The following is a 55,811-nucleotide window of genomic DNA, read 5'->3' on the forward strand; positions in this document are numbered from 1 at the left end:
ACCGCCCTTTCCGGAGGCGACGGCGATGATGTTCTTGATCTCGTCCTGCGCCTTGACGCCCGGCTGAACCGCATGGGCGTGGATGCGCGTCTGCACCGAGATCTGCACCTGCTGCGCCCCGGTCCCCTGCTCGATGGCGGCACGCAGCTCCTCGCCCAGCGTCTGGCGATACCCCCCGGCCGGGTAGCCGAGCTGCACCACCACCCGAACGCTCTCGTCGTCGATCACGATCTCGTCAACGCAGCCGGCCGAGACCGGATCGGTGCCCAGATAGTGATCCCGGACCTGGCGCAGAGCCTGCTCCACGGCCTCACGGGTGAGATTCGTCATACCTTTCCCCCGGCAGTCGTTTTCCCATCCGCGCCGGTCAGGGGGGGTCAGCGGCACCCCCTGCTGATACGCGCGGGTTCCGTCCTCATAATGCTCGTCCTTCCAGAATGGCGCCCGCACCTTGAGCGTGTCGATGGCGTAACGGGCCGCCTCGAAAGCTTCACCCCGGTGGGCAGCTCGAACCACGACGACGACGCTCTCCTCACCGATGGCCAACTCGCCGACGCGATGAACGATGCGACAAGCCCCGACACCAAAGCGCTCGATCACCTCGGCCTCCAGCTCGGCCAGCACGCGCTCGGCCATGGGGCGGTACGCCGAGTAGGCAATCGCCGCCACGCGCCGCCCCTCGTGGTGATCGCGGACCGTCCCGCCGAAAACCACCAGGGCGCCGGCCGCGGGGTCGGCGGTATCGGCGAGCAGCGGCTCGAGTGCGATGGGCTCGTCGGTCACCCGGTTCATACCACCTCCTGGCCAGTCTGCGTCATTATGACACGCTGGCTCCGCTGTCGACCTTCGCCGGCTCGGCCCCGCCCAGCTGCAGGGCGCAGAAGCGCCGGTACAAGGGGCTGTGCTGCTGCAGCTCGCTGTGGGTCCCCTGGGCTTCCACCCGCCCCTGGTCCAGGACCACGATGCGGTCGGCGGCCACGACCGTGGCCAGCCGGTGCGCGATGACCAGGGTCGTCCGCCCGGCCATGAGGCGCTCAAGCGCCTGCTGCACGGCCTGCTCACTCTCCGCATCCAGTGCGCTGGTGGCCTCGTCGAGCAATAGCACCGCCGGGTCGCGCAGGATGGCGCGGGCGATGGCGACGCGCTGGCGCTGACCGCCGGAGAGCTGGACCCCACCGGGGCCGAGTTCGGTATCCAGCCCCTGCGGCAGCCGCTCGAGGAACCCGAGGGCGTTGGCGTCGTGCGCTGCTGCACGCACCTCGGCATCGCCGGCCTCCGGGCGGCCATAGCGGATGTTCTCGGCGGCAGTCCCGGTGAAAAGCACCGGCTCCTGGGCAACCAGCCCGGTGCAGCGGCGCAGCTCCGCCGGATCCAGGTCGCGCAGGTCCACCCCGTCGAGCTGCACGCAACCGGCATCCGGATCGTAAAAGCGCAGCAGCAGCTGCAGCAGCGTGCTCTTACCCGCACCCGACGGTCCCACCAGGGCCAGTCGCTCGCCAGGGCGCGCACAAAGGGTCACCCCACGCAGTGCCGGCTGATGCGCCCGCGCCGGGTAGGCGAAGGTCACGCCATCGAAACGCACCTCGCCACGCACCGGGTGCGGCAGCGCTCGCGGGCGGTCCGGAGCCCGGATCCGCGGCTCCGCATCGATCAGCTCGAAGATGCGGTCGGTGGCCCCCATGGCACGCAGGATCTCTCCGGCCACCTCGGCCATGGCGGCCACCGACCCGGCGGCCAGCACCGCATAGAAGACAAACGCCGACAGCTCCCCCGGCGTCATGCGCCCGACGAGCACATCGTGACCGCCCTGCCAGAGCACGGCACCGACCGCGCCGAAGACGAAGAGCAGGGCTACGCCGGTCAGCCACGCCCGCTGCCAGGTCCGACGGATGGCGGTCGCGAAGGCCTCTTCCACCCGCTCGGCATAGCGCTTGCGGTCCTCGGCCTCATGGCCGAAGGCCTGGACCGTGCCGATGGCGTGCAGCGATTCACCGGCGAAACGGCCCACGTCGGCCACCCGGTCCTGGCTGTCCCGAGAGAGGCTGCGCACCCGCCGCCCGAACCAGAGGATGGGGATCAGGATCAGCGGAATGCCCACCACCACCAGGGTGGCCAGGCGCGGGCTGGTGACGAACAGCAGCAACAGGGCGCCGACGAAGGTCAGGGCGTTGCGCAGGGCGATCGACAGCGCCGAGCCGAAGAGATTCTGCAGGACCGTGGTGTCGGCGGTCAGCCGGGACTGGACCTCGCCCGCCCCGGTGCGCTCGAAAAAGGCCGGCTCCAGGCGGAGCAGGCGGCGGAAGAGCTGCTCGCGCAGATCCGCGGCCAGCCGTTCGCCGATCCAGGTGATCAGGTAGTAGCGGGTTGCCGAGGCCAGCGCCAGGATGAGGATCATCGCCAGGGTCGCCAGCAGCGCACGATCAAGCATCGCCGCATCGCCATCGGCGAACCCGTGATCGATGACCAGCCGAAGCCCCTGGCCGATGGCCAGCACGCCTCCGGCGGCGACGAGCAGCGCTGCGGCCGCAGCGGCCAGGCGCCAGCGGTACGGCTTGAGCATGCGCACCAGGCGCAGCAGTGTCGATCGACGTCTCAGGGTCTGACTCCGTTTGCCTTGGCGGTGGATGGACCAGTAAGGTTACAGCTTGCGTGGCGCGGACATGAATCGCGCCCCCCCCCCCGCTTGAAACGGCGCCCCGGGGGGCGGCGCGGAACCAAATGATAAAGTCCGTGTCCCACCGTGACACCCAAGAGAAAAACCGACAGGAGGGTGAGCATGAGCAACCCGATCGACGGTGACCGCCGCAAGTTCCTCAAGAACGGTGCCATGGCCGTGGCCGCCATTCCGCTGGCCACGCTGGTGACCAAGGGCACCGCCGTTGCCGGCCTGCCCGATGGCGTGGAAGACCTGCCCAAGGCGGAGGATGACCACGCCCACGACTACGTGAACGACGCCGCCGACACCGACCACGCCCGCTTCCAAGAAGGGCAGCTGTGCGAGAACTGCCAGTTCTGGGTCGACTACGTGGACGGCGACTGGGGCTACTGCGAGCACCCGAACTTCACCGACGTGCTGGTGCGCGGTGAGGGCTGGTGCTCGGTCTACGCCCCGGCGTAAGCTGCTCGCACTTAGGCGAGCAGCTCCGCCCGCCTGGCGGAACGACGAGGGGGCGCCGGCTGGCGCTCCCTTTTTTATACCCTGAGCGCGATCGCCACAGGGCATCGGAGGCAACCCGGGACCGACGATGGACGCCCTACGCAGCGATACACCGAACAACCAGTACACTCGCGGCGAGACCGACGCTGCGGCCAGCCGCCTGTGCGTCGAGCACCTGGCCTGCCGCCGCGGCGAGGAGTTCCTCTTCGAGGAGGTCTCCTTCGCCCTCGGCCCCGGCGAGCTACTTTTCGTACGCGGGCGCAACGGCAGCGGCAAGACGACGTTGCTGCGCACCCTCTGCGGCCTGACCGAACCGGTCCGTGGCCGCATCCACTGGCTCGATCAGGAGATCCGCCGGCTCGATGACCGGGCCCGCCGGCAAATGCTTTACGTTGGCCACCGCGACGCCGTCAAGGACGAGCTGACCCCACTGGAGAACCTGCAGGTCCACCAGGGGCTGCGCGGTGAGTCGAGCTCTCTGGACGAACGCCTCGACGCCCTCGAGCAGGCCGGCCTCGCCGGACGCGAGGACATCCCGGTCCGTTACCTTTCCCAGGGCCAGCGCCGACGCACAGCCTTGGCCCGCCTGCTGCTCTCGCCGGCGCGACTGTGGATCCTCGACGAGCCGCTGACCGCCCTGGACCGGCGCGCCGTTGCGTGGCTCTTCGAGCGCATCGCCGGCCACCTGCAGCACGGGGGGTTGGTCATCACTACCAGCCATCAATCCATCGACGGCCTGCCCGAGCCGCGCATCCTGGATCTGGACTAGAACGACACCATGGTGAGGTCTCTCTGGACACTCCTGCGGCGCGACGTTTCGCTCATCGTCCTGCGCCGTCAGGACGTACTGACCGTCGTTGCCTTCTTCGTGATCGTCATCACCCTCTTTCCCCTGTCCATCGGCCCCGAGCCGGACAAGCTGCGCACGCTAGCGCCCGGCGGGGTATGGGTGGCGGCAGCGCTGGCCAGCCTCATCTCGCTGGACCGGCTGTTCGCCGATGACTGGCGCGACGGCACCCTGGAGCAACTGGCCCTGTCGCCACAGCCCCTGGCCCTGGTGGCGCTGGCCAAGGTCGTGGCTCACTGGCTGGCCCTGGGGCTGCCGCTGGTGATTCTCTCCCCGGCCCTGGGTTACTCGCTGGGTCTGGAGGGGGCGGAACTGCTGGTACTCGCGCTATCATTGCTGCTCGGGACCCCGGTGTTGAGCCTGCTTGGCGCGGTGGGGGCCGCCATGACCCTGGGCGTGCGGGCCGGCGGGGCGCTGATGGCACTGCTTATCCTGCCCCTATATGTGCCGGTCCTAGTGCTGGGCGCGGGGGCGGTTTCAGAGGCGATGTTCGACGCCTCTTATCAGGCGCACCTGTCGCTGCTCGGTGCCATGCTGGCCCTGGCGCTGCCGTTGGTGCCCCTGGCGATCGCCGGGGCGCTGCGCATTGCCCTGGACTGAGACGAGAGCATCCGCGTAACGGGAACTTGACACCCGTTTCCGGGATCGAAGGCGTAGTGACGTAGACGCGTTACGGAGAACGACGGGATAACTGCATGACCGCTCGACCCATTCCCTGGCTCAAGTACACGGCACCAGCCAACTTCCACGTGCTGGCCCAGCGCCTGGTGCCCTGGCTCTGGGCGGCCGCTGCCCTGTTCGCCGTGGCAGGCCTTTACGTGGGGTTTTTTGTCGCACCCCCGGATTACCAGCAGGGCAACAGCTACCGGATCATGTTTATCCACGTCCCGGCGGCGTGGATGGGGATGTTCCTCTATCTACTGATGGCCTTATACGGGGCGATCTACCTGATCTGGCGGATCAAGATGGCCGACATCATGGCCCGGGCCATCGCCCCGACCGGAGCGCTGATGACCTTCCTGGGCCTGTGGACCGGCGCCCTGTGGGGCGCGCCCACCTGGGGCACCTACTGGGTCTGGGACGCGCGGCTGACCTCGACGCTGATCCTGCTCTTCCTCTTTCTCGGCTACATCGCGCTGCACGCCGCCTCGGACGACCGCGAGAAAGGCGGTCGGGCCGCCTCCTTGCTGGCTATTGTCGGCGCGGTCAACGTACCGATAATCTACTTTTCCGTAGAGTGGTGGTACAACCTGCACCAAGGCGCCTCGGTCATCCGGACGGACGGGCCGAGCATGGCCGATTCGATGCTCGCTGCGCTGCTGCTGATGACCGCGGCTTTCTGGATCTACTCGGCGGCCATCGTGCTGCGACGCGCCCAGGCCGAGGCCATGAGCCGGGAGTCGCGCAAGGAGTGGGCCCGGGCGGCAGCCGCCGGCACCCTCACCCGCGACCAGCGCGAGCGGGCTGCTGACGAGACCGCGCGTGAACAGCGCATCGCGGAGTCCGGAGGAGAAGCCTGATGTGGGACGGAATCGGTGATTTTCTGGCCATGGGCGGACACGCGCCCTACGTCTGGGGGTCGTTCGGCATGGTGGCCGCGGTACTGCTCGTCGAGTGGCTGCTGGTCAGCCGCCGCCGCCGTCACCTGCAGACCATGCTTCAGCGGCAGTCGCGGCGCACGACCGCCGCACAATCGCAGGGGGAGTGAACGATGAAGAAGCGACACCAGAGGCTGTTCCTGGTACTCGGTGTGGTCGCCGGGGTGAGCGTTGCCACGGCGCTGGTGCTCAATGCCTTCCGTGACAACATGACCTTCTTCATCACGCCGTCCGAGGTGATGGCCAAGTCCGATATGCCGGAACGGCACTTTCGCATCGGCGGACTGGTCGAGGACGGCTCCGTGGAGCGTGACAGCGCCTCCACCCGGGTCCGCTTCCACGTGACCGACACCGAGGCGAGCGTACCCGTCGACTTCGAGGGCATCCTCCCCGACCTCTTCCGCGAGGGTCAGGGCGTCGTGGTCGAGGGCCGGATCACCTCCGACGGGGTGTTCAAGGCCGATAATGTCATGGCACGTCACGACGAGGACTACATGCCGGCCGAGGCGCAGGAGGCCCTGGACCGGGTCGAACACTCCTTCGATGAAGCCGGGGACTATTAACGATGCTTGGTGAGCTCGGCAACTTTGCCCTGATCCTGGCCTTCTGCCTGGCCGTCATCCAGTCGATCCTCCCGCTGGTCGGCACGGCCACCGGGGATGCCCGGCTGATGAACTCGGGCCGCTCGCTGGCCGTCGGGCAATTCGTCTTCCTGCTGGTCGCCTACCTGATCCTGACGGCGGCCTTCGTCACCAACGACTTCTCGATCCGCTACGTGGCCGAGAATTCGGCCGCAGCGCTGCCGCTGGTCTACAAGATCACCGGTGTCTGGGGTGGCCACGAGGGCTCGATGCTCTTCTGGGTCCTGACCCTCAGCGCCTGGACGGTGGCCGTGGCGGTATTCAGCCGCGCCCTGCCGCGGGAGATGCTGGCCCGGGTGCTGGCGGTGCTCGGCATGGTGGCCGTCGCGTTCATCGCCTTCACTGCCCTGACCTCCAACCCGTTCGAGCGCATCTTCCCGGCACCGACCGAGGGCACGGACCTGAATCCGCTGCTCCAGGATCCGGGGATGATCATCCACCCACCGCTGCTGTTCATCGGCTATACGGGCCTGGCGGTCGCCTTTGCCTTCGCCGTCGCCGCGCTCATTGGCGGTCGCCTCGATGCCGCCTGGGCGCGCTGGTCGCGGCCGTGGACCACGGCCGCCTGGGGCTTCCTGACCCTGGGTATCGGGCTCGGCTCCTGGTGGGCGTACTACGAGCTCGGCTGGGGCGGCTGGTGGTTCTGGGACCCGGTGGAGAACGCCTCTCTGCTGCCCTGGCTCACGGCCACCGCACTGATCCACTCACTGGCGGTGACCGAGAAACGCGGCGGCTTCAAGGTCTGGACCGTGATGCTGGCCATCGTCAGCTTCGCGCTGACCGTCCTCGGCGGCTTCATCGTCCGCTCGGGCGTGATCACCTCGGTCCACGCCTTCGCCACCGACCCCGACCGCGGCGTCTTCCTGCTCGCTATCCTGGCGGTCACCCTGCTGGGGGCCCTGGCCCTCTACGCTTGGCGTGCCCCCAAGGTGGGACTGGGCGGCGTATTCGGCTGGTACTCGCGGGAATCGCTGCTACTAGCGAACAACGTGCTGTTGGTGGTCGCCTGCGCGGCCATCGCCATCGGCACCCTCTACCCGCTGGCCCTGGACGCCTTTGACCTGGGCAAGATCTCGGTGGGCCCGCCCTACTTCGATGCGGTGTTCATGCCGCTGATGCTACCGCTGCTGTTCTTGATCGGCATCGGGCCGGTGGTCTCCTGGAAACAGTCGGACCCCATGGAGACGGTCCGCCAGCTGCGCTGGGTGCTGCTGGTCAGTGCCCTAATCGGCGGCGTCTGGCCGCTGACCATGGGCGCCTGGAACCCGCTCACCGCCCTCGGCCTCGGCCTGGCGGCGTGGATCCTGCTGACCGCTGCGGTGGACCTGTTCCGGCGCTTCAGCCGGCGGCGTCAACAGGGGGCTGGCAAGGCGCTGCAGGCGGCCTTGCGCCCGAGCTTCTTCGGCATGCACCTGGCCCACGGCGGCCTGGCCCTGGTGGTCATGGCCATCGCCATGGTCAACACCTATGAGGTCGAGCGGGACGTACGCCTGGCCCCGGGCGAGACCGCCACCGCCGGGGCGTACCAGTTCCGCATGCTCGACAGTGAGGTCGTCCGCGGGCCGAACTTCGACGGCCAGCAGGCCACCGTCGAGGTCCTCAATCAGGACGGCGAGGTCATCGACGTCCTCCACCCGCAGCGGCGCTTCTACGACTCGCAACCGCAGATGCCCATGCACCAGGCCTCGCTGAACCGCGGCATGACCCGCGATGTCTACGTATCGCTGGGTGATGATCTGGGCGAGGGGGCGTGGACCATGCGGCTCTACTACAAGCCGTACATGTTCTGGATGTGGACCGGATGCCTGCTGATGGCCTTCGGCGGCTTCCTCGCGGCCGCGGATCGCCGCTACCGCATGGCCAGCGACCGGCGCACGGTCTCCGAGGCCCACGTCGACAGCAACGACAACCGCGTGGTGGGACCGGCCTCGGCGCAGGAGCCGTCATCATGAACAAGCGACTGCTGCTGCCGCTGCTGCTGACCCTGCCGGTCCTCGGCCTGCTCTACGTGGGCCTGAGCCTGGACTCGCGCAGCCTGCCCTCGCCGCTGGTCGGCCAACCGGCACCAGCCTTCGAGCTGGAGTCGCTGCGCGACTCCGGGGTCACCCTGACCCGGGAGGACTTCGTGGGCGAGATCGCCCTGGTCAACGTCTGGGCGTCCTGGTGCGAGAGCTGCCGCCATGAGCACCCCTACTGGCGCCAGCTGGCTGAGCGGGGCATCGCCATCCACGCCTTCAACTACCGTGACAGCCGGGAGAGTGCCCAGCGCTACCTGGATCTCTTCGGCGACCCGTTCCGCGAGATCGCCTACGATCCGCGGGCGGAGGCGGGCATGGAGTGGGGCGTGTACGCCACCCCCGAGACCTATCTGCTGGACGCCCAAGGCGTCATCCGGCACAAGCACATCGGGCCGGTGAACGCCGAGGTACTGCGCAACGACATCCTGCCCTTGATCGAGGAACTGGAGGCGGAGCGGTCATGAGCGTAACTCTGGTTGCAGCGTCGCAGGCGCGCCGCGGCGACACCACCGGGCAGCGTCTTCGAGGGCTGCTCGTGGCGCTTTTCCTGCTCGCCGGGGCGGCGGTGGCCGCGCCGGCCGGCGCGGTCTCCATTGGCGAGCCGCTGGATTTCGAGACCGAAGAGCAGGAAGAGCAGTACTACACCCTGGTCCGGCAGCTGCGCTGCACCGTCTGCCAGACCGAGACCATCTACGAGTCGCCGGCAGAGCTGGCCGGGGACATGCGCCGCCGCGTCTACGAGATGACCGTCGATGGCTACGACAAGGACGAAATCGTCGATTTCATGACGGCGCGCTACGGCGACTACGTCCGCTACAACCCGCCGCTGCAGATGAACACAGCCCTGCTCTGGGTCAGCCCCTTTTTGCTGCTGGTCATCGGCGGCGTGGCGTGGCTGCAGGTCATCCGCCACCGTCAGCAGAAGGCGGCGCAGACTGATCTGACCGAATCCGAGCGGCGGGCGCTGGAACGTTTCCGGCGCGGCGACTAACCCAAGGGGGAATCGATGAGTGGAGCCTTCGTAGGGGCCGTTGTGGTCCTCTGCACCCTCGCCTTGATCTTCGTGCTCTTCCCGCTGCTGCGGGATGCCGCGCGGACGCGGACGCAGTCGCGTCGGCAGGTCAACGCAGCGATCCACCGGGACCGTATCCGTGAGCTGGACCAGGATCTGGAGAACGGCACCCTGAGCCGGGCGCAGTACGACGCGGCGGTCGCCGACCTGGACCGGGACCTGGTCCAGAGCGGGGCCATCGACAGCGAGGAGGAGCAAGCCGGCTATCTGCCGCGGGCCCGCCGCGGGGTGGTCATCGCGGCGGCCACCGTCAGTGCCGTGGCCGTGCCGGTGCTGGCGCTGTCCATGTACCACTCCCTTGGCGACGAGCGCGCCTTCACCCAGGCTGGCACTCCGACCACGCCGGATCGCCAGCAGCAGTCTGGCGCACCGGGGCAGCCGCAACAGCACGACCCGGACGAGATCGAGGCCATGGCACAACAGCTGCGTGATCGGCTGGAGCAGAGCCCCGACGACCCCACCGGATGGGTCCTCTACGGCCGCACCATGATCTACCTGGAGAACCTCGACGAGGCCGAGAACGCCTTCCGGCGGGCGCTGGATCTGGGTGCGGACGACGACCCCAACCTTCTCGCCGAGTACGCCGATATCCTGGCGGCGACCACCGGCAACCTGCAGGGTGAACCCATGGAGTATCTCCAGCGCGCCCTGGAGATCGATCCGGAGAACGTCCGCGCGCTGTGGCTGGCTGGTACCGCGGCCTACAACAACGCGGACTACGAGGGGGCCCGATCCTACTGGGAAGAGCTTCTGGACGTCGTACCGCCGAACTCCCAAGAGGCGCAGGCGATCCAGTCGAACCTGCGGCAGCTGCCGGACGGCGAGGGCTGATCCGGCCGTCGGGCTGCGGGCGACGCCGCCCGCAGCCCGACGCGGGAATGAATCAGTTGTCCGCCACCTCCTGAGCCATATCGCGGATCTCCGACGCATCCCGCGGCGGAGCCAGGGCATCCTGGAATGCGCCCTCGCCGTCGAAGAACATCAACACCCCGGCGGTGCTTACCCCGTACTGCTCGGCGAACGCCTGCCCCTCAGGGGTCCCCAGGTCGGCCACGATGAACGACACGCCGGCCCGCTCCTCTTCGCTGAGCCCATCGAGCTGATCCATGATCCCCATGCTGGTCGGGTTGGCGGTCTCGTGCGTGAGCACGCCGATCGGCTCCCCCTGCCCGATCCGGGTCAGGTCGGTGCTGAAACCGCCCCCCGGCAAGCTCTGCCAGATCAGGCCCGCGGCACCGAAGATGATCCCCAGCGCCAGCAGCCAGCTGGCCCAGCGCGGCAGATTCCTCGGCCGCTGCTTCTTCCCGCCCGGCGGCCCCTGCCTGGTCTCGGCCATGTTGCTCCTCCCCTGCTCTGCAATGGATGGTCGGACTGAACCAGCATCCAAGGCTGCCGCCGGGCGAAGGAACATGCAAGGTTCTGTATTGGACGGCTCCGCTCATCGAGCACTACGATGATCATGATCAATCCGATCGACCACGGAGTGGGACGATGGGCGAGTGGGCAACTCGGTTCACGACAGTGATACTCGGTCTCATCCTGATCGGCGGTATCGTCGGCCTGACCCTGGCCGTTGCCGGCAACGGCGATGGGAGCGCCCCCACCGGGGCCGCAGCGGCGCATCACGACGGCGACGCCGACACCTCCGCCGAGGAGATCGACGCGTGGGATCTGGGCATCGGCAACAGCGCCTTCCGGCACCTGCCGCAGTATCGCTCGTACCAGAAGAACTGGGACGACACAGTGATGACCGAGTACGGCGGCTCGGTCCCCCACCACAAGCACGACGGCGAGAGCCCGCTGCCCGAGGGCTACCGGCACGCCCAGCCGTACCTGAAGAACCTGTGGCTCGGCTACCCCTTCTCGTGGCACTACGAGCGCGCCCGCGGCCACACCTATGCGGTCATCGACGTGACCACCACCGACCGGATCAACCGCTACAGCGAACAGGCGGACCTGCCGGCCACCTGCTGGAACTGCAAGGGCAACACCATGCCGCAGCTGCTCGAGGCCAAGGGCGACGACTTCTGGTCCTCGAACTTCCACGACTACCGCAAGATCCACGATCCGGCGGATCACGCCATTGGCTGCACCAATTGCCACGACCCGAACGAGGACATGCGGCTACGGATCACCAGCGTCCCGCTGAAGGCGTACCTGGAGCGCCAGGGTAAGGACTGGCGCAACAAGTCCACTCAGCAGATGCGCTCGCTGGTCTGTGCCCAATGCCACGTGGAGTACTACTTCGAGGACGGCGATCACGGCGTGGCCGCCAAGCCGCACCTGCCCTGGGACGAGGGCCTCGACCCGGGGGACATGTTCGAGTTCAAGGAGGACGGTGACCCGGAGCGCGACGGGTTCAAGGGGCAGTTCGTCGACTGGGTGCACCCGGTCTCGGAGACACCGATGATCAAGGTCCAGCACCCGGAGTTCGAGATGTACCAGGGCAGCGTGCACGCCGAGGCGGACGTCGCCTGTGCCGACTGCCACATGCCGCGGGTGAGCAAGGGCCGGGCCGATATCACCTCCCACCACCTGACCTCGCCGCTGAGTAGCGAGGAGATGATCAAGAAATCGTGCCAGGGCTGCCACGAGGACAAGTCGCCGAGTTGGCTGCGCGAGCGCACCGAGTCTCACCAGGAGCGGGTCTGGCGGCAGCTGAACGTCGCCCAGGAGAAGTCGGTGCGCGCCCACGAGGCCGTCCGCCTGGCCCGGGAGCTGGACGAGGAACAGCTCGACGCCGACTTGCTGGATGAGGCCCGGCAGATGATCCGCCGCGGGCAGTGGTACTGGGACTACGTCTCGGCGGAGAACAGCGCCGGCGCCCACAACCCGAGCAAGGCGCTCGATACCCTGGCCTCCTCGCAGCAGTACAGCAACCGCGCCGTGGAGCTGGCCCTGCGCGCCAGCGACTACGCGATCGCCTCGGATCTGTTCGCCGCTCCCATCGAGGAGCTGGTGCCACCGATCATGGAGCACAGCCGGGCGCTGCAGATGGATGAGGAGCACTTGGCCTCCCACCCGTGGCTGGAGTACCTGGACCCGCTGCCGGAGGCTGACAAGGTCTGGGACGGCCAGAAGCGGCTGCGCTGAGCCACGCGGAGGACCCACGGATGAGACGCTTCGGCCCCCTCGGCATCATCGCGCTGCTGATCGTGCTACTGGCCCTCCTGCTCGGCGGCGGCTACGGCGCCCATGAGCTGACCATCAACAACCACTTCTGCGCCGCGTGCCACGCCTACGAGAAGACCTCGTGGGATCAGAGCGAGCACCGGCAGGTGGACTGCATTGCCTGCCACACCAAGGGCTTCGCCTACGACAAGATCCAGGGCACACGCAAGGTCTGGCTGACCGTCACCGGGCAGGTGAATCCCCACAACGACCCCCTGCCCCGCTACCCCGAGGAGACCAGCGAGAACTGTGTGGACTGCCACATCACCGACGCCATCGCCGAGGAACAGCCCTTTTTCATCGCCCGGCACAACCGCTACATGGAGCATGCCCCCACGTGCATGGCCTGCCACGATTCCGGCCACGACCGGCAGCTGCAGCGGATGAAGCGCCCCTAGGCGGCTCTGCGGCCGACCCAGCCGCAGAGCCGCCGCCCTCCGGGGCCGGCGCTCAGCCGTCGGGGCGACCGAAGACCCAGAGCACGAAGGCGTAGCGCAACGCCACCTCGCGCAGGTAGTCGAAGCGTCCGCCCGGGCCGGCGTGGCCGGCGCTCATGTTGGTGTAGAGCAGCAACGGATTGTCGTCGGTCTTCAGCGCGCGCAGCCGGGCCACCCACTTGGCCGGCTCCCAGTAGGTCACGCGCGGGTCCGAGACCCCGGCGGTGGCGAGGATCGGTGGATAGGCGCGGGCCTGGACGTTCTCGTAGGGCGAGTAGCCGAGGATCGTACGGAAGGCCTGCTCGTCTTCCAGCGGATTGCCCCACTCCGGCCACTCCGGCGGGGTCAGCGGCAGGCTCGGATCGCTCATGGTGTTGAGCACGTCGACGAAGGGGACATCGGCCACGGCCGCCCCGAAGAGCTCCGGGCGCTGATTGAGCACGGCGCCGACGAGCATGCCGCCGGCCGACCCACCGTGGACGACCACCCGCCCGGCGCCGGTGTAACCGGCCTCGATCAGGTGCTCGGCACAGGCGACGTAGTCGCTGAAGGTGTTCGGCTTGTGCTCGAGCTTGCCCGCCTCGTACCAGCGATAGCCACGCTCCTTGCCACCGCGGACGTGGGCGATGGCGTAGACGAAGCCGCGATCGACCAGCGAGAGACGGTGCGGCGAGAAGGCGGCCGGCTGGCTGATGCCGTAGGCGCCGTAGCCGTTGAGCCACAGCGGCGTCTCCGCCCCCGGCTGCACGTCCGCCCGGTGGAGCAGCGAGATCGGCACCCGCTCCCCATCGGCGGCCGTGGCGTAGAGCCGCCGCGCCACGTAAGCCGCCGGGTCGTGCCCGCTGGGGATCTCCTGCTCCTTGCGCAGGCTCCGCACCCGGGTCTCCATGTCGTAGTCGTAGACCCGTCCCGGCGTGGTCAGCGAGGAGTAGCTAAAGCGCAGCCGGGTGGTCTCGTATTCGAGCCCGCCGGCGAGGCCCAGCGCATACGCCGCCTCCTCGAAGGCGACGCTGTGCTCGGCGCCATCGGCCAGACGCCGGACGACGATCCGCGGCAGCGCATCCTCGCTCTCCAGGCGCACCAGGTGATCGCGGAAGAGCAGCATGTCGTGGATCAGCACACCGGGGCGATGCGGGACCAGCTCCTCGAAACGCCCCGGCTCCGGGGCCTCGAGCGGCACGCGGACGATGCGAAAGTCCTGCGCCGCCCGGTTGGTCAGGATCAGCCAGTGCTCGCCGCTGTCACTGACCGTGTACTCCACGCCGCGCTCGCGGGGCATCAGGCAGCGGAACCCGGCCTCCGGATCGTCGGCGGGCGCGGCGTGGACCTCCGAGGTAGTGTGATCGTGGGTCTCGATGAGCAAAAACCGCCGGCTCTCGGTGCGCTCCAGGCCGATAAAGAAGCCGGGATCGGTCTCCTCGTAGACCACCTCGTCCGCGCTGGCCGGATCACCCAGCCGATGCCGGTAGACCCAGAGCGGCCGGTGCTCATCGTCCAGGACGGTGTAGAAGAGCGTGCACCCGTCCCCGGCCCAGACAAAGTCGCCGCGGGCCTGCTCCAGGCACTCGGGCAGCTCGACCCCGCGCTCGAGATCGCGGATGCGGATGGTGTACGCCTCGGCACCGCTGGTATCCACGGCGTAGGCCAGGTAGCGGTGATCGTCGCTGTGGGCCCAGTCACCGAGCTGGAAGTAGGCGTGCCCCTCGGCCAGGCGGTCACCGTCGAGCAGGACCTCCTCGGCCCCTCCGCCGCGCGGGCGGCGACACGCCACCGGGTGCTGCCCGTCGGCGCGGTAGCGCACGTAGTACTCGTAAGGACCGTCGGGATCCGGGACCGAGGCGTCCTCCTCCTTGATCCGCCCGCGCAGCTCGGCAAAGAGCCGCTCGCGCAGCGGCGCCACCGGCTCCATCACTGCCTCGGTGTAGGCGTTCTCTGCCTCCAGGTGGGCGCGGATGGCCGGCTGCAGTTGCCCGGGGTCGAGCATCGCCTCCCGCCAGTTCGGGTCGCGCAGCCAGGCGTAGGGATCGTTCAGTTGCACCCCGAAGCGCTCGATGACCTCGGGGGCCTCGGCGGCCCGCGGCGGCTGCGGCGTCGATGCGCTCATATTCCGTCGCTCCCCTCCGGCGGTGTCAGCAGGAAGTGGCCGCGGGCGGCGGCGATCGGCCGCTGCGGCTCCGACTGCCAGGCGCTGGCGTGCACATTGGCCACACGCCGCCCCTGACGGCGGATCTCCACCGTGGCGTAGGTGGTCTCCTGCGCCCCGCGGCGCAGATAATCCACGTGGAAGTTGATGATCCGAGGCAGGTAGCAGCTCTGCCCCTCCCAGAGGATCTGCATGATCGCCCCGTGCTCGAGGAAGGCGCCGAGCAGCCCGCCGTGTAGCGAGCCGCTGCCGGGCCGGCCGATGAGATCGTCGCGGTACGGCAGGCGGATGCACAGCCCCTCGCCCTCCGGACACGGCTCGAAGCGCATGCCGATCAGCCGGGCGTAGGGGACAAGGTCGGTCAGGCGCTGGCAGTCGCCGGCCGCACGCGCGGAGCGGACCTGTTCCAGGAGTTCAGCCACGGCCCACCCCCTCGCGCAGGCGCATGAAGGCGCTCATGCTGGTGGCGAACGGCTCCGCCGGGTCGTCCTCGTAGGCCACGGCCCGGGCGAAGGCGACTTCACCGGCCAGGCGGTAGCACTCGCAGCGGGCGTAGACGTCCCGCCCGGCGGCCGCCGGGCGCAAGTGATCGACCCGCAGGTCGAGGGTGACGATCCGCTCCGCCGGGCCGGTGGCCATCAGCACCGCCGCCCCGCAGCTCTGGTCGATGAGCGTGGTGATCACGCCGCCGTGGATGTGGCCGGTCTCCGGATTGCCGATCAGCTCCGGGCGGTACGGCACCCGGGCGATGAGATGATCGTCCCCGAGCTCCACCAGTTCCAGGCCGATCAGCGCCCCGTGGGGTGAGCCCCGGAAGAGGCGCCGGGCGTGCTCGAGGCCGATCCCGGCACCGTTGTCCGTCTCTGCGGTCATGTTTCGTCCCTGCCCTGCGGCGGCCGTCCGCAACTGAGACCGCCGTCATGTCTGGATGGTGCCGCCCAGTCTACGAGCCCGCCGGCGAAGATCAACCAGCCGCCGCGGCGCCACAACTACCCCCCGCGCCGTCGATGCTGCAGGTGCACACAACGCGCTCGGCCAACCTATTGATCCCGCAGCAAAGACCGGCCTACCGTTGTGCCGTGGCTCGCCACCGAGTGCACCCGCGGTGCCCCGGGGACACCGCTGATAACGACACAACAACACCCAGCGCCAGGAGGAAAACCATGCACCCGACCCGTCGCGCCGTCTACCTCGCGCCCTGCCTGCTCGCCCTCGGCGGGGCCGCCACCAGCGCCCACGGGGCCGCCTTTCAGCTCCAGGAGCAGAGCGCCTCGCTGCTCGGCAGCGCCTTCGCCGGACGCAGCGCGGACGCCCACGACATCAGCCACACCTTCTTCAACCCGGCCACCCTCGGCGTACACGCCGGTCGCGGTGCCGAGGCGGAACTGGTCCTCAGCTACATCGACCCGACCTTCGATTTCGAGGCGGATGACCCGCAGGCCGCCGGAGCGCTTGGCTTCGATGCGAGCGCCAGTGGTGGCGAGAGCGCCCTGGCCCCGGTCTTCTACGCCGGCTTCGACCTGGCCCCGGACCTGCGCGCCGGGCTCGGCATCAACGTCCCCTACGGCCTGGAGACCGACTACCCGGAGGACTGGGTGGGCCGCTACGACGCCGTCAACACCGACCTGGTCACCATCGACATCAACCCCCAGCTCGGCTGGCGGGTGGACGAGCGGCTCTCCGTGGGCTTTGGGGTGTCGGCCCAGTACGCCGATGCGACGCTGTCGCAGATGGTGTCAAATAATCCAAGCGACCCGAACGATGACAACAAACTCAGCGTGGAGGGCGACGACTGGTCGTACGGCTTCAACCTGGGCGCCCACTACGCCGTCACCGAGGCCACCCAACTCGGCATCGCCTACCGCCACGGCATGAGCCACACCCTATCCGGCGACGCCGAACTCAGCGAGGACCTTGGATTGGGCACCGAGACCGGCGGCGAGGCGGATCTGGACATCCCGGCCAGCCTCAACCTGGGTGTCAGCCACCGACTCGACCGCCGGTGGACCCTGCTCGCCGACGCCACCTGGACCCAGTGGAGTGATTTCGACGAGCTGGCCATCCAATTCGATGAAGCCATCCTCGTGGACGCCGCAGGCGATCCAATCCTCGAACAGTCCGATGACTACGACTGGGACGACACCTGGCTGCTCTCCCTGGGCACCCGCTTCGACCTCAACGAGCGCTGGGACCTGCGCGCCGGGGTGGCCTACGACCAGACGCCCACCGGCGACAGCAACCGCACGCCGCGCATCCCCGACGAGGACCGCACCTGGCTGGCGGTGGGCGGCAGCTGGTACCCGGCGGCGGCCGAGCAGCTGAGCGTCGACTTCGGCTACACCTACATCTGGCTGGACGATGCCGAGATCACCGTCGCCGACCGTGAGGAACTCGAAGCTGCCGGGGTCGATCCGGTGGACGGCGAGTACGAATCCAACGTGCAGATCTTCGCCGCCTCCGCCAACTGGCGCTTCTAGGCGCTGGCTACGCACCCGCTGCCGCGGGATGCCACACTGTCGAATACGACCTTGGAACGGGGGGACAGGACCATGGCAGAGACCCGGGCGGCGACCTTCGGCGGCGGGTGTTTCTGGTGCATCGAGGGGGTCTTCCAGCGCCTGCGCGGGGTCGAGGCGGCCGTCTCCGGCTACGCCGGCGGCGCGACCGAGCACCCGACCTATCGCCAGGTGTGCAGCGGCACCACCGGCCACGCCGAGGTGGTGCAGGTGCGCTTCGACCCCGAACAGATCGGCTACCGCGAGCTCCTCGAGGTCTTCTTCACCATACACGACCCCACCCAGCGCAACCGGCAGGGGCCGGATGTCGGCAGCCAGTACCGCTCCATCATCCTCTACGCCGACGAAGAGCAGCGGCGCACCGCCGTGGAGCTCATCCGCGAACTGGATGAGTCCGGCGCCCTGACCGGCCCGGTGGTCACCGAGGTCGAGCCACTCTACGCCTTCTACCCTGCCGAGCCGGAGCACCAGCGCTACTACGACGGCGCCCCGCAGGCCCCCTACTGCCGGGCCATGATCGCGCCGAAGATCGCCCGCGCCCGGGAACGCTACCCGGAGCGCTTCGAGCGGGACTAGCCGCAGTCATCGTGCGGGGGCATACTGCCGGCAGCCGGAATCCATGCAAGGAGCCAGGGTATGACCCCGACCATCACCGTCTCCGAACTCGCCGTCCTGCTGGTGGAGCCCTCCGACGTGCAGCGGCGGATCCTCGCCGAAAGCCTGCGCGAGGCCGGCATCCACCACCTGGAGGAGGCCGGCACGCTGGCCGACGCCCGCGAGCGGTTCCGGGCCATGCGGCCCGATCTGGTGGTCAGCGCCATGTACCTGCCCGACGGGACCGCCGAGGACTTCCTGCTCGAACTCCGCGACGAGCCGGCCACCGCCGACCAGCCCTTCATGCTGGTCTCCAGCGTGCGCGACCGCGGGCAGCTGGAGACCCTGCGCCAGTCCGGGGTCATGGCCATCCTGCCCAAGCCGTTCACCGCCGATGATCTGGACCGGGCGGTGCGCGCCAGCGTGGACCTGCTCAGCGAGCAGGAGCTCGAACTCGACCACGTGGACATCACCACCCTGCGCTTTTTGCTGGTGGACGACAGCCGCATGGCGCGCAGCTACCTGCGCCGGGTCTTCGAGACCCTCGGGGCGGAGCACTTCGTCGAGGCCGCCAACGGGCGCGAGGCGGTGGAGGCACTGCACCGCTCGAGCTTCGATCTGATCGTTACCGACTACAACATGCCGGAGATGGACGGCGCCGAGCTGGTCCGCTACGTCCGCGAACAGCCGCAGTTCCTGCACCTGCCCATCCTGATGATCAGCTCCCGTCCCGACCACGCCAGCCTGGCCGGGGTGACCCAGGCCGGGGTGGACACCATCTGCGACAAGCCGTTCGAGCCGGAGACGGCGCGCCAGACCCTGCTGCGCCTGTTCAGCTGAGCGCACCCACCCTCCTGGGGGCCGCCCCGCTCCAACGCCCGCCGAGGCCTCCCCAGGGGCGTATCCCTCAGGTCCGGACCCGACGCCCGCCCCGGGCAACCGACCAGGCCCAGTGGCCGGCGCGGCGCACCGCCCGGCGCGCCGGGACAATGATCAACGTCAGCATGACACCGGCGGCGGCACGCTCGACCCACTCCGGCCAGATCTCCCGGGCGGCACCGGCCATGGCCGCCGGCTCGAGCCCGCCCAGGGCCACCACGCCATCGACGACCAGTCCGACCATCAGGGCCGCTACGACGATGCTGCCCAGATAGACCCCTGCGGCCGGGGTGCCCAGCTCCCGGCGCAGGACCAGCAGCGTGGCCAGGCTGGTCACCGGCCCGGCAATCAAAAAGACCAGCACCGCCCCCGGCGACACCCCGGCGATCAGCATCGCCGCGGCCACCGGCGTGGCCGCCGTGGCACAGACGTACAGCGGGATCCCCACCAGGGCCAGCACAACCATGGCCAGCAGCCCGCTGCCCCAGGCCGCCAGAGAACCGGGCGGGACGAAGGTGATCATCAGCCCGGCGAGGATCAGGCCGATGATCAGCCAGGTGCCAATGTCATCGATGAGCCGGAGCATCACCCGGCCCATGTGGCGCACCGGCCCGGGGTCCGGAGCGTACTCGGCATGGTCCGTCGACCCCGTGCACCCCGACGCGCAGCCGGCCTCTCCGACCGTCGCCGGCACGGCCGGCGGCACCCGGCCCACGGCCAGCCCGGTGGCGATGGCCGTGGCCACGGCACCCACCACCCGTGAGACCGCCATGAACGGACCCATCAGCACCCAGGTCAACACCACCGAGTCGATGCCGATCCCCGGCGTGCCCACCAGAAAGGCCGTGGAGGCCCCGCGCGAGCCCCCCCCGCGGTGGAGGGAGAGCGCGGTGGGGATGGCGCCGCAGGAGCACAGCGGCAGCGGCGCTCCGATCACCGCGGCACGGGCCACCGGCGCAACCCCCGAACCGCCCAGCCACTGACGGAGCCGGTGGGTCGGGATCAACACCTGGACCACCGCCCCCAGCGCCAGGCCGATGAGCAGCCAGGGCGCCACCGTTGCGGTGACGTCGAGGATGTTGGTGCCGGCTTCGATGGCTGTGGCGATCATCGGACGCTCCGCCGGTTGCTTGCAGGCCGCGGGATGTCCGGAGACGCCCGCCGCATCGCGCGGCGGGCGTCCGGGTCACCCCCTAGAGGTGCGGCGCCGCCGGCGGCCCCTGCCCCGGCTGCCAGGAGAGCTGCATGCGCCGCTTCTCCTCCTGCAGGCCGCGGATCAGGGCGTAGCACATCAGCAGCATCAGCAGCGAGAACGGCAACGCCGAGACGATGGCCGCCGCCTGCAGCGCCGCCAATCCGCCGGCGATTAGCAGGACACCGGCCACACACCCCTCAGCGACACCCCAAAAGGCACGCTGGTACGTCGGCGGCTCGGTATTACCCACGGACAGGAGCATGGTCACCACCAGCGTCGCCGAGTCCGACGAGGTGATGAAGTAGGTGGCGATCAGGACCGTGGCGATCACCGCGAAGAGGGTGGCGATCACCCCGGGGGCGACGGCCTCGATGGTGTAGTAGAGGGCGATGGTCTCGTCCTCCGCCACGGCGTCCACCAGCCCGCCGGCACCGAAGAGCTCCTGATACAGCCCGGTACCGCCGAAGACGGTCAGCCAGGCCAGGGCAAGCAGCGTCGGAACCAGCAGCACACCACCGAGGAACTCCCGGATCGTCCGGCCGCGCGAGATGCGGGCGATGAACATGCCCACGAAGGGCGCCCAGGCAATCCACCAGCCCCAGTAGAAGGCTGTCCAGGACTTCTGCCACCCATCGGCCTCGCGGGCGCCGCTGGCGTCCGTCCAGAAGCTCAGGTAGACCACGTTCTGCAGGTAGTCACCGATACCCTGGACAAAGCTCGAGAGCAGATAGAGCGTCGGCCCCAGGGTCAGGAAGAAGAGCAGGATCACGGCGCTGAGGATCAGATTCAGCTGCGAGAGGACCTTCACCCCTCGCCCGACCCCGGAGACCACCGACCCGACCGCGATGAGCGTCACCACGGCGACAATGAGCAGCTGATTCGTGGTGCTTAGCCCGATCCCGAACAATTCGTCCAGGCCCGTATTGATCTGGATCGCACCGAACCCGAGCGAGGTAGCCACCCCAAAGATGGTGCCGAAGACGGCCAGCACGTCCGCCGCGTGCCCCAGCGGCCCGTAGATGCGGTTGCCGATCAGCGGGTAGAGCGCCGAGCGGATGGCCAGCGGCAGCTTCTTGCGGTAGCAGAAGAAGGCCAGCGACAGCGCCACGATGGCGTAGATCGCCCAGGGATGGAATCCCCAGTGGAAGTAAGTCAGGCGCATGGCCGACTCAGCCGCAGCGGCCGTCTCCCCCTCGTCGATAAAGGGGTTGCCCTGGAAGTGCCAGACCGGCTCGGCTATGCTCCAGAACAGCAGACCGATGCCCATGCCGGCGCCGAAGAGCATGGAGAACCAGGCGAAGTAGCTGAACTCCGGCGGACGGTCGTCGTCGCCGAGCTTGAGATCGCCGAAGCGGCTGAACATCAGGAACAGCGCAAACAGCAGGAAGAAGGCGACAACCCCGATGTAGTACCACTTGAAGGTATCGAGGACCCAACCGCTGACCCCTTCGAAGACTGTCTCTGCGTACTCCGGATCCCAGGCGCCAAAGATCAGGAACCCGATCACGATCAGCGCGGCCGTGCCGGTCAGCGGGACGTTCAACCCTTTCAGCGGGCCTCTCTGTGCACGCACGTCTTGTTCCCCCGGCTGCCCTTAGAAGTACTCTTCACCGACGTGGTCCCCGTAGCCACCGACGGCCCGGTAGACGACATCGCCCCGGGGGTTCTCCCGGTGGTCCACCAACGAGACGGTGGGCTGGCGATTGACGGCGGTACGCTGCCCGAGGTAGATGCACACCGGCATGCCGATGTTCGTCGTGCCCACGGTGATCCACAGGCGGTTGAAGCCGAAACCGCCGCCGACAAAGTCGAGCTGGGTGAGCGCGTCGTCGAAGCCACCGACGAAGTAGTTGCGCTGCTCGCGGCTCGCGAAGACGTGGACCCGGATGTAGGCGTGGATGAGTTCGTTGACAAGCTCGGGGAGGCGGAACTCGCCGGTGATCTCGGCGCCCTCGTGGTGCTCGGCGAAGGGGTCCACGTGGACGGTCAGATCCTCCGGCTGCGGGTTGAAACGCGGCAGGTAGCGCACGTAGGCCGAGGTGTCGGCCAGGGTGTAGCGCACCCGCACGATGCGCATCTGCTCGACGATCTCATCGACGCCCAGCGACTGCGGGTCGACGTGCTCTTCGGTCTCCGGCGTCTGCTCCGGTTCGCTCATGGTGCCTCCGTGATGTGATAACCCGATGATGGTACTGCAAACACCGTCGCCCGCCCAACCCACACCGTTACCCCACCGGCCGGCGGTGCATTGCCGACACCCGACGCCCGCTCTATGATCGGCTCCATGGTTGTAACCGGCATCAGCATCGTGGCGGTCGTGCTGGCACTGCTCATCTGGGCGGTGGCCGCCTCCTACGAGCGCCAGGCAGAAGGCTTCAGCGCCGCCGTGGCCCGGGATGTGAAGTACTGGCAGCGTGGCGCGGCCATCTTTTTCATCATCAGCCTGCTGCCTGGCCTGGTCAGCCGCCCGTCGCCGGATCTTCCCCGGGCAGTCTACGAAACCCTCAGCGCGCTGGCACCCGTCTTTCTGTTCCTCGGGCTGCTGTGCTTCGCCGCGGCACTGAGCAAGCTCATCCCGGCCTGGCGTCGTCACCGAGAGCTGCGCGAGCAAGAGCAGCGCCGCCGCCAGATCGCCGCCCGGGGCGGCCCCTATCCCGAGCTCTCGGCTGCCTTGGCCGAGAGCATCCAGCAGTGCCTCCCCGAGCTTGAGGTCACCACCGACCAGCGCTCCACCGAAGGCCACCATGCCAGCCTGCTCATCGACTCCTCCATGGAGTCGCAGCGCTACGTCATCTACGCCCTCCCCCGGGAGCACCTGCATCTGGAGGGCGGCCGCGGGGTCAACCCCAACGCGGTGCAGCGGGCCTGCGAGACCGCCGCCGCCTTCGCCGGCCGGCCCATCCTCTGGGCCCCGTTGCCCGGCCACGGTACCCCTCAGGGCTACGCCGCCGACAGCGGCTCGGAGCTGCGGCCGTACATCGTCGAAGGCAAGGACATCCACCTGGCGGAAGCGGTCAAGAAGTTCGATCTAGCGGCGCGCTCGGAGCGGCGCCGACGCGAAGCCCGCGAAGCCGCTCGCGCCGCCAGCGAGGGCGACCCGCGCCACCACGTCCCGGTGCGCAGCGAGACCACGGCCGAACGCGGCCGGCGCCAGCACGACCGCGAGAGCTGGGAGCGCTTCAACCTGCTCGCCCCGCGGCATCCGCACATCGTCGAGGAGGTCCAGCGCCGCACGCGCGAGCTGTGCGACCGCTGCCTGACGCCGATCCCCGAGGGCAACGGCGAGGTGGTGGTCACCGATCACGACCACATTTGCAAGAACGACGCCTCGGTGCGGATCGCCCTCAATGAGGGCAACGAGACCCTGACCCAGCACATGCCGGACTGCGGCCAGTGCCACTACGAGACTCCGGAGCTCTACGAGGAGTGCCTGAGCCGGCTGACCCTGGTCCACCCCGGCCGCTGCCCGGCGAGCCCGGATGATCCCGAGGAGGTCGAGCGTCAGGAGCAGTTTGAACAGCGCGCGCGGATGGAGGCCCTGGGCCGGTCATTCCGGGAGTGAATCGGCCACCGCCTGGCGCAGGGCGGCCAAAGTCGGACGACGCCCCGAGACGCCGAGCCGCTGCGCGGCGTCCACCCAGGGTCGGTGCTGCAGGACCTTGCCGATGAAAGCCGCCTCACAGTGCGACATGCGCCCGCGCGACCGGTCCGAATCGATCAGCACCGCCTCGGCCAGGACACGCAACGCCGGCAGCGCCGCAGCGTACCCGCGCAGGCTGTGGGCGAAGCCGGCCAGCTCCCGCCGCTGCCAGTCGCTCGGCGCCGGCGGCTCGGCGCCCTGCGCAGCGCGGACCACAGCCAGGGCGACCTGCGGATCCATGCGCGCCAGCGGCTCGGCCAGAAGCGCCGAGGCCCCGGCACCGAGCCGAAAGCCGGCCTGCTCCACCCACGCGGCACCTTTCGCATCGAGGCCCCGGGCCATCAGCGCCGAGTGTTCGCCACTGGCCGCATCCCGCCGGGCCCCCACCGCCACGGCGTGCAAGCCACAGGCCCGCCAGAAGTGGATCAGCCCCGGCGTAGCGCCGAAGCTGGTGCCGACAAGGGCACAGCCGTTCCTGCGGCCACGCTCGGTCACGGCATCGACCAGCGCGGCGCCCAGCCCACGCCCCCGTCGCCGGGGGTGAACGGCGATGCGCTGGATGCGCAGGGCGCGGCCGGTGGGTGCCGCCTCGATGCCGGCGTGGGTGGCCAGGGCCTGGGGCAGCAGGTGGCCATGGGGCCGACGCCGCTCGGCCCACACCTCGTGGGCCGTTGCCGGATCAAGCCCGCCCTCCTCGGCAGCCACCGCCACGCCGACCACGGCACCTGCCTCCTCGGCCAAGAACAGGTGCCGCCGCGGGCCATCGAGGAGCTGGTGGAGGTCGAAGGGTCGCGTCCGGTAGTGGGCCGCCACCAGCAGCCCAAAGGCCTGGCGCAGCCGCTGCTCATCCTGCGCCAAAGCCTCCTGGCTGACCGGCACGATCCGCGCTGCCGGGGCCTCTGCGGTGTCCCCGAGTTCGGCCGGCTCGGCGTCGAGGCAGAGCACGCGCCCCAGCCACGCCTCCAGGGGATCGTCGAGCTCCCAGCGGATCGGCGTCTCCAGCCGGACTGCCCGCCATCCGGGGGCCTCGGCATCGAGCACGCCTCGAAAGCGCAGGTCGAAGCCACGCCCACTGCCCTCGTAGCCGTGCACCGTGCTCGCGAAGGCGATGCGCGAGGCGTGCTCGAGTAGACGCCGAAGCAGATCCACCGGCAGCCCCGCGGCCTCGTCCACCAGCAGCAGATCGCCGGTTTCCGGACGGTCGATCAGTGCCTCGGGCTCGCGGTAGACGACCTCGGCACCGGCACAGCACAGGCGGCGGCGCTCGACCCGCACGCCGCCGCAGCGCTCGGCGGCGTGCTCGAACAGACCGTCGGCGGCGTGGATCGTCGGCGCGGTGATCACCACCCGCTGCACCCGGCGTTGAAGCAGGAGCTCACCCACCGCAATGCCCAGCGCGGCGGACTTGCCGCGACCACGATCGGCGGTTAGCACCGCCGGGCGGCGGCGGTGACCGTCGACCACCCGCATCACCGCCTCCACGGCGCGCTGTTGATCGGCGCTTCGGCAACCGTAGGGGTGGTCACCATGGGGCACCGGCGGCGGCGCCGGCTCGAGGTCGGGGGGCGGTTGCGCCGGGGTCAGGCAGGCGACGCTCGAAGACTGCTCCAGCCCGACCATCAGGCGCCGGAGGAAGCGAGTGCCGACCTCCTCCCGCCGGTGCCCGGCAGGGATCAGCCGACCGAGCAGCGGATCCGGAGCGCTCGGCCACTGCCCCCAGGCCGGCGTGAGCATGACCAGCACGCCGCCCCCGCGCAATGATCCGACCGCGGCACCGAGGGCATCTGCATCGACACCGGCGTGCGCGTCGTAGACCAAGAGATCCACGGTGCGCCCGAGCACGCGCCGGAAGTCCCGTGCCACCAGCCGCTCCACCCGATCGGGCAACCCCTCCGCCGGCGGCTCGCCGATCCAGCAGATCCGGGCGTCGGCGGGGAGCTGTCGCGCCGCCGTATCGCGCCCCCAGTGCGGCGGCCCAGCGAGGACCACCGTGCGGCGGCTCACGCCACCTCCCGCCAGAGCTCCTGGAGGCGTTTCTCCGAGACCTTCTCCCGGGCACCGACGTCCTGGGCGAAGAGCGAGATACGGTACTCCTCGAGCATCCAGCGCAGTTGCTCCAGTGCCGGATCCGGAACGCCGCGCTCGGCCCGCGCCGCCAGGCGTTGATGCACCCGCTCGTGCCAGGGGCGGATGGTGCGCAGCGGCGCTCGATCCTTGGCCGGGTCAAGTCTCAGCTTCTCCACCCGGCGTTCGAGCCCCCGCAGGTAACGCGGCAGCTCGCCGAATCGCTGCGGCGGCAGGTCTTCCAGGAAGCCGGGGTAAACCAGGCTGTTCAGGTGCTCGTCGATGTCCCGCAGGCTCTCCAGCAGGGCGGGACTGTTGAGCTTTTTCAGCGCCTGGCGCAGCGACTGGTAGCGGGTCAGTACGTCATCCAGGGCGGCACACAGGCCCTGGGCGCAGGAGACCAGCTCGCCGCGCCCGGCGGCGAGGCGGGCCTCGAAGGTCGCGGCATCCCGCGGCAGCCCGTCGGCGAGGAAGCAGCGGTCGAAGACCGCCCGCAGCAAGGCCTCACGCAGCTGATCATCGCTGCCCAGGCCGCGGTATTTGAGCCGCAGGGCCTTGAGCTCATCGAGCTTACGCAGCGCGCGCACCTGCTGCGGCAGGGCCAGCATGAACAGCCGCCGCACCCCGGCGTGGGTCTGTGCCACAGCAGGCTCGGCAGCATCGAGCAGCAGCCGGGTGACGGAGTCCCCTTCATCCCGGAGCGCCGGGTAGCCCTGGAAGCGGACACCGCCCTCCTCCAGCACCACCGATTCGGGCAGCGGCCCGAAATCCCAGGCGGTGATGCCCTCGCGGTGCCACTCGGTGCCGGGGCCAGAGCCGCTGCCGCCGCCCGTGGCGGCAAACTCCTCGCTGGCCGCCTCGCTCAGCCCGGACTGGAGCGCAAGCAGATCGCGACCCTCCTCCAGGGTGCGGCCCTCGCGGTCTACCACACGGAAGGCCATGCGCAGGTGCTCCGGCAGCTCCACGGCCTCAAAGGCGCCAGGCGGCAGCTCCACCCCGGTAACCCGCTGCAGGTGGCGGGCCACCGCGTCGGTCAGCGCCCCCTCCCGGTGGGGCACCGCCTCCAGCACAGCGCGGGCGAAATCCGGCGCCGGCACGAAGTGCTTGCGCAGGGCCTTGGGCAGTCCGCGGATCAAGGCCGTTACCTTCTCCTGCAGCAGTCCCGGCACCAGCCACTCGAACGGCTCGGGCTGCAACTGTTTCAGCGCCGCCACCGGGATCACGGCGGTGACCCCGTCACGCTCGCTGCCCGGCTCCAGGTGGTACTCCAGGGCCAGCTCCACCCCGCCGACGGTCATTCGGTCGGGGTACTGATCGACGGAGATCTCCTCTGTATCCCGGCGCATCAGCGCCTCGCGGGTCATATACAGGCACTGCGGGTCGTCCCGTTCGGCGCGCCGGCGCCAACGCTCGAAGGCCGCGGCATCGTGGATCTCCGCCGGTATGCGGGCATCGTAGAAGGCCACCAGCTGCTCTTCATCGACGAGGACGTCGCGCCGCCGGGCCTTGGCCTCGAGACGCTCGACATCGTCGACGAGGGCCTGGTTGTGGGCCAGGAACGAGCCGCGGGTACGGATCTCGCCGGCGACCAGGCCGTCACGCAGGAACAGCCGCCGCGCCTCCTGCGGGTCGAGCCGCCCGTAGTCGACCTTGCGCCCCGAGACCAGGGTGAGCCCGAATAGACTCACCTGCTCCTCGGTGACCACACGCCCGGCCCGCTTCTCCCAGCGCGGCTCGCCGTAGCTACGCGAGACCAGGTGCCCGGCCAGCTGCTCGACCCACTCCGGGCGGATCTCGGCCACCGTGCGGGCGAAGAGCCGGCTGGTTTCCATCAGCTCGGCGGCCACGATCCACTTGGGGCGACGCCGCGCCAGCCCCGATCCGGGGAAGATCTGCAGCTTGACGCCGCGCGCGCCGAGGTAGGTGCGCTCCTCGTGCAGGGTGGCCACCTGGCTGAGCAGCCCGGTGAGCAGGGCCCGGTGGACGGCCTCGTAGGGGAAGTCCGCCTCGTCGGACCGCCCCGCCGACTCGCCCTGCCCGCCCTCGTCGCCGGAGGACCGGCGGCGCTCCGCCTCCTTGAGCATCTCCGCGAACTGGCGGCGGATGTCGGCCCACTCACGCATGCGCTGTGGCGCTAGGAAGTGCTCCCGGCACCACTGCGTCAGCTTGCGCCGGGACAGGCTGCGCCGCTGCGCCTGGTAATCATCCCACAGCCTCAGCAGGGCAGCGAAATCGCTCTTCGGATCGTGCCAGCGCGCATGGGCCCGGTCCGCGGCCTCCTGCGCCTCCATCGGCCGCTCACGCGGATCCTGCACGGAGAGCGCGGCGGCGATGATCAGGACTTCGCGCTGCACACCCGTCTCGCGGGCAGCGAGCAGCATGCGACCGATGCGCGGATCCGCCGGGATGCGCGCCAGGCGCCGGCCCAGGTCGGTGAGTTCCCGGCGCTCATCCACGGCCTCGAGCTCGAAGAGCAGGCGCAGGGCGTCGTTGATGTAGCGCCGCTCCGGGGGCTCGACGAACGGAAAGCGCTCGATATCGCCCAGGCCCATGGCCTTCATCTGCAGGATGACCCCGGCGAGGTTGGTGCGCAGGATCTCCGGGTCGGTATAGCGGGGCCGACTCGCGTAATCCTCCTCGCTGTAGAGACGGATGCAGATCCCCGGCGCCTCGCGCCCGCAGCGACCGGCGCGCTGGTCTGCGGAGGCCTGGGCGATGGGCTCGACCGGCAGCCGCGAGACCTTGGTTCGATGGCTGTAGCGGCTGATCCGCGCCCGCCCGGTATCCACCACGTAGCGGATGCCGGGAACGGTCAGCGAGGTCTCCGCCACGTTGGTGGCGAGCACCACCCTTCGCCCGCCGGCGCCGGGATGGAAGACCCGCTGCTGCTCGGCGCTGGAGAGCCGGGCGTAGAGCGGCAGGATCTCGGTGCCCCGGGGCGGCTGCTTGCGCAGGGCCTCGGCGCACTCGCGGATCTCGCGCTCACCGGAGAGAAAGACCAGCACGTCGCCCGGGCCCTCACGGGCGAGCTCATGCACCGCCTCGGTCACCGCCTGGGGCTGCTCAACCCCCTCGCGCTCCTCGTAGGGCCGGTAGCGGATCTCCACCGGGTACGTGCGTCCGGACACCTCGCGCACCGGTGCGCCGTCGAAATGCTCGGCGAAGCGCTCCGGATCGATGGTCGCCGAGGTGACGATCACCTTCAGGTCCGGCCGGCGCGGCAGCAGGCGCTTGAGATAGCCGAGGATGAAGTCGATGTTGAGGCTGCGCTCGTGGGCCTCGTCGATGATCAGGGTGTCGTAGGCGTCCAGGTGCCGGTCGGACTGGATCTCGGCGAGCAACATCCCGTCGGTAAGCAGCTTGATCCGGCTCTCTTCACCCACCTGATCGGTGAAACGGACCTTGTAGCCCACCGTCTCCCCGATCCGGGTATCCGTCTCCTCGGCCAGGCGCTCGGCCAGCGCCCGGGCGGCGATGCGCCGTGGCTGGGTGTGGCCGATCAGTCCGCGGCTGCCCAGGCCAAGCTCCAGGCACATCTTGGGCAGCTGGGTGGATTTACCCGAGCCCGTGGCACCACAGACCACCACGACCTGGTGATCGCGCAGGGCCTCGAGCAGTTCCTCGCGGCGCTGGACCACCGGCAGGTCGGGGTCGTAGCGAAGCGCCACGGCCTCGTCCCGGCGCCGGGCGACCTCCGCCTCGGCGGCGGCCAGATCCTGCTCCAGGCGCGCCACCCCGCGGTCGAAGGGCTTGCCCTGCCGGGCACGCCGTTCGAGCCCGGCCAGACGGCGCCGCAGGATCGGGCGCTGCGGGCCGAAGGCCCCCTCAATGCGCTCACGCAGCGCCCGGAGCTGGCGCGGTACGCCCCCCACGAGTGCCGGCTACTCCTCGTGGCCGGTAATAGCCCGGTACTTGCGGGGCGGCAGCTGCACCACCTGCACCGACCAGCCATCTTCCTCGCAGTCGAGGATGAGCATCGACGGCCCCTCGTTGACCCGCACACGGCCCGCGGCCCCCGGGTTGAGCACCCACGGCTGCGTGTTGTCGTCGACGCTCAGCTGGTGGCTGTGCCCGCAGGCGATGGCCCGCACCCGCGGGAAGGCCGCGCGCAGGCGCTCATGCCGGCGCGAGGCGGGCTCGTAGCCATCGCCGTGGATGACCGCCAGCTCGCCGCCGGGCAGGTCAAGGACCGAGTGCGCCGGCAGGTTCTCGAGCATGTGCGCCTCGTGGTCCGGCCAGGTCTCTGGCCCGTCGACGTTGCCGCGTACGGCCACCACCTCCTCGCGCGGCTGCATGGCACAGAGCACATCGGCCCCGCCCACATCGCCGGCGTGCACCGCCAGGTCACACTCGGCGATGTGGTCGGCGATGCGTGGGTCGAGGAAGCCGTGGGTATCGGCGATGATACCTACTCGCATGGGGACCCCTTCCCTGACGCAGGGCGGTCGCAATCAGCCGCGCGCGAAGGCCTCGTCTAGGGCCTGGCGCAGCGCGGCGTAATCGTGGGTAACCGGGAACTGCGGGAACTGCCCGGCGATCTCCGCTGGTGGGCAGAAGAAGATCCCCTGGTCCGCTGCGCCGAGCATCCGCGTGTCGTTGTAAGAGTCGCCAGCGGCGGCTACCCGGAAGTTCAGGCTGCGCAGCGATTCCACGGCCTGTCGCTTGTGATCCTCGAGGCGGATGTGGAAGTCGGCAATCCGACCCGCCTCGCTCACCTCAAGGCTGTGGCAGAACAGCGTCGGCCAGCCGAGCTGCGCCATCAGCGGACGGGCAAACTCGTAGAAGGTGTCGGAGAGGATGATCACCTGATAGTCGGCGCGCAGCCCGTCGAGGAACTCGCGGGCCCCGGGCAGCGGCTCGAGCCGGGCCACCACGGACTGGATGTCGGCCAGTCCCAGGCCGTGCCGGTCCATGTCCGCCAGGCGCATGGTCATCAGCTCGTTGTAGTCCGGAACGTCCCGCGTCGTGGCGCGGAAGGCGTCGATGCCGGTGATGTCGGCGAGGTTGATCCAGATCTCCGGAACCAGCACGCCCTCGAGATCGAGACAGACGATGTTCAAGCGATTGTCCTCCTGGCGAGCGTTTCCCGGGCACACTTGCCCCGGTTGGCGCGATTGCGCGGCCAATCTATTCATATTGGATGCCGGGTGCAAGCGAAACGGCACGACCCGCGGGACAATGTAGCGTCGACCGGCCAGAACGTCGATAATGGGCGCGCTAGCCGTAGACGCTGCGGCCCACGATCGCGGAACCGAACAAGGAGGCAGACCCTATGTCCGAGCGCTATTCCGATAGTCGCGTCGCGACGGCAACCGGCGGTGCCGCCACCCAGGCGCTGGCCACCAACCGGCTGATCCGCAACACTTACATCCTTCTGGCCATGACGCTGGCGTTCAGCGCCGTGACGGCCGGCGCGGCCGTGCTCACCGACGCACCGCGTCTGAACATCTTCGTCGTCCTCGGCGGGTTCTTCGGTCTTCTTTTCCTGACCCAGTACCTGCGCAACAGCGTCTGGGGGCTGGCGTCGATCTTCGCCCTGACCGGGTTCATGGGCTACACCCTGGGGCCGATCATCAACCTCTACCTGGGCCTGCCCAACGGCGGTCAGACCGTGATGATGGCCTTCGGTGGCACGGCGGCGATCTTCCTGGGCCTGTCGGCCTACGCCCTGACTACCCGGCGCGACTTCAGCTTCATGCGCGGCTTCCTCTTCGCCGGGATCCTGGTCGCGTTCGTCGCCGCCCTGGCCGCCTACTTCCTGCAGATGCCGGGCCTGTCGCTGGCGGTCAGCGTGATGTTCATGATCCTGATGAGCGGGCTGATCCTTTACCAGACCAGCGAGATGATCAACGGCGGTGAGGACAACTACATCATGGCCACCATCACCCTCTACGTGGCCATCTACAACCTGTTCACCAGCCTGCTGCACCTGCTCGGGCTGGCCAACGAGTAACCCGCCGGATCCGTGCGTATCGGGCCGGGCGCAATGCCCGGCCCGCCCCTTGCGGGGCTTCCTCCCGATACTGCCGCGTCCCGTCCGCGACCGGAGATCCCGCCGCACGCCGGTGATCGGGATTCAGGGGCCGGGCGCTCTCAGTCGCCCAGAACGCGCACCCCGCCCATGTACGGGACCAGTGCCTCGGGGACGCTCACCCGACCATCGGCCTCCTGGTAGTTCTCCAGGATCGCCACCAGGCAGCGCCCCACGGCCAGTCCAGAGCCGTTGAGTGTGTGCACCGGCTCCGGTTTGCCGGTCTCGGGGTTGCGCCAGCGCGCCTGCAGGCGCCGCGCCTGGAAGTCGGTGAAGTTCGAGCAGGAGGAGATCTCCCGGTAGCGCTCCTGCGCCGGCAGCCACACTTCCAGATCGTAGGTGCGCGCCGCCGAGAAGCCGATGTCTCCGCTGCACAGCGACACCACCCGGTAGGGTAGCGCCAGTCGGCGCAGCACCGCCTCGGCGTGGCCGGTGAGCGCTTCCAGCGCATCCCACGACTCCCCGGGGCGCACCACCTGGACCAGCTCGACTTTCTCGAACTGATGCTGGCGGATCATACCGCGGGTGTCCTTGCCGTAGCTGCCGGCCTCGGAGCGGAAGCACGGCGTGTGACAGACGAAGCGCAGCGGCATATCCGGGTCCTCGACGATGCGCTCCTGGACCAGGTTGGTCACCGGCACCTCGGCCGTCGGCGCCAGGTAGAAATCGGGGTCGTGCTCGACGCGGAAGAGATCCGCCTCGAACTTAGGCAGCTGCCCGGTGCCGGTCAGCGCCCGGGCATTGACCAGGTACGGGACGTAGACCTCGGTGTAACCGTGCTCGCTGGTGTGCAGATCGAGCATGAATTGGGTCAGTGCCCGGTGCAGCCGCGCCAGAGGCCCACTGAGGGTGACGAAGCGGCTGCCGGCGATGCGCGCGGCCGCCTCGAAGTCCATCCCGCCGAGCAGCTCGCCCAGATCGACGTGATCCCGCGGCTTGAAGGGCAGCGCCGGAATCCCACCCCACTGGCGGAGCTCGCGGTTATCGGCTTCGTCTTCACCGTCGGGAACCTGGTCGTCGAGGAGGTTGGGCAGGCCAAGATGGAGCGCCTCAAGCTGCTCCTGCACCTCGCTCAGGGCGTTCTCTGCTTCGTTCAGGCGCTCGCCGATGCGGCCCACCTCGGCTTTCAGCGGCTCGATGTCCTCGCCGCGCTTCTTGGCCGCGCCGATCTCTTTGGAGCGCTCGTTGCGCTGGTTCTGCAGCGTCTGCGTCTCCTGCTGCAGCTCGCGCCGCCGGGCATCCAGCGCACGGTAGCCGGCGGCGTCGAATTCGAATCCGCGCCGCGCCAGGTTGGCGGCGATGCCTTCGGGATCGTTACGCAGCAGCTTGGGGTTGATCATAGGTGTCGCAGGCTCCTTGGTTCCGGGGCGGGCGCCATGGCGGCGTGCATTCTAATGATTTCCGGGCGGTCGGCGCCACGGCGCGGCGCGCATTACGCCTGCCGGGTGCGCAACCGCCGGAAGCGCTCGGCAATGCGCTGCTCCAGCCCGCGGTCGGAGGGCTCGTAGTACCGGGTTCCGGCCAACGCATCCGGCATGTACTCGACGCCGGCGGCGAAGGCCTCCGGCTCATCGTGGGCGTAACGGTAACCGCTGCCGAAACCCTGCTCCTTCATGATCCCGGTCGGGGCGTTGCGCAAGTGCATGGGCACCTCCAGCGAGCCGTACCGGCGGACGTCCCGCTCGGCCGCCTGCCAGGCAGTGTAGACGCGGTTGCTCTTGGGTACCGAGGCCTGGAATGCGGCCGCATGGGCCAGGGCCAGGTCCCCCTCCGGCGAACCGAGACGCTCGTACGCCTCGGCGGCGTTCAGGGCCACCTGCAGGGCCCGCGGGTCGGCGTTGCCGATGTCCTCGGAGGCAACCCGGATCAACCGCCGGGCGATGTAGAGCGGATCGCAGCCACCATCGAGCATGCGCGCTAGCCAGTACAGCGCAGCGTCCGGATCCGAACCGCGGATCGACTTGTGCAGCGCCGAGATCTGATCGTAGAAATCGTCGCCCCCCTTGTCGAAGCGCCGTGCCCCGCCGGCGACCGCCTCGGCCACGGCATCGGCGTCGAGGGTTTGCGCATCGACCAGGTCCGCAGCAATCTCGAGGGCCGAGAGCAATCGCCGGGCGTCGCCGTCGGCGGCACGCAGCAGCAGAGCCCGGGCCTCGTCGGTGGCCTGCAGCCGACGCTCCCCCAGGCCGCGCTCCGGGTCGCGCAACGCCCGCTCGAGCAGCTCGGACAGGGCCGTATCGTCCAGGGCCCGCAGCATGTAGACCCGCGCCCGCGAGAGCAGCGCCTTGTTGAGCTCGAAGGAGGGGTTTTCCGTGGTGGCCCCGATAAAGACCACCGTGCCGTCCTCCACGTAGGGCAGGAAGGCGTCCTGTTGCGCCTTGTTGAACCGGTGCACTTCGTCGACGAAAAGCACCGTGCGCCGGCCCGTCTTCCAGAGATCCGTGGCCTCGGCCATGGCACCGCGGATCTCGCGCACCCCGGCGGTCACCGCGGAGAGGGTCAGGAACCGGGCCTCGGCGTGCTCGGCCACCAGGCGGGCGAGCGTCGTCTTGCCACTGCCTGGAGGCCCCCACAGGATCATGGAGTGGGGACGCCCGGCCTCCACGCTCTGCACCAGCGCCCGACCGGAATCGAGCAGATGCCCCTGCCCGGCCATCTCGTCGATGCTGCGCGGGCGCATGCGCTCGGCCAGCGGTGCACTCGGAGGTGCGCTCAACGGACCCCCTCGTCCGGATCGGTCTCGTAGACGTCGACCCCTTCCGGCGGGTCGAAACGGAACCGGTCGGCATCCACGGACTCGTTGATGCGCACCTCGTCGAGTTCGACCCGGGTCACCTGCCCCAGGGCGTCGTCGATCTCCAGCGCACTCGGGTGCCCGTCGCGCATACCCAGCCGGGCCTCATCAAAGGCCTCGCCGCCGTCGCGGGGAGTGAGCCGGACGTAGTCCTCGGTCTCGGCCAACTCGAACAGTTCCGCTAGATCAGCGTAATCGCCGGAGAGCAGCTGCGCGGGTGCACTGCCCAGGACGGCGCGCTGATCCCGCACGGTGACCTGATCGAGCTCGACGTCGTAGACCCAGAGACGCTCACCGTCAGCGATGATCTCTTGGGAGAACGGGCCGGCGTAGGACCAGTGAAAGCGATCCGGGCGGTGGATGGCGAAGTCACCGGAGGACTCCTCAATCACCTGCCCGCGATCGTCCAGAGTGAACTGCTTGAACACCCCCTGGACCGTCTCCACATCGCGGTAGTAGTCCTCCAGTGCCGCCAGCTGCCCGGCTTGCACGGCGTTCAGCGCGAGCGCCAGCACCAGGGCGAGCGCGATTGCGGTTCGTTGGATGGGCGTCATGGGCGTTTTGCCTCCGGGGTTGCGTGCATGGGCACGTCGTGGGAAACGCTCAGGCATCCGGCGGCGGCGGCGCCAGGACCTCGCGACCGCCGTTGGACTGCAACGGCCCGACCACCCCGGCGGCCTCCATCTCCTCGACCAGCCGGGCAGCCCGGTTGTAACCAATCTTCAGCCGCCGCTGCACGCCGGAGATGGAGGCGCGCCGGGTTTCGGTGACGATGCGCACGGCATCGTCATAGAGCGGATCGCTCTCGCTGCCGCCGCCACCACCCCCGTTACCGCCCTCGCCGGGCAGGCCCGGGATGGGGGCCGATTCGCTGGCATCCTGGAGCACTTCGTCGACGTACTCCGGCTCGGCGACCGCCTTGAGATGCTCGACGACACGGTGCACCTCGGCGTCAGAGACGAAGGCGCCATGCACGCGCTGCGGCACGCCGCTGCCCGGCGGCACGTAGAGCATATCGCCGTGCCCGAGCAGCGCCTCGGCGCCCTGCTGGTCCAGGATCGTACGCGAATCCACTTTCGAGGAGACCTGGTAGCCGATCCGCGTGGGGATGTTCGCCTTGATCAGCCCGGTGATGACGTCCACCGAGGGGCGCTGGGTCGCTAGGATGAGATGGATCCCCGCCGCCCGGGCCTTTTGCGCCAGCCTAGCGATGAGCTCTTCAACCTTCTTGCCGACAATCATCATCATGTCGGCCAGCTCGTCGACCACTACCACGATGAAGGGCAGCTCCTCCAGCTCCGGGGCCTGCGGGGTCTCGCCGTCCAAGGTCTGTTCGTTGGGGTCGGCGGCATCAAACAACGGGTCGAGCAGCGGCTCGCCGGCCTCGCGGGCCGCGCGCACCTTGTCGTTGAAGCCGGTGACGTTGCGCACGCCGAGCGCCGCCATCAGGCGGTAGCGCCGCTCCATTTCGGCCACGCACCAGCGCAGGGCGTTGGCGGCGTCGTTCATGTCGGTGACCACCGGGGCGAGCAGATGCGGGATCCCGTCGTAGACCGACAGCTCCAGCATCTTGGGATCGACCATGATCAGCCGGGTCTGCTCGGGGGTGTTGCGGTAGAGCAGCGAGAGGATCATGGCGTTGATCCCCACCGACTTGCCGGAGCCGGTCGTACCGGCCACGAGCAGGTGGGGCATCTTGGCCAGGTCGGCGGTGACCGGATTGCCCCCGATATCCTTGCCCAGCGCCACGGTCAGCGCCGACTTCATGCGTGCGTACTCCTGGGAACGGATGATCTCCGAGAGCGCGATCACGTCGCGCTGCTCATTGGGGATCTCCAGCCCCACCGTGGACTTGCCGGGGATGACCTCCACCACGCGGACCGAGCGCACCGACATGGCGCGGGCCAGATCCTTGGCCAGGTTAGAGATCTGGCTGACCTTGACGCCCGCGGCTGGCAAGACCTCGAAGCGCGTAATGACCGGCCCCGGCTGAACGGTCTCGACCTGGACCTCGACGCCGAAATCGCGCAGCCGCTCCTCGACCTGCTGCGACATGGTCGCCAGCACCTCGCGGCTGTAACCGCCCTTGCCCGCCGGCGGCTGGTCGAGCAAATCCACCGGCGGCACCGGCGAGCCGCCTGCGGCGGGTCCGCTGCGCTTGCTGCGCTCGCTCTTGCGTTGCCGGCGCGGCTTCTCTGCGGCAGAGGAGGGTTCGCGCTGGACCGGCGGCTCCTCAATGACCTGCTCCGGCGGATCCCCGGCACGGGCCCGGGGCAGCAACTGGATCGCCTTGCGCACTTTGCCGCCACCCGACTCCTGCTGCGCCGGTGGCGCGATCCGCGGGGGCTCGGCCCGGGCCGTTCCCTGCTCCTCACGCGACTGGCGCCGCCGCTCCAGCCGCCCCCGTGCGGCCCGCACGCCCCCGACCACACCGCCGACGAGCATCCGCCCGAGCAAGGCACGCAATCTCCCGAACAACTCCAGCGTCCAGCGTCCGACGCGTTCGGCCAGCGCCAGCCACGAAAACCCCGTGGCCAGGGTCAGCGCCGCCAGAAACAGCGCGCCGGCCATCAGCGACGCCCCGACGAAGCCCAGCCAGCTCTCGAGCTCACCGGCGCTCAGCTCACCGAGCAGCCCACCCGCGCCGAGCGGCAGCGCCTCACCCTCCAGGTGCAGGCTTGCCAGCGCGGCGCCCGCCAGAAGCGCGAGCACCAGCCCCACCGAGCGGACCGCCAGCGCCAGCGGATCGAAACCGGGTTCGTCGAGCATCCGAAACACCCGGTAGGCGGCCCACGCCATGAACAACGGCACCAGATAAGCCAGGTAGCCAAAAAGCACCAGGGCGATATCGGCAAACCAGGCACCGGCAATGCCGCCGAAGTTCTCCACGTCGGCGACGGCGCTGACCCGGCTCCAGCTCGGATCGTCGGCGTCGTAACTCCACAGAGCCAGAAGCATGAAGGCGGCCACGCCCGCGAGCAGCACCATGGCTGCCTCGCGCAGGCGGCGCTGCAGCTGATGACCGAGGAACGGCTCGTCCCCGTGTTGTTCTTCCGGCTCCGCCACGGATCTCGTACCCTTTGCAGGAATCAATCCACCATTGTCAGTGACCACCGCGGCAGCGGCAAGTCGCCCCGGCGATGCCTGCACGACGGCGTGAGCAGGCGGTATCATGCTCCGGTGCCCTCAAGGCCCACTTGCCCCGAGCAAAAGAGAGCGTCTTCATCCATGCGGCGGCTACGCTGGCTCAACGAACACACCCCGGACGAGCCGTTCCCCTCGGCGGACCAGGCCCTGGCCGACCCCAACGGCCTGCTCGCCGTCGGAGGGGATCTTTCCGCCGAGCGCCTCATGGCCGCCTACCGCAATGGGATCTTCCCGTGGTACGGCGAGGGGCAGCCCATCCTCTGGTGGAGCCCTGACCCCCGCGGGATCTTCCTGCCCGGGGACTTCCACGTCAGCCGCAGCCTGCGCCGACGGCTTAACCAGACCCGCATGACGGTCACCCTGGACACCGAGTTCGAGGCCGTGATGGCCGGCTGCGCCGCCCCACGCCCCGACCAGGACGGCACCTGGATCACCCGCGAGATGATCGCCGCCTACACCGAACTCCACCACCTCGGTTGCGCGCACTCCGCCGAGGTCTGGCTGGAGGGGGAGCTGGTCGGCGGGGTCTACGGCGTGGCCCTGAACGGGGCCTTCTTCGGCGAGTCCATGTTCAGTCGCATGGAAGACGCCTCAAAGGTGGGTCTGACTTGGCTGACCGCGCAGCTCTGGCGCTGGGGCTTTCAGCTCTTCGACTGCCAGATGAGCAACCCCCACCTGGCCCGACTGGGCGTCCGCCAGATCCCTCGCAGCGAATACCTGGCGCGCCTGGACCGGGCACTGCAGGCCTCCCATCGCGACTCACCATGGCGCCTGGATAACGACCTCGACCCCGCCACCGAGCACCGCAGCCGGGAGGGGTCGTGACCCGCAGCCGCGTCACCCTGCTGCGCACCGATTGCCATGAGTGCGCCTACGTCTCCGGGCGAACGGCGCGACTCGAGTTCCTCTCGCCGCAATTGGCGCTGGATGATCGGCGCTATCAGCTGCTGCTCGAGCAGGGGTTCCGGCGCAGCGGACCCTACATCTACCGGCCGCGGTGCCCCGGCTGCGCGGCGTGTCAGTCGCTGCGCATCCCGGTGGCCCGTTTCCGCGCTCGGCGCCGCCACCGCCGTTGCCGGCGCGACAACGCCGACCTGCACGTCACGGCCTGCCCGCCGGTTCTCACCGACGAACAGCTGGCGCTCTACCGGCGCTACATCGACCATCGGCATCCCCATAGCAGCATGGCCGACCCCGACCGCGCGGAGGCCGAAGGGTTCCTGACAGCCCCCTGGTGCACCACCGTCTTCTATGAGCTGCGCAGCACGGAGCGTGGCCCCCTGCTCGGTGTGGCCGTCACCGACGTGCTCCCCGGCGCCCTGTCCGCCGTCTATACCTTCTACGCCCCCGAGGCCGAGCACCGCGGCCTGGGCAACCTGGCCGTGCTCTGGCAACTCTCGGAGGCACGCCGGCTGGGCGCACAGCACGTATACCTCGGGTACTGGATTGCGGACGCCCCGACCATGGCCTACAAGGCCACGTTCCGTCCCCACGAGGTGTTTGACGGACGCCGGTGGCTCGCCGGCGCATAGACGGCGCACCGCCTTGCCGCCAGAGCTACAGGCCGGTATAGTTCGCGCGTTCAGAAGTCCCGTGCAAGCGGGACTCCATCCGACCGCAGCGACCACGAATCAGAGAGGCGCATGGCGAAGGAAGACTCCATCCGCATGCAGGGGGTGATCGTCGACACCCTGCCCAATACGATGTTCCGCGTCGAGCTGGAGAACGGCCACGTGATCACGGCCCACATCTCCGGGAAGATGCGCAAGCACTACATCCGCATCCTGACCGGGGACAAGGTGACGGTGGAGCTGACCCCGTACGACCTGAACAAGGGTCGCATCGTCTACCGAGAGCGGTAACGCCCCGCCCCGGAACACCCGTCGCCGGGGCCACGGGGGCCCCGCTCGCCGGGCTACGCTCCCTCGGTGTCCTTTTCCCGGACGTGGATGGCCAGATCGCCGTCCTCGACCGTGACCTCGACCTCGCCGCCGCCGGTGAGCTCGCCGAAGAGCAGCTGCTCCGCCAGGGGCTTCTTGATGTGCTGCTGGATCACGCGGGCCATCGGGCGTGCGCCCATCTGCGGATCGTAGCCCTTCTCGCCGATCCACCGCCGGGCGTCGCCATCGACCACCAGCGTGACGCGCTTCTCGGCCAGCTGCACCGAGAGCTCGCGGATGAACTTGTCGACCACGCGCTGCACGGTGTCCTGCCCCAGGGGCTGGAACTGCACCACCGCGTCGATGCGGTTACGGAACTCCGGCGAGAACGTGCGCCGGATCGCCTCCATGCTGTCCTGGGTGTCGTTCTCGTTGGTGAAGCCGATCGAGCGCTTGCTCATCTCCTCGGCGCCGGCGTTGGTGGTCATCACCAGGATCACGTTGCGGAAATCCGCCTCGCGGCCGTTGTTGTCGGTCAGCGTGCCGTGATCCATCACCTGCAGCAGCAGGTTGAACACGTCCGGATGGGCCTTCTCGATCTCGTCGAGCAGCAGCACCGAGTGCGGGTGCTTGATCACCTCCTCGGTGAGCAGACCGCCCTGATCGTAGCCGACATACCCCGGCGGGGCCCCGATCAACCGCGAGACCGTGTGCCGCTCCATGTACTCGGACATGTCGAAGCGGATCAGCTGCACTCCGGTCAGGTCGGCCAGCTGGCGGGTGACCTCCGTCTTGCCCACGCCGGTCGGGCCGGCGAAGAGGAACGTCCCCACCGGCCGATCCGGCGTGCCCAGTCCGGCACGGGACATCTTGATGGTCGACGCCAGGCTCTCGATGGCCTCGTCCTGGCCGAAGATCAGCCCCTTGAGCTCGCCCTCGAGGTTCTCGAGGATCTTCATGTCCTGACTGGAGACTCGCTTGGGCGGAATCCGCGCGATCTTCGCCACAATCGACTCGATGTCCGGCAGGCCCACGGTCTTGCGCCGCTTGGAACGGGGCCGCAGCCGGAGCCGCGCGCCCGCCTCGTCGATGACGTCGATGGCCTTATCCGGCAGGCGCCGGTCATTGATGTACTTGGCCGACAGCTCCGCCGCCGCCTGCAGCGCCGGCTCGGTGAAGCGGACGTTGTGGTGCTCCTCGAAGCGACTCTTGAGCCCCTTGAGGATCTGCACGGTGTCCTCCACCGTCGGCTCGCTGACGTCGATCTTCTGGAAGCGCCGGGCCAGGGCGCGATCCTTCTCGAAGATGCCCCGGTACTCCTGATACGTCGTCGACCCGATGCAGCGCAGTTCGCCGGAGGCGAGCATCGGCTTGATCAGGTTCGAGGCATCCATCACGCCGCCGGAGGCAGAGCCGGCTCCGATGATCGTGTGAATCTCATCGATGAACAGGATCGAGCCGCTGTCCTTCTTGAGCTGATGCAGCAACGCCTTGAGGCGCTTCTCGAAGTCGCCGCGATACTTGGTGCCGGCCACCAGGGCGCCCAGATCCAGCGAGTAGATGGTGCTCTCCTTGAGCACATCGGGCACCTCGCCCTCGACGATCTGCTTGGCCAGCCCCTCGGCAATGGCCGTCTTGCCCACACCGGCCTCGCCGACGAACAGCGGGTTGTTCTTGCGGCGCCGGCAGAGCACCTGCACGGTGCGCTCGATCTCGTAGCGCCTCCCGATCAGCGGGTCGATCTGCCCGTGCCGGGCGCGCTGATTGAGGTTGGTGGCGTACTGCTCCAGGGGCGACCCCCCTTGAGCCGGCTCGGCCGCACCTTCTTCATCCGCCGGGCCACTCTCTTCCTTGCCCATGTCTTCTTCACCCCCCACCGAGGAGATGCCGTGGGAAATGTAGTTCACCACGTCCAGGCGGGAGATGTTCTGCTTATGCAGGAAGTAGACCGCCTGCGACTCCTGTTCGCTGAAGATCGCCACCAGCACGTTGGCTCCGGTGACCTCCCGCTTGCCGGAGGACTGGACGTGGAGGATGGCGCGTTGCAGGACGCGCTGGAACCCGAGGGTCGGCTGCGTCTCGCGGCTGTCGTTGACCGGCAGCAGCGGCGTGGTCTCATCCAGAAAGGCCTGCAACTCGCCGCGCAGCCGTTCGAGGTCGGCACCACACGCCTTGAGCACCTGCGAGGCAGCGGGGTTATCGGTCAAGGCCAGCAGGAGGTGCTCGACGGTGAGGAACTCGTGGCGCTTCTCACGCGCGTCCTTGAAGGCCAGATTGAGCGTGAACTCTAACTCTTTACTCAGCATGCCCTATTACCTCGCCTGGGGCTCGACCGGGGTACCTCCCCGGAGATTGGACCGGCCAGTACCGCCACGGTTCCTGGAACGATTCAAGCTTCCTCCATCGTACACAGTAGCGGGTGTTCGTGCTCGCGGGCGTAGTCGTTGACCTGAGAGACCTTGGTCTCGGCGACATCCCGGGTATAGACCCCGCAGACACCTTTCCCCCGCGTGTGCACGTGCAACATGATCTGCGTGGCCTGGTTGCGGTCCTTGTTGAAAAACCGCTGCAGCACCTCCACGACGAAGTCCATCGGCGTGTAGTCGTCGTTGAGCAGCACCACCTTGTACATCGGGGGCTGCTTGAGCGACGGTTTGGCCGCTTCAACCTCGGGGCCCTGCGGATCGTCTTGGTTCGGCTCGTCGGTCATCACCCTTCATTTTATAGAGTCGCGCGCCAACCGGCCAATGTAGGCCACCCATAACCACCATAAAAAAACCCCGGGACGGCTGCACGCCACCCCGGGGTCGGCTTACGCCGGTGGCGACCAGGCGCCGTCTCAGAACTGCTCTTCCTCCGTCGAGCCTTTCAGCGCCGTGACCGAGGACTGACCGCCCTGGATCACGTTGGTGACCTGGTCGAAGTAGCCGGCGCCCACCTCCCGCTGGTGACGGGTAGCGGTGTAGCCGTGCTTCTCGGCGGCGAACTCGGCCTGCTGCAGCTCGGAGTACGCCTCCATCTGCCGCTCCTTGTAGCCGCGCGCCAGCTCGAACATCGAGTAGTTCAGCGAGTGGAAGCCAGCCAGCGTGATGAACTGGAACTTGAAGCCCATCTCGCCGAGCTCGTCCTGGAACTTGCGGATGGTGGCCTCGTCCAGGTTGCCCGCCCAGTTGAACGAGGGCGAGCAGTTGTAGGCGAGCAGCTTGCCCGGATACTTCTCGTGGATGGCCTGCGCGAACTCGCGGGCAAACCCGAGATCCGGCTTGCCGGTCTCGCACCAGATCACATCGGCGTAGGGGGCGTAGGCCAGACCACGGCTGATGGCCTGCTCGATGCCCGGCTTGGTGCGGAAGAACCCCTCTGCCGTGCGCTCGCCGGTGATGAACGGCTTGTCGTTGTCGTCGACGTCGGAGGTCAGCAGGTCCGCCGCTTCCGCGTCGGTGCGGGCGACCAGGATGGTCGGCACATCCATGGTGTCGGCCGCCAGGCGCGCGGCGATCAGCTTCTGGACCGCCTCCTGGGTGGGCAGCAGCACCTTGCCGCCCATGTGGCCGCACTTCTTGACCGAGGCCAGCTGGTCCTCGAAGTGCACGCCCGCAGCACCGGCGCGGATCATCCCCTTCATCAGCTCGAAGGCGTTGAGCACACCGCCGAAGCCGGCCTCGGCATCGGCCACGATGGGCTTCATGAAGTCGAACGGCGGGTTGCCCTCGGCGTGGTTGATCTCATCGGCGCGCAGCAGCGCGTTGTTGATGCGGTCCACCACCGCGGGGACCGAATTGGCCGGGTACAGCGACTGGTCCGGGTACATGGTCTGACCCAGGTTGGCGTCCGCGGCCACCTGCCAGCCCGAGAGGTAGATGGCGTTGAGCCCGGCCTTGACCTGCTGCAGGGCCTGGTTGCCGGTCAGTGCGCCGAGGGCGTTGACGTAGGGCATCTCGTGCATGGACTTCCAGAGCTTCTCCGCACCCTGGCGCGCCAGGCTGTACTCAACCTGCACGGTCCCACGGAGACGGACGACCTCATCGGCCCCGTAGCCCCGCTGCACCCCTTTCCAGCGCGGGTTCTCCGCCCAGTCACGCTCAATCGCCGCTTGATCTTTCAACATCATGCTCCTCCCAATCGGGCTGGTACGCCGTACCCCCGAAAATCCTGTATGACGGTCTCTTGCTGTCGGCCCGAGGGGCCATCGCGGTTGCCCTCGTGGGGCACGAACCCCGGGCGGGGTTAACCCGGGGCCCAGAACCCGTACCGCTACGTTCGCCAGCCGCCGGCAGCCGGGTGGCGTACTGCCGCGCCTGAATAACGCGTCACTGATAGTATGGCGCGCCGCAGCATTTGACAATATTTCCCAAACTATATTGCATATTGATCGGCCCAATGGACGAAGATCGAGAAGCCTTGGATCACGAATCCCCCCGCCACTACTACCGCCACAACCGGCTCAAGCAGTTGCGCGCGTTCTGCCACGCCGCGCAGGAGCGCAGCATCTCCCGTGCTGCCGAGCGGCTAGAGCTGAGTCAACCGTCGGTGTCGCTGCAGATCCAGGCCCTTGAGCGGGAGATGGGAATCACCCTGTTCGAGCGCCGGGGCCCCCGGATCCGGCTGACTCCGGATGGCGAGGGCCTGTACGAGGTTGCCGCACCACTCGTCGAGGGGATCGACTCCCTGCCCGAGCAGTTCGTGGCGCGCAACCGCCGGCAGCAGCTCGGTCATCTGGACATCGCCGCCGGCGAGTCGACCTCACTCTATGTCCTGCCCGATCTGCTACGCGCCTTCATGGAACACCACCCCAAGGTCCACGTCCGTCTGCACAACCTCATCGGTGAGGAGCAGATCCACGCCGTGCAGCAGGACCGCGTGGACATTGCCGTCGGGTCGAATCTGGACCTGCCCGATGACGTGGTCTATCGCGCCACGCACACCTTCGAACTGAAGCTGATCACGCCCCTGAATCACCCGCTGGCCGAGAAGGAGGAGATCACCCTCGAGGACCTGGCCGCCGGCGAGCTGATCCTTCCGCCACGCCAGCTGACCACCTGGCGCCTGGTGAACTTGATCTTCCAGCAGCACAGCGTGCCTTACCAGGTGCGCCTGGAGGTCGGCGGCTGGGAGATCATGAAGCGCTATGTCGAGCTCGGCTTCGGGGTCGGCATCGCCAGCGCGATCTGCCTGACCGGGCAGGAGCAGCTGGCGATCCGCGACCTGCCAGCGATCTTCCCGCGGCGCACCTACGGCGTCATGCTGCGTCGCGGCCGCTACCTCTCCCCTCAGGCCCGTCGTTTCCTGGAGCTGATCGACCCCGAGGGCTTCGGCGAGGCGGCGGAGTGGGACGGCGTCCCGGGCAGCCAAGAGAGCGTGCTTGTCCCCGGCCGCGGCCCGGAGTGAGCCGTGGCGGTCACCCCGGTCTACCGGGGTGACCCGCGGACTGTGGTAGCCTCTCGGCCCGGGACACCTGATAGATCCGGCCCCATGACTGAATCCCCCAAGCGAATCGTTGTCGGCCTCTCCGGTGGCGTGGACTCTGCCGTGGCGGCGCTGCGCCTCGTTCGCGCCGGTCACGAGGTGATCGGCCTGTTCATGAAGAACTGGGAGGACGACGACACGCTGATGCAGTGCTCGGCCGAGGACGACATCGCCGCGGCAGTAGAGGTGGCGGAGCACTTGGGCATCCCCATTCGACGGGTGAACTTCGCCGTGCACTACCGGCGCGAGGTCTTCGAGCAGGCGCTGCGGGAGCTGCGCGCCGGGCGCACCCCGAACCCCGACATCCTGTGCAATCGGCACATCAAGTTCGACCGCTTCCTGCACCACGCCCGGGAGCAGTTCGCGGCGGACGCCGTGGCCACCGGCCACTACGCCCGCCTGGGACGCGCCAGTGACGACGGGCCGGCCCTGCTGCGCGGCTTCGATCCGGACAAAGACCAGAGCTACTTCCTCGCCGGCGTATCCCGTACGGCCCTGGACACCGTGCGTTTCCCGCTCGGCGACAGCACCAAGGAAACCATCCGCGAAGAGGCCCGGTCCGCGGGGCTGCCCAACTTCGACCGCCCGGACAGCACTGGTATCTGCTTCATCGGCGAACGGGACTTCACCCGTTTCCTGCAGCGCTACATCGACCTGGATCCCGGACCCATCCTCACCGAGGATGGACGAGAGATCGGCCGCCACCAGGGGCTCGCCTTCTATACGCTGGGCCAGCGCCGGGGGCTGGGGATCGGTGGCGACCCGGATCACGGCGCCGCCCCCTGGTATGTGGCCGATAAGGACGCCCATCGCAACGCGCTGCTCGTCGTCCAGGGGCACGATCATCCCTGGCTGCAGAGTGCCGCGGTGGAAACCGGCCCCTTTCACTGGCTGGCGCCGATCCCCGCGGAGGGGGCACGGCTGCAGGCCCAGGTGCGTTATCGCCAGCGCCCCCAGGCCGGGGCGGTGGCGCACACGGACGACGGTGGCGTGCTGTTCCGCTTCGACGAGCCCCAGCGGGCGGCAACCCCCGGACAGTATCTGGTTCTCTACGACGACGATCAGTGCCTGGGGGGCGCGGCCATCGCCGCCGCGCACCCGGCGGACCGGGGTAACCCGCCGACCCTGCAGACGCATCCAACGGAGGTGGTGTGAGCGATTCGCGCGAACAGGAACAGGCCCTGACCCTCGCCGTCATCATGCAGGCGGTGCAGTGCATCCGCGAGGTAGCACGCACCGGGGATACCGAGGCGAGCCGGTATGAGCCTCTGATCGAGGGTCTGCTTGGGGAGTACGACGGCTGCACCGACGCCCTTTACGGCGCAGCGCGCCTCGCCCCGGGGCTGCGGCGGGTGGTGGAGCAGCTCGAGGACCCCCAGGAGGCCGATACGACCCGTTACGTGGCGAGCATTTTTCACCTCGAGCGGCGCCTCATGAAGCGTCAGGCGGTGCTTCAGCGCCTCGCCGAGGGCATCGAGCAGGCCCGCGGCCAGGCGGCCTATTTCGAGAGCCCCACCCATACCAGCGTCATCCACGGTATCGGTGACCTCTACAGCCAGACCATCAGCCAGATGGGACCACGGCTGATGATCCGCGGAGAGCAGCAACACCTGGAGAACGAGCGCAATGCCGCCTTGATCCGCGCGCTGCTGCTGTGCGGCATCCGCGGCGCTAGCCTGTGGCGGGACAATGGCGGCGGCCGGATGACGCTGCTCTTCCGGCGCCAGGCGATCGCCGGAGCCGCCCGGAACCTGCTCGAGGGACTGCCCAGCGAGGCTTGAGCGACGCATCACAACCGATTCGATACACTATAAGAAGCGCTGATCGCACAACCACTGGAGGGACCATGACGGACAGCTTCAACTCGCGGACCACCCTGCAAGCCGGGGGCAAGGCCTACGAGATCTACAGCCTGGACGGGCCGCGCCGCGATTACGACGTCGATCGCCTGCCCTACTCCCTGAAGATCCTGCTCGAGAACCTGCTGCGCACGGAAGACGGCGTCAACGTCACCCGCGAGCACATCGAAGCGGTCCTCAACTGGGATCCCAAGGCCGAACCGAAGGACCAGATCGCCTTCACGCCGGCACGCGTGGTGCTTCAGGACTTCACCGGCGTCCCGGCGGTGGTGGACCTAGCCGCCATGCGCGACGCCATGCAGAATCTCGGCGGCGACCCGGGCCGGATCAACCCGCTTTCACCGGCCGACCTGGTCATCGACCACTCGGTGATGGTCGACCACTTCGGCAACCGCCAGGCCCTGCAGCTCAACACCGAGATCGAGTACCAGCGTAACCGGGAGCGCTACGAGTTCCTGCGCTGGGGCCAGACGGCGTTCTCCAACTTCCGCGTCGTCCCACCGGGCACCGGCATCGTTCACCAGGTCAATCTCGAGTACCTCGGGCAGGTGGTGTTCCGCAACGACAACGGCGACACCCCGCAGGCTTACCCGGACACGCTGGTCGGAACCGACTCGCACACCACCATGATCAACGGCCTGGGCATCCTCGGCTGGGGCGTGGGCGGCATCGAGGCCGAGGCCGCCATGCTCGGCCAGCCGATCAGCATGCTCGTCCCCGAGGTGGTGGGCTTCCGTCTGGAGGGCAAGCTGCCCGAGGGGGCAACGGCTACCGACCTGGTACTGACCGTCACCGAGATGCTGCGCAAGAAGGGCGTCGTCGGCAAGTTCGTCGAATTCTACGGCGACGGCCTCGACCACCTGCCCCTGGCCGACCGCGCGACCATCGCCAATATGGCCCCGGAGTACGGCGCCACCTGCGGCATCTTCCCGGTCGACAAGGAGACCCTGGCCTACATGGAGCTCTCCGGCCGCGACCCGGAACTCATCGAGCTCACCGAGCAGTATGCCAAGGCGCAGGGCATGTGGCGCGAGACCGGTGCCCGCGAGGCCGAGTACTCGGACACCCTGTCGCTGGACATGAGCACGGTGGTCCCGAGCCTCGCCGGGCCCAAGCGGCCTCAAGACCGCGTCCCGCTGGACGCGGCCAAGACCAGCTTCAAGCAGACGCTGCAGGAGCACCTGCGTGCCCACCACGCCGTGCCCGCCGACGAGGCTGAGGAGCAGTACGAGCACGAGGGCGGCCACAGTGCGCCCGGGATCGACGATGCCCATGAACGGGGCGCGGTGGAGATCGAGATCGGCGGCCGCAACGAGATGCTCAAGCACGGCGACGTCGTCATCGCGGCGATCACCTCCTGCACCAACACCTCGAACCCGGCCGTCCTGGTCGCCGCCGGCCTGGTGGCCAAGAAGGCGCGCGAGCGCGGCCTGATGCCCAAGCCCTGGGTCAAGACCAGCCTGGCACCGGGCTCGCAGGTCGTGCCCGCCTACCTGGAGCAGGCCGGGCTCCTCGACGACCTGGAGCATCTGGGCTTCTCGGTCGTCGGGTTCGGGTGCACCACCTGCATCGGCAACTCCGGCCCACTGCCCGAGGCCGTCACCAACGGCATCCGCGAGGGCGATCTCTGCGTGACCTCGGTGCTCTCAGGCAACCGCAACTTTGAAGGCCGCATCCACCAGGACGTTCGGGCCAACTACCTCGCTTCGCCCCCGCTGGTGGTGGCCTACGCCCTGGCCGGCACCATGGCGCGGGATCTCTACAACGAGCCGCTGGGCACGGACAGTCAGGGCCGGGATGTCTACCTCCAGGACATCTGGCCGACCCAGCAGGAAGTGGCAGACCTGGTCCGCGGCAACATCTCCGCCGGGATGTACCGTGAGCAGTACGCCAACGTGTTCGACGGCGACGCCGCCTGGCAGGCCATCGATGCCCCCCGCGGGGAGCTCTACGACTGGCGCGAATCCACCTACGTCAAGAACCCGCCCTACTTCCAGGGCATGAGCAAGACTCCGGAGCCGCTGCAGGATATCCGCGGCGCCCGCTGCCTGATCTACGTCGGCGACTCCATCACCACGGACCATATCTCGCCGGCCGGGGCCATCCACCCGGACAGCCCTGCCGGGCAGTACCTGCAGGAGCAGGGGGTATCCCCCAAGGACTTCAACTCCTACGGCTCGCGGCGCGGCAACCACGAGGTCATGATGCGCGGCACCTTCGCCAACGTGCGCCTGCGCAACAAAATGGCGCCCGGCACCGAGGGCGGCTGGACCACGCACGTGCCCAGTGGCGAGCAGACCAGCGTCTACGACGCCTCCATGCGCTACCAGCAGGCGGACACCCCACTGGTCGTGCTCGCCGGCAAGGAGTACGGCACCGGCTCCTCCCGTGACTGGGCAGCCAAGGGCACCAAGCTGCTGGGCATCAAGGCCGTGATCGCGGAGAGCTACGAGCGCATCCACCGCTCCAACCTGGTGGGCTTCGGCGTCCTCCCCCTGCAGTTCCGCGACGGCGAGAACGCCGAGAACCTCGGCCTGACAGGGGACGAGGCCTTCGACATCGAGGGCATCACCGAGCAGCCCCGCAGCGTACGTGTGGTCGCACGGCGTGAGGATGGCGGCGAGACGACCTTCGAGGCCCGTGTGCGGATCGACACCCCGCAGGAGTGGGAGTACTACCGTCATGGCAGTATCTTGCACTACGTCCTGCGCGGGCTCGCCGGCGCGGCCTGAGACCCCTCAGGCGTTGATATGGGCGGGGGTTGGCCACAGGCCACCCCGCCCCCGGGTGCTCCCCCACCGCCCCTCATACGACGTGCAACGGCCGCTGTGGGCCGTCGCCACCGCGGTCCGTCCCACCGGAAGAAGCTTTCGGGATCGCCCCCCTTTTTCCGAGACGGATTCAGTGTCGCACCCTCCGATGATTCCCATCGAGCGGTGTTTCCACCGGATATTCGAAAGCCTCCTCAGGCCGCGCCCGCCGGGATTTTCCGGGCGAATATCGATTCAAATCCCCGGTTTTTCGATAAAACCGCTCCAGCGGCTCCCGTGGCCGCCAACAGCGGCGACCGATAAGGATTGGGCAAATCGCCGCACACCCTTCACAAACGGGCAGTTGGCGCGTACTTATACGTTTTTCTGCAGTAGCCGCGCAGGGTGGCGCGGCAAGGCAGCGCACCCCGTGCGGCACCGCGCCCCCGAGCGTTGACCGCCACCCGCCCTTCTTGTTTATCTAACCCTGCGACATTTGGATGGTGCCCGCTCCATCTCCGGTCCGGTTGATTGGGCGGGTGGTTCGGAGGCTAACGCCTTTCATAAAAGGAGTAGCTACTATGAGAGATCGCGACGATTTCGTGGACTTCGACGACCCGAACAGGGTCTGGCCGTCCGGGCTGACCCTGCCGGAGGCGGAAGAGCTGCACAGCTACGTGCTGGACGGCGCGCGCATCTTCTTCGGCATCGCCGTGGTTGCGCACGTGCTGGCTTTCGCCTACTCGCCGTGGCTCGGTTAAGGGAGGATTAACACATGAACCAGGCTCGTATTTGGCTCGTAGTCAAGCCCAGCGTCGGCCTTCCGCTGTTCCTGGGTGTTGTGCTGCTGATCAGCCTGCTGGTGCACGGTGCTATCCTGACGAACACCAGCTGGTACCCCGCCTTCTTCGAGGGCAACGCCGCGGCCGAGATCCCGGCCTCGGAGATTGCCGAGAGCGACGCGCTGGCAACGCGCGAGTCGATGGTGTAAATCCGCCTGCGCGGATAGCAGCCCATTGACGGCTCGACACTGGGGCGGGGTCCGCGGATCTCGCCCCTTTTTCTCGTCAGGACCCCTCCATGACCACGCTAGACATCCTTGAACACCCCGACCCCCGCCTGCGAGAACCATCCGCGCCAGTGGAGACCTTCGACCAGGAACTCCGTGAGCTGGTCGATGACATGATCGAGACCATGCGCGCCGCCTCCGCCATCGGACTGGCAGCCCCGCAGGTGGATATCCGCCGGCGCATTGTCGTCTGTTGCACCGATCCGACACAGACGCCGCGCGTATTCATCAACCCGGAGATCACCGGCAGCAGCCTGCCCGGTTACATCGAGGAGCGTTGCCTCTCGGTCCCCGGTCAGCAAGGCCTGGTGGTGCGCCCCACCCGGGTCAGTGTCCGCGCTCAGGACACCAGCGGTGAGCGGTTCCACTGCAAGCTGGAGAACCTCGAGGCCGTCTGCCTGCACCACGAGGTCGACCACCTGGACGGCACCCTATTCATCGACCGACTCTCTTTCTGGCAACGGCTGCGGATGCGCGCCGGCCGCCTCCTTCGCCGCTAGCAGGCACCACGCAGACGCCATACAGGCGCTATGATTCGGTAGGGAATGGGTGCCCGGACGTAAAGGGCGCCCGGGCACCCCGCTTGGCTGGTGGAGGCCGGTATGGACCGGCCTACCCCCCGGAGGAGACAGGAGACTAATGCGGACAGACAAAGAAAAACGGGGCATAAGCCCCGTTTTTCTTCACAACCTGCCGCGTCTGGCAGGCTCTCCCGGGAGGAACCTCCCCCACTCCGAGAGAGCGGGAGAGCCTCCTACCTGACCCGGGAGCGGGTGTCAGACCTGCCGCGGGGGCAGAGCGGACACCTCTTCAGCGGACTCGCTCACCGAGCTGACCGCAGCACCGCCGACCCAGTTGAACCGATCAGTGCTGAGCAGGATGAAGTGGATCACCAGGGCCAGCACGGCCAGCCAGGAGAAGATGCCGATCAGGACGCGGCGCGGATCGTAAAGCTTCCAGAGTCTCCACATGGTTCTATCTCCTTAACCAGCAAGCGGCGCGATTTGGGAAACAGCGGCGGTCACGTTGTGAACACCCTCGATGACGGAGCCGTAGCCCTCGGCACCGGGGATCCACGGACGCCAGGCCCAAGCGAGGAAGTGGGCCACGACGGCCACCGCCGTGAAGATCAGGAAGCTCTGCATGAAGATGCTGTGGAACTCCTTAGCTTCCTCATCGCTAAGGCCCGTCAGCGACATGTTATCGGCCATACGTTTCGTCCTCCGTTCAGCGTTTCAGCCGGTACCGCGCTCTACCCCCGCGCGGTAGGGGGTGGTCGCCCACGCTAACGTGGGACTTCCCGTGCAGCCGGCACCTGGGTGCCGACCTTCCTCAAAGCGCTGGGTCGGTACGCTGGGCCCGCCCAGTCTTCGAGGTTCGTTCGTGTGCCGAGCCCTTGCCTATCTGGTCCAGCGCTCGACCTCCACGATGACCTAAACACTAACGCAGGAATGGGGGCGCTGTGTGGTGGCGTATAACCGCACCCCTGTACCCCCTTGTGGAATCCCTTTCCCTCCACTTCAGTTTCCCGCGCAAATGCCGATATGTTGGACATGATGAATCATCGTACCCGGACCCTTGCAATCGTTTTCGCCTGCGCTGCGGCAATTTGCGTAAGCGCCGGGGCTGTCAGCGGGCAGCAGACGCACCGCATGGACCCGCATGGCGCGCAATGGCACGCCTTCGAGGGGCGTTCCGGGTGCCATATGGCCCACGAAATCCCCGGAAAAGGGGTGGCCTTAATCAGCTACCGGCATGACGGTCGACAGTATCTGAGTTTCTTCGCCAATCGCCCTCCCCGGGAAGAAATCGAGGGGGATCTTTATATTGGCGAGCCAGCCTGGGGCGGGGATCGGCGCCGCCATGTCGAGCCGGTGCGTCTGCACCCGGACACGCGGACACTGCGTTTCAGCCGCCGGACGACGCAGTGGCTACTCGACGCCCTGCGCGACGGGCGCGAGCCACAGATCCGCTACGAGGCCGGATACAGCGGGGAGCTGATCGAGATCGGGCTGACCCCGGCCGCCTTCCAGCGGGCGCTCGGCCACTACCGCGAGTGCATCGCCCGTCATGAGCGCGTCGACGCCGGCACCGCCACCCGCGGCCAGGTTATCCCTGGCCGCACCGGCGAACCCATGGCGGACAGTGACGGCCCAACCTGGGAGGGCAACCTCCCGCGCCTGCCGCGCGGGCCGCGCACCGAGGTCTACTTCGCCACGGGCAGCGACGACCTCACCCGCAACGCTCTAGACGAGATCCGGCGGTTCGTCCGCGCCGTCGAGGACAACCCGCACTGGGGCGTGGTGCTATCCATCGGCTATGCGGATACGCGGGGCAGTCCGGAGATCAACGAGCAACTTGCCGAAGCGCGCGCTGCGGCGGTCCGGGACGAGCTAGTGCACCTCGGCCTACCCGAGGACCGGATCGAGATCGAGGCGCGGCTTATCGACGAGGACAACGCTGAACAGGACATCCACGAGCTGGCGAGCAACCGCCGCGTGGAGCTGCGGACGGCCCTCTAGCCACCCGTCTTGTGCTGGCGATGGCAACCGCCGATCCTTATGATCGCCACCATGACGATCGAACTGCCCGAGCATCTGCCCTTCGCCACCGAGCTTTCGGTGCGCATCACCGACGTCAACTACGGCGGCCACCTGGGCAACGACGCCCTAGTCTCCCTGCTCCACGAGGCCCGGGTGGGTTTTCTGGCCCACTACGGCTTCAGTGAGGGGGACTGTGGCGGAGCCGGTATCGTCATCAGCGAGCTGGAGGTAGCGTACCGGGCCGAGGCTTTCCACGGCGACGCCCTGACCATCGCCGTCGGCGCCGGCACGATCGGACGTAGTAGGGCCGAACTCTTCTACCGCGTCGAGCGCCCGGCAGACGCCAGGGAGGTCGCCCGTGCCCGGACGACCATCGCCTTCTTCGACTACACCGCACGCCGGCCGCGCCGCACCCCGGAGCCCTTCCGCGAGGCCCTCAGCACCTGAGATCCGCGCCGGCGCTCAGCCCTCGCCGCTGGTCAGCAGGACATCGCGCTCGCTCTCGTGGGCGACACGGCGGGCAACGCTGCCGAGCAGGGCACCCTGCCAGCGGGAGAGGCCCCGCGTCCCCATGGCAACCAGATCGACATCCGCCTCCTCGGCGAATTGACGGATCACCGTCGCCGGATCGCCGCCGCGGGCCTCGAAGTGGTCGACGCGATCCCGCACCGGCAACTCGTCCACGAGGCGACCCAGGGCCTCGGCGGTCTGCTGCCGCCCGTCCTGCAGGGCCGCCTGGAGCTCTGTAGCAGCCCCCTCGCCCGCCCCGTAGATCCGCTCCAGCGGTGTCGTATCGTGAACGCCGAGCAGCTGCAGCGCGGCGTCCGGGGCCAGGCGGGCGGCCGCTTCGACAGCGTGTCGCGAGCGTCCGGACCCGTCCACGGCCACCAGAACCCGCTGGTAACCGCCCTGCGGCGGGCGCTTGACCACCAGGATAGGCCCGGCGCGCTCGTGTGCCAGGCGCTCCGCGGTTGCGCCGAGGAACAGATCCCGTACCACGCGCCTCCCGTGGGCACCAATCGTGACCAGATCGGCTCCCCACTCCCGCGCCTCTGCAGCGATCTCAGCCGCACCACGTCCCCACCGGCAACCGACCGACCACGCCGGGTCCGCCCCACCGCCGGCGATGGCACTGAGCTGCTCGTTCATTCGCGCCTCACTGGCCCGCTCCAGCTCACGGGTCGCCTGCTGCGCGCCGCCGCCCTGCTCGCGGAACAGCAGGCGCAAGGTCTCCTCCTCGAGATCGGCCTCGATGACGTGCAGCGCCCGCAGTTCGGCCCCGTGCAAGCGAGCCAGATCCAGACTGCGCTGCGCCGCTGCCTCGGTCCGTTCGCTGAGATCGGTGGCATATAGGATCTTGCGCACGACTCCCCCTCCTAATCGACGTAGCCAGTCAGTTCCGCATAGCCGACCGCGCTCACCGGGCGGCCGGCAGCCTCGCCACGACCGCGCAGCGCACCCTCCCAGTATCGAAACCCGTCGCGCAGCTCCTGATCCGCCAGCACAGGCTCGAGCTCCAGGGTCAACTCCTCCTCCGGGTATTCTAGCCGCCAGCGCGCCGGGTAGGTGGCCTCGCCGTCAGGGCTGGTCCAGTGCTCGAGCACCTCGAGGTGCACGTCGTCTCGAGTGACCACGCGGTGACGACCATCGGCCTCCACCCAGCCGCCCTTGCTTCTCGGATCGATGCTGCCATCTTCCCGGCGCAAGTGATAGAACATCAGTTCGCGGTCATCGTCGAGCTGAATCGAGAACCAGTCCCATCCGGTCTGCTCCTCACTCAGGGTGCTGCTGCCCCACTCCCGATCGATCCAGGCGCTCCCCGAGACCGTGTGCTCGCCGTCGGGCACCGCCAGACGCCCAGCCGCCTGTAGCCGAGGGAGCGTGTAGTAGTAGGAGGCGTTACCGGGGTCGTCGCCCTTGCGGCTGTAGCCGTCCTCGCCCTGGAACACCATCGGCTTGCGCGCCCGCAGATCCAGTTCCAGCTCGACCCCCTCGGCCTCGAGCCGGGTCCGCAACCGGTTCAGCCCCTGGCCTGGCGCACCGCGGACTTCCCAGTCCTCCAACCACACCCGGAACGGGTCGGGTCGGGCCCCAGCCAGGCCGACAGCGCCCCGCGCCAGCCGCTCGAAGTGGTGGAAGGTCTCCCCCTCGGTGTCCGTCACGGCGAAGTGGGCCATCCACAACTGATTGGTCCCCCAGGCCGAACGGCGCGGGGCCGGCTCGGGGGACAGGGCGAAACGGAAGAAGGTGACCTGGAATCCGAAGTGACGACCGTCCTCGTCGAACACATTGCCCGTGAT

The 55,811-nt window shown here is 68.5% G+C and carries 53 protein-coding genes and 1 pseudogene (2 of these 54 only partly in view); 29 read left to right on the top strand and 25 right to left on the bottom strand.

Annotated features, from left to right (window positions below):
* The 3 genes and pseudogenes from apbC to CCR79_RS07440 form a co-directional block, all read right to left on the bottom strand.
* Nucleotides 1-330 carry the beginning of an iron-sulfur cluster carrier protein ApbC gene (apbC, locus tag CCR79_RS07430; protein ID WP_201170639.1) on the bottom strand. 768 nt of this gene lie to the left of the window's left edge, so the window shows 330 of its 1,098 coding nt (coding positions 1-330); the start codon lies at nucleotides 328-330; its stop codon lies off the left edge, out of view.
* Between the two features lie 129 nt (nucleotides 331-459).
* Nucleotides 460-792 (bottom strand): annotated as a pseudogene (locus CCR79_RS07435) (molybdenum cofactor biosynthesis protein MoaE); the annotation flags it as partial.
* Between the two features lie 25 nt (nucleotides 793-817).
* On the bottom strand, nucleotides 818-2,596 hold the full coding sequence (locus CCR79_RS07440) for an ABC transporter transmembrane domain-containing protein (RefSeq protein WP_430654665.1): 1,779 nt from the start codon (nucleotides 2,594-2,596) through the stop codon (nucleotides 818-820).
* Between the two features lie 180 nt (nucleotides 2,597-2,776).
* Between CCR79_RS07440 and CCR79_RS07445 the strand changes: the two genes are divergently transcribed.
* The 10 genes from CCR79_RS07445 to ccmI all read left to right on the top strand — a co-directional run bounded on the left by CCR79_RS07445 (nucleotide 2,777) and on the right by ccmI (nucleotide 10,164).
* Nucleotides 2,777-3,118 carry a high-potential iron-sulfur protein gene (locus CCR79_RS07445; protein WP_201170413.1) on the top strand — a complete coding sequence of 114 codons (342 nt, stop codon included), beginning with the start codon at nucleotides 2,777-2,779 and terminating at the stop codon, nucleotides 3,116-3,118.
* A gap of 127 nt (nucleotides 3,119-3,245) precedes the next feature.
* Nucleotides 3,246-3,926: a cytochrome c biogenesis heme-transporting ATPase CcmA gene (gene ccmA, locus CCR79_RS07450; RefSeq protein ID WP_201170414.1), complete on the top strand. Its 681-nt coding sequence runs from the start codon at nucleotides 3,246-3,248 to the stop codon at nucleotides 3,924-3,926.
* A 9-nt stretch (nucleotides 3,927-3,935) separates the two neighbouring features.
* Nucleotides 3,936-4,604: a heme exporter protein CcmB gene (gene ccmB / locus CCR79_RS07455; protein ID WP_201170415.1), complete on the top strand. Its 669-nt coding sequence runs from the start codon at nucleotides 3,936-3,938 to the stop codon at nucleotides 4,602-4,604.
* Between the two features lie 95 nt (nucleotides 4,605-4,699).
* The gene (locus CCR79_RS07460; RefSeq protein ID WP_201170417.1) at nucleotides 4,700-5,524 is read left to right on the top strand and encodes a heme ABC transporter permease; all 825 of its coding nucleotides are present in this window, start codon (nucleotides 4,700-4,702) and stop codon (nucleotides 5,522-5,524) included.
* On the top strand, nucleotides 5,524-5,712 hold the full coding sequence (gene ccmD, locus CCR79_RS07465) for a heme exporter protein CcmD (protein ID WP_201170419.1): 189 nt from the start codon (nucleotides 5,524-5,526) through the stop codon (nucleotides 5,710-5,712). Before CCR79_RS07460 ends, ccmD begins: the two co-directional genes overlap by 1 nt.
* Before the next feature lie 3 nt (nucleotides 5,713-5,715).
* Entirely contained in the window at nucleotides 5,716-6,165 is a 450-nt protein-coding gene (gene ccmE / locus CCR79_RS07470) for a cytochrome c maturation protein CcmE (protein ID WP_201170422.1), read from the top strand.
* A 2-nt stretch (nucleotides 6,166-6,167) separates the two neighbouring features.
* Nucleotides 6,168-8,195 (top strand): heme lyase CcmF/NrfE family subunit, encoded by a 2,028-nt coding sequence (locus tag CCR79_RS07475; protein ID WP_201170424.1) that lies wholly within the window; start codon nucleotides 6,168-6,170, stop codon nucleotides 8,193-8,195.
* A complete protein-coding gene (locus CCR79_RS07480) occupies nucleotides 8,192-8,725 on the top strand; it encodes a DsbE family thiol:disulfide interchange protein (protein ID WP_201170425.1) in 534 nt (177 codons plus the stop codon). The genes CCR79_RS07475 and CCR79_RS07480 overlap by 4 nt, the downstream gene beginning before the upstream one ends.
* The gene (locus CCR79_RS07485; protein WP_201170428.1) at nucleotides 8,722-9,252 is read left to right on the top strand and encodes a cytochrome c-type biogenesis protein; all 531 of its coding nucleotides are present in this window, start codon (nucleotides 8,722-8,724) and stop codon (nucleotides 9,250-9,252) included. The genes CCR79_RS07480 and CCR79_RS07485 overlap by 4 nt, the downstream gene beginning before the upstream one ends.
* A gap of 15 nt (nucleotides 9,253-9,267) precedes the next feature.
* Complete coding sequence (ccmI, locus tag CCR79_RS07490; RefSeq protein ID WP_201170429.1) at nucleotides 9,268-10,164, top strand: c-type cytochrome biogenesis protein CcmI; 897 nt, start codon at nucleotides 9,268-9,270, stop codon at nucleotides 10,162-10,164.
* Between the two features lie 52 nt (nucleotides 10,165-10,216).
* Here the strand turns inward: ccmI and CCR79_RS07495 are convergent, their stop codons facing one another.
* Nucleotides 10,217-10,669, bottom strand: a complete 453-nt coding sequence (locus tag CCR79_RS07495) for a hypothetical protein (protein ID WP_201170431.1) — start codon at nucleotides 10,667-10,669, stop codon at nucleotides 10,217-10,219.
* A 185-nt stretch (nucleotides 10,670-10,854) separates the two neighbouring features.
* On the opposite strand from CCR79_RS07495, the gene CCR79_RS07500 reads away from it, so the two are divergent.
* Both CCR79_RS07500 and CCR79_RS07505 read left to right on the top strand, forming a co-directional pair.
* Nucleotides 10,855-12,426, top strand: a complete 1,572-nt coding sequence (locus CCR79_RS07500; RefSeq protein WP_345941486.1) for an ammonia-forming cytochrome c nitrite reductase subunit c552 — start codon at nucleotides 10,855-10,857, stop codon at nucleotides 12,424-12,426.
* Nucleotides 12,427-12,446: 20 nt separating this feature from the next.
* Nucleotides 12,447-12,902 (top strand): NapC/NirT family cytochrome c, encoded by a 456-nt coding sequence (locus tag CCR79_RS07505; RefSeq protein ID WP_201170437.1) that lies wholly within the window; start codon nucleotides 12,447-12,449, stop codon nucleotides 12,900-12,902.
* A 52-nt stretch (nucleotides 12,903-12,954) separates the two neighbouring features.
* Here CCR79_RS07505 and CCR79_RS07510 read toward each other — a convergent pair whose 3' ends face one another.
* Genes CCR79_RS07510 through CCR79_RS07520 form a run of 3 tightly spaced genes read right to left on the bottom strand, consistent with a single transcriptional unit; the run spans nucleotide 12,955 to nucleotide 15,957 of the window.
* Nucleotides 12,955-15,045, bottom strand: a complete 2,091-nt coding sequence (locus CCR79_RS07510; protein ID WP_201170440.1) for a S9 family peptidase — start codon at nucleotides 15,043-15,045, stop codon at nucleotides 12,955-12,957.
* Entirely contained in the window at nucleotides 15,042-15,506 is a 465-nt protein-coding gene (locus CCR79_RS07515) for an acyl-CoA thioesterase domain-containing protein (protein ID WP_238634644.1), read from the bottom strand. The genes CCR79_RS07510 and CCR79_RS07515 overlap by 4 nt, the downstream gene beginning before the upstream one ends.
* A complete protein-coding gene (locus CCR79_RS07520; RefSeq protein WP_201170442.1) occupies nucleotides 15,499-15,957 on the bottom strand; it encodes a PaaI family thioesterase in 459 nt (152 codons plus the stop codon). Before CCR79_RS07520 ends, CCR79_RS07515 begins: the two co-directional genes overlap by 8 nt.
* 290 nt (nucleotides 15,958-16,247) lie before the next feature.
* Between CCR79_RS07520 and CCR79_RS07525 the strand changes: the two genes are divergently transcribed.
* From CCR79_RS07525 to CCR79_RS07535, 3 genes are all read left to right on the top strand, one after another.
* Nucleotides 16,248-17,561 (top strand): OmpP1/FadL family transporter, encoded by a 1,314-nt coding sequence (locus tag CCR79_RS07525; protein ID WP_201170443.1) that lies wholly within the window; start codon nucleotides 16,248-16,250, stop codon nucleotides 17,559-17,561.
* Between the two features lie 72 nt (nucleotides 17,562-17,633).
* Entirely contained in the window at nucleotides 17,634-18,176 is a 543-nt protein-coding gene (gene msrA, locus CCR79_RS07530; RefSeq protein WP_201170445.1) for a peptide-methionine (S)-S-oxide reductase MsrA, read from the top strand.
* Nucleotides 18,177-18,236: 60 nt separating this feature from the next.
* Complete coding sequence (locus CCR79_RS07535; RefSeq protein WP_201170447.1) at nucleotides 18,237-19,034, top strand: response regulator transcription factor; 798 nt, start codon at nucleotides 18,237-18,239, stop codon at nucleotides 19,032-19,034.
* A gap of 67 nt (nucleotides 19,035-19,101) precedes the next feature.
* Here the strand turns inward: CCR79_RS07535 and CCR79_RS07540 are convergent, their stop codons facing one another.
* The 3 genes from CCR79_RS07540 to CCR79_RS07550 form a co-directional block, all read right to left on the bottom strand.
* Nucleotides 19,102-20,184, bottom strand: a complete 1,083-nt coding sequence (locus tag CCR79_RS07540) for an SO_0444 family Cu/Zn efflux transporter (protein WP_201170449.1) — start codon at nucleotides 20,182-20,184, stop codon at nucleotides 19,102-19,104.
* Between the two features lie 82 nt (nucleotides 20,185-20,266).
* A complete protein-coding gene (locus CCR79_RS07545; RefSeq protein ID WP_201170451.1) occupies nucleotides 20,267-21,841 on the bottom strand; it encodes a BCCT family transporter in 1,575 nt (524 codons plus the stop codon).
* A gap of 21 nt (nucleotides 21,842-21,862) precedes the next feature.
* Nucleotides 21,863-22,426, bottom strand: coding sequence for a hypothetical protein (locus CCR79_RS07550; RefSeq protein ID WP_201170453.1), 564 nt, complete (start codon nucleotides 22,424-22,426; stop codon nucleotides 21,863-21,865).
* Nucleotides 22,427-22,552: 126 nt separating this feature from the next.
* On the opposite strand from CCR79_RS07550, the gene CCR79_RS07555 reads away from it, so the two are divergent.
* On the top strand, nucleotides 22,553-23,830 hold the full coding sequence (locus CCR79_RS07555) for a hypothetical protein (protein ID WP_201170455.1): 1,278 nt from the start codon (nucleotides 22,553-22,555) through the stop codon (nucleotides 23,828-23,830).
* On the opposite strand, the gene CCR79_RS07560 is transcribed toward CCR79_RS07555, so the two are convergent.
* From CCR79_RS07560 to thrH, 4 genes are read right to left on the bottom strand one after another with little or no spacing between them, the layout of a single operon-like run.
* Nucleotides 23,816-25,912, bottom strand: a complete 2,097-nt coding sequence (locus CCR79_RS07560) for a GNAT family N-acetyltransferase (protein ID WP_201170459.1) — start codon at nucleotides 25,910-25,912, stop codon at nucleotides 23,816-23,818. The genes CCR79_RS07555 and CCR79_RS07560 overlap by 15 nt on opposite strands.
* Nucleotides 25,909-29,844: an ATP-dependent RNA helicase HrpA gene (gene hrpA, locus CCR79_RS07565; protein WP_201170461.1), complete on the bottom strand. Its 3,936-nt coding sequence runs from the start codon at nucleotides 29,842-29,844 to the stop codon at nucleotides 25,909-25,911. The genes CCR79_RS07560 and hrpA overlap by 4 nt, the downstream gene beginning before the upstream one ends.
* 9 nt (nucleotides 29,845-29,853) lie before the next feature.
* Nucleotides 29,854-30,390: a metallophosphoesterase family protein gene (locus CCR79_RS07570; RefSeq protein WP_201170464.1), complete on the bottom strand. Its 537-nt coding sequence runs from the start codon at nucleotides 30,388-30,390 to the stop codon at nucleotides 29,854-29,856.
* A gap of 33 nt (nucleotides 30,391-30,423) precedes the next feature.
* Entirely contained in the window at nucleotides 30,424-31,032 is a 609-nt protein-coding gene (gene thrH / locus CCR79_RS07575) for a bifunctional phosphoserine phosphatase/homoserine phosphotransferase ThrH (RefSeq protein WP_201170466.1), read from the bottom strand.
* 212 nt (nucleotides 31,033-31,244) lie between these two features.
* Here thrH and CCR79_RS07580 point away from each other — a divergent pair, with 212 nt between their 5' ends.
* Complete coding sequence (locus CCR79_RS07580) at nucleotides 31,245-31,925, top strand: Bax inhibitor-1/YccA family protein (protein WP_238634630.1); 681 nt, start codon at nucleotides 31,245-31,247, stop codon at nucleotides 31,923-31,925.
* A gap of 140 nt (nucleotides 31,926-32,065) precedes the next feature.
* Here CCR79_RS07580 and serS read toward each other — a convergent pair whose 3' ends face one another.
* From serS to CCR79_RS07600, 4 genes are all read right to left on the bottom strand, one after another.
* Nucleotides 32,066-33,343, bottom strand: coding sequence for a serine--tRNA ligase (gene serS, locus CCR79_RS07585; protein ID WP_201170468.1), 1,278 nt, complete (start codon nucleotides 33,341-33,343; stop codon nucleotides 32,066-32,068).
* 92 nt (nucleotides 33,344-33,435) lie between these two features.
* Complete coding sequence (locus CCR79_RS07590; RefSeq protein WP_274522059.1) at nucleotides 33,436-34,719, bottom strand: replication-associated recombination protein A; 1,284 nt, start codon at nucleotides 34,717-34,719, stop codon at nucleotides 33,436-33,438.
* The gene (gene lolA, locus CCR79_RS07595; RefSeq protein WP_201170470.1) at nucleotides 34,716-35,351 is read right to left on the bottom strand and encodes an outer membrane lipoprotein chaperone LolA; all 636 of its coding nucleotides are present in this window, start codon (nucleotides 35,349-35,351) and stop codon (nucleotides 34,716-34,718) included. Before lolA ends, CCR79_RS07590 begins: the two co-directional genes overlap by 4 nt.
* Nucleotides 35,352-35,400: 49 nt before the next feature.
* Complete coding sequence (locus CCR79_RS07600) at nucleotides 35,401-37,971, bottom strand: DNA translocase FtsK (RefSeq protein ID WP_201170473.1); 2,571 nt, start codon at nucleotides 37,969-37,971, stop codon at nucleotides 35,401-35,403.
* A 54-nt stretch (nucleotides 37,972-38,025) separates the two neighbouring features.
* On the opposite strand from CCR79_RS07600, the gene aat reads away from it, so the two are divergent.
* The 3 genes from aat to infA all read left to right on the top strand — a co-directional run bounded on the left by aat (nucleotide 38,026) and on the right by infA (nucleotide 39,806).
* Complete coding sequence (gene aat / locus CCR79_RS07605) at nucleotides 38,026-38,769, top strand: leucyl/phenylalanyl-tRNA--protein transferase (protein WP_201170474.1); 744 nt, start codon at nucleotides 38,026-38,028, stop codon at nucleotides 38,767-38,769.
* Entirely contained in the window at nucleotides 38,766-39,476 is a 711-nt protein-coding gene (locus tag CCR79_RS07610) for an arginyltransferase (RefSeq protein ID WP_201170475.1), read from the top strand. Before aat ends, CCR79_RS07610 begins: the two co-directional genes overlap by 4 nt.
* A 111-nt stretch (nucleotides 39,477-39,587) precedes the next feature.
* Nucleotides 39,588-39,806, top strand: coding sequence for a translation initiation factor IF-1 (infA, locus tag CCR79_RS07615; RefSeq protein ID WP_201170476.1), 219 nt, complete (start codon nucleotides 39,588-39,590; stop codon nucleotides 39,804-39,806).
* 53 nt (nucleotides 39,807-39,859) lie between these two features.
* Here the strand turns inward: infA and clpA are convergent, their stop codons facing one another.
* The 3 genes from clpA to aceA form a co-directional block, all read right to left on the bottom strand.
* Complete coding sequence (clpA, locus tag CCR79_RS07620) at nucleotides 39,860-42,130, bottom strand: ATP-dependent Clp protease ATP-binding subunit ClpA (RefSeq protein WP_201170478.1); 2,271 nt, start codon at nucleotides 42,128-42,130, stop codon at nucleotides 39,860-39,862.
* Between the two features lie 83 nt (nucleotides 42,131-42,213).
* A complete protein-coding gene (gene clpS / locus CCR79_RS07625) occupies nucleotides 42,214-42,534 on the bottom strand; it encodes an ATP-dependent Clp protease adapter ClpS (RefSeq protein ID WP_201170480.1) in 321 nt (106 codons plus the stop codon).
* A 129-nt stretch (nucleotides 42,535-42,663) separates the two neighbouring features.
* On the bottom strand, nucleotides 42,664-43,932 hold the full coding sequence (aceA, locus tag CCR79_RS07630) for an isocitrate lyase (RefSeq protein ID WP_201170483.1): 1,269 nt from the start codon (nucleotides 43,930-43,932) through the stop codon (nucleotides 42,664-42,666).
* A gap of 272 nt (nucleotides 43,933-44,204) precedes the next feature.
* Here aceA and CCR79_RS07635 point away from each other — a divergent pair, with 272 nt between their 5' ends.
* From CCR79_RS07635 to def, 7 genes are all read left to right on the top strand, one after another.
* Complete coding sequence (locus CCR79_RS07635; RefSeq protein ID WP_201170487.1) at nucleotides 44,205-45,212, top strand: LysR family transcriptional regulator; 1,008 nt, start codon at nucleotides 44,205-44,207, stop codon at nucleotides 45,210-45,212.
* Between the two features lie 84 nt (nucleotides 45,213-45,296).
* Nucleotides 45,297-46,445, top strand: a complete 1,149-nt coding sequence (mnmA, locus tag CCR79_RS07640) for a tRNA 2-thiouridine(34) synthase MnmA (protein ID WP_201170490.1) — start codon at nucleotides 45,297-45,299, stop codon at nucleotides 46,443-46,445.
* The gene (gene hflD / locus CCR79_RS07645) at nucleotides 46,442-47,071 is read left to right on the top strand and encodes a high frequency lysogenization protein HflD (RefSeq protein ID WP_201170493.1); all 630 of its coding nucleotides are present in this window, start codon (nucleotides 46,442-46,444) and stop codon (nucleotides 47,069-47,071) included. The genes mnmA and hflD overlap by 4 nt, the downstream gene beginning before the upstream one ends.
* Before the next feature lie 65 nt (nucleotides 47,072-47,136).
* Complete coding sequence (gene acnA / locus CCR79_RS07650) at nucleotides 47,137-49,881, top strand: aconitate hydratase AcnA (RefSeq protein WP_201170495.1); 2,745 nt, start codon at nucleotides 47,137-47,139, stop codon at nucleotides 49,879-49,881.
* Between the two features lie 599 nt (nucleotides 49,882-50,480).
* Nucleotides 50,481-50,660: a light-harvesting antenna LH1, beta subunit gene (pufB, locus tag CCR79_RS07655; protein ID WP_011814196.1), complete on the top strand. Its 180-nt coding sequence runs from the start codon at nucleotides 50,481-50,483 to the stop codon at nucleotides 50,658-50,660.
* Between the two features lie 14 nt (nucleotides 50,661-50,674).
* A complete protein-coding gene (locus CCR79_RS07660) occupies nucleotides 50,675-50,890 on the top strand; it encodes a light-harvesting protein (RefSeq protein ID WP_201170497.1) in 216 nt (71 codons plus the stop codon).
* 89 nt (nucleotides 50,891-50,979) lie between these two features.
* Nucleotides 50,980-51,468 carry a peptide deformylase gene (def, locus tag CCR79_RS07665; RefSeq protein ID WP_201170499.1) on the top strand — a complete coding sequence of 163 codons (489 nt, stop codon included), beginning with the start codon at nucleotides 50,980-50,982 and terminating at the stop codon, nucleotides 51,466-51,468.
* Between the two features lie 276 nt (nucleotides 51,469-51,744).
* Here def and pufA read toward each other — a convergent pair whose 3' ends face one another.
* Nucleotides 51,745-51,939, bottom strand: coding sequence for a light-harvesting antenna LH1, alpha subunit (pufA, locus tag CCR79_RS07670; protein ID WP_011814199.1), 195 nt, complete (start codon nucleotides 51,937-51,939; stop codon nucleotides 51,745-51,747).
* Nucleotides 51,940-51,951: 12 nt separating this feature from the next.
* Entirely contained in the window at nucleotides 51,952-52,179 is a 228-nt protein-coding gene (gene pufB, locus CCR79_RS07675) for a light-harvesting antenna LH1, beta subunit (protein WP_011814200.1), read from the bottom strand.
* A 441-nt stretch (nucleotides 52,180-52,620) separates the two neighbouring features.
* Here pufB (CCR79_RS07675) and CCR79_RS07680 point away from each other — a divergent pair, with 441 nt between their 5' ends.
* The gene (locus CCR79_RS07680; RefSeq protein ID WP_201170500.1) at nucleotides 52,621-53,490 is read left to right on the top strand and encodes an OmpA family protein; all 870 of its coding nucleotides are present in this window, start codon (nucleotides 52,621-52,623) and stop codon (nucleotides 53,488-53,490) included.
* Between the two features lie 51 nt (nucleotides 53,491-53,541).
* The gene (locus CCR79_RS07685; protein ID WP_238634616.1) at nucleotides 53,542-53,958 is read left to right on the top strand and encodes an acyl-CoA thioesterase; all 417 of its coding nucleotides are present in this window, start codon (nucleotides 53,542-53,544) and stop codon (nucleotides 53,956-53,958) included.
* A gap of 15 nt (nucleotides 53,959-53,973) precedes the next feature.
* On the opposite strand, the gene CCR79_RS07690 is transcribed toward CCR79_RS07685, so the two are convergent.
* Nucleotides 53,974-54,876 (bottom strand): universal stress protein, encoded by a 903-nt coding sequence (locus CCR79_RS07690; RefSeq protein WP_201170501.1) that lies wholly within the window; start codon nucleotides 54,874-54,876, stop codon nucleotides 53,974-53,976.
* Between the two features lie 11 nt (nucleotides 54,877-54,887).
* A protein-coding gene (locus tag CCR79_RS07695; RefSeq protein ID WP_201170502.1) for a lipocalin-like domain-containing protein crosses the window boundary here: on the bottom strand, nucleotides 54,888-55,811 show its 3' portion. It continues 243 nt past the right edge of the window; only the last 924 of its 1,167 coding nucleotides appear in the window; its start codon lies beyond the right edge, outside the window; the stop codon is at nucleotides 54,888-54,890.

This window comes from Halorhodospira halophila, from assembly GCF_016653405.1.
Lineage (GTDB): Bacteria > Pseudomonadota > Gammaproteobacteria > Nitrococcales > Halorhodospiraceae > Halorhodospira > Halorhodospira halophila_A.

Excerpts from the sequence above, each read along its gene's own strand:
- CCR79_RS07445 (WP_201170413.1), top strand. The coding sequence starts at position 2,777 with ATGAGCAACCCGATCGACGGTGACCGCCGCAAGTTCCTCAAGAACGGT.
- ccmA (WP_201170414.1), top strand. The coding sequence starts at position 3,246 with ATGGACGCCCTACGCAGCGATACACCGAACAACCAGTACACTCGCGGC.
- ccmB (WP_201170415.1), top strand. The coding sequence starts at position 3,936 with ATGGTGAGGTCTCTCTGGACACTCCTGCGGCGCGACGTTTCGCTCATC.
- CCR79_RS07460 (WP_201170417.1), top strand. The coding sequence starts at position 4,700 with ATGACCGCTCGACCCATTCCCTGGCTCAAGTACACGGCACCAGCCAAC.
- ccmD (WP_201170419.1), top strand. The coding sequence starts at position 5,524 with ATGTGGGACGGAATCGGTGATTTTCTGGCCATGGGCGGACACGCGCCC.
- ccmE (WP_201170422.1), top strand. The coding sequence starts at position 5,716 with ATGAAGAAGCGACACCAGAGGCTGTTCCTGGTACTCGGTGTGGTCGCC.
- CCR79_RS07475 (WP_201170424.1), top strand. The coding sequence starts at position 6,168 with ATGCTTGGTGAGCTCGGCAACTTTGCCCTGATCCTGGCCTTCTGCCTG.
- CCR79_RS07480 (WP_201170425.1), top strand. The coding sequence starts at position 8,192 with ATGAACAAGCGACTGCTGCTGCCGCTGCTGCTGACCCTGCCGGTCCTC.
- CCR79_RS07485 (WP_201170428.1), top strand. The coding sequence starts at position 8,722 with ATGAGCGTAACTCTGGTTGCAGCGTCGCAGGCGCGCCGCGGCGACACC.
- ccmI (WP_201170429.1), top strand. The coding sequence starts at position 9,268 with ATGAGTGGAGCCTTCGTAGGGGCCGTTGTGGTCCTCTGCACCCTCGCC.
- CCR79_RS07495 (WP_201170431.1), bottom strand. The coding sequence starts at position 10,669 with ATGGCCGAGACCAGGCAGGGGCCGCCGGGCGGGAAGAAGCAGCGGCCG.
- CCR79_RS07505 (WP_201170437.1), top strand. The coding sequence starts at position 12,447 with ATGAGACGCTTCGGCCCCCTCGGCATCATCGCGCTGCTGATCGTGCTA.
- CCR79_RS07510 (WP_201170440.1), bottom strand. The coding sequence starts at position 15,045 with ATGAGCGCATCGACGCCGCAGCCGCCGCGGGCCGCCGAGGCCCCCGAG.
- CCR79_RS07520 (WP_201170442.1), bottom strand. The coding sequence starts at position 15,957 with ATGACCGCAGAGACGGACAACGGTGCCGGGATCGGCCTCGAGCACGCC.
- CCR79_RS07525 (WP_201170443.1), top strand. The coding sequence starts at position 16,248 with ATGCACCCGACCCGTCGCGCCGTCTACCTCGCGCCCTGCCTGCTCGCC.
- msrA (WP_201170445.1), top strand. The coding sequence starts at position 17,634 with ATGGCAGAGACCCGGGCGGCGACCTTCGGCGGCGGGTGTTTCTGGTGC.
- CCR79_RS07535 (WP_201170447.1), top strand. The coding sequence starts at position 18,237 with ATGACCCCGACCATCACCGTCTCCGAACTCGCCGTCCTGCTGGTGGAG.
- CCR79_RS07540 (WP_201170449.1), bottom strand. The coding sequence starts at position 20,184 with ATGATCGCCACAGCCATCGAAGCCGGCACCAACATCCTCGACGTCACC.
- CCR79_RS07550 (WP_201170453.1), bottom strand. The coding sequence starts at position 22,426 with ATGAGCGAACCGGAGCAGACGCCGGAGACCGAAGAGCACGTCGACCCG.
- CCR79_RS07555 (WP_201170455.1), top strand. The coding sequence starts at position 22,553 with ATGGTTGTAACCGGCATCAGCATCGTGGCGGTCGTGCTGGCACTGCTC.
- CCR79_RS07570 (WP_201170464.1), bottom strand. The coding sequence starts at position 30,390 with ATGCGAGTAGGTATCATCGCCGATACCCACGGCTTCCTCGACCCACGC.
- CCR79_RS07580 (WP_238634630.1), top strand. The coding sequence starts at position 31,245 with ATGTCCGAGCGCTATTCCGATAGTCGCGTCGCGACGGCAACCGGCGGT.
- serS (WP_201170468.1), bottom strand. The coding sequence starts at position 33,343 with ATGATCAACCCCAAGCTGCTGCGTAACGATCCCGAAGGCATCGCCGCC.
- lolA (WP_201170470.1), bottom strand. The coding sequence starts at position 35,351 with ATGACGCCCATCCAACGAACCGCAATCGCGCTCGCCCTGGTGCTGGCG.
- CCR79_RS07600 (WP_201170473.1), bottom strand. The coding sequence starts at position 37,971 with ATGATACCGCCTGCTCACGCCGTCGTGCAGGCATCGCCGGGGCGACTT.
- aat (WP_201170474.1), top strand. The coding sequence starts at position 38,026 with ATGCGGCGGCTACGCTGGCTCAACGAACACACCCCGGACGAGCCGTTC.
- infA (WP_201170476.1), top strand. The coding sequence starts at position 39,588 with ATGGCGAAGGAAGACTCCATCCGCATGCAGGGGGTGATCGTCGACACC.
- clpA (WP_201170478.1), bottom strand. The coding sequence starts at position 42,130 with ATGCTGAGTAAAGAGTTAGAGTTCACGCTCAATCTGGCCTTCAAGGAC.
- clpS (WP_201170480.1), bottom strand. The coding sequence starts at position 42,534 with ATGACCGACGAGCCGAACCAAGACGATCCGCAGGGCCCCGAGGTTGAA.
- aceA (WP_201170483.1), bottom strand. The coding sequence starts at position 43,932 with ATGTTGAAAGATCAAGCGGCGATTGAGCGTGACTGGGCGGAGAACCCG.
- CCR79_RS07635 (WP_201170487.1), top strand. The coding sequence starts at position 44,205 with ATGGACGAAGATCGAGAAGCCTTGGATCACGAATCCCCCCGCCACTAC.
- mnmA (WP_201170490.1), top strand. The coding sequence starts at position 45,297 with ATGACTGAATCCCCCAAGCGAATCGTTGTCGGCCTCTCCGGTGGCGTG.
- acnA (WP_201170495.1), top strand. The coding sequence starts at position 47,137 with ATGACGGACAGCTTCAACTCGCGGACCACCCTGCAAGCCGGGGGCAAG.
- pufB (WP_011814196.1), top strand. The coding sequence starts at position 50,481 with ATGAGAGATCGCGACGATTTCGTGGACTTCGACGACCCGAACAGGGTC.
- CCR79_RS07660 (WP_201170497.1), top strand. The coding sequence starts at position 50,675 with ATGAACCAGGCTCGTATTTGGCTCGTAGTCAAGCCCAGCGTCGGCCTT.
- def (WP_201170499.1), top strand. The coding sequence starts at position 50,980 with ATGACCACGCTAGACATCCTTGAACACCCCGACCCCCGCCTGCGAGAA.
- pufA (WP_011814199.1), bottom strand. The coding sequence starts at position 51,939 with ATGTGGAGACTCTGGAAGCTTTACGATCCGCGCCGCGTCCTGATCGGC.
- pufB (WP_011814200.1), bottom strand. The coding sequence starts at position 52,179 with ATGGCCGATAACATGTCGCTGACGGGCCTTAGCGATGAGGAAGCTAAG.
- CCR79_RS07680 (WP_201170500.1), top strand. The coding sequence starts at position 52,621 with ATGGACCCGCATGGCGCGCAATGGCACGCCTTCGAGGGGCGTTCCGGG.
- CCR79_RS07685 (WP_238634616.1), top strand. The coding sequence starts at position 53,542 with ATGACGATCGAACTGCCCGAGCATCTGCCCTTCGCCACCGAGCTTTCG.